This is a genomic window from Frigoribacterium sp. CFBP 8766 (genome assembly GCF_014841435.1).
Lineage (GTDB): Bacteria > Actinomycetota > Actinomycetes > Actinomycetales > Microbacteriaceae > Frigoribacterium.
This window is the reverse complement of sequence record NZ_JACYTX010000001.1, coordinates 1,184,557-1,240,705: the sequence shown is the minus strand read 5'-3', so window position 1 is coordinate 1,240,705 and position 56,149 is coordinate 1,184,557. Positions and strand designations below refer to the sequence as shown.

General features: G+C 72.8%; 54 protein-coding genes and 1 pseudogene (2 of these 55 running past the window's edge). 21 read left to right on the top strand and 34 right to left on the bottom strand.

Translation table 11 applies throughout. The features are described 5' to 3' along the window. The 12 genes and pseudogenes from recA to thyX all read right to left on the bottom strand — a co-directional run. A protein-coding gene (gene recA, locus IFT90_RS05880) for a recombinase RecA (RefSeq protein ID WP_123548702.1) crosses the window boundary here: on the bottom strand, positions 1-857 show its 5' portion. It extends 205 nt beyond the left edge of the window; the window shows 857 of its 1,062 coding nt (coding positions 1-857); its start codon is at positions 855-857; the stop codon falls past the left edge of the window. A 305-nt stretch (positions 858-1,162) separates the two neighbouring features. Further along, positions 1,163-1,370 (bottom strand): annotated as a pseudogene (locus IFT90_RS05875) (DUF3046 domain-containing protein); the annotation flags it as partial. A 37-nt stretch (positions 1,371-1,407) separates the two neighbouring features. Then, positions 1,408-1,716, bottom strand: a complete 309-nt coding sequence (locus IFT90_RS05870) for a helix-turn-helix domain-containing protein (protein WP_123548700.1) — start codon at positions 1,714-1,716, stop codon at positions 1,408-1,410. Positions 1,717-1,862: 146 nt separating this feature from the next. Next, a complete protein-coding gene (locus IFT90_RS05865; RefSeq protein WP_192041332.1) occupies positions 1,863-2,354 on the bottom strand; it encodes a nicotinamide-nucleotide amidohydrolase family protein in 492 nt (163 codons plus the stop codon). Next, on the bottom strand, positions 2,351-2,992 hold the full coding sequence (gene pgsA / locus IFT90_RS05860) for a CDP-diacylglycerol--glycerol-3-phosphate 3-phosphatidyltransferase (RefSeq protein WP_192041331.1): 642 nt from the start codon (positions 2,990-2,992) through the stop codon (positions 2,351-2,353). The genes IFT90_RS05865 and pgsA overlap by 4 nt, the downstream gene beginning before the upstream one ends. 1 nt (position 2,993) lies before the next feature. After that, positions 2,994-5,945 carry a DNA translocase FtsK gene (locus tag IFT90_RS05855; protein ID WP_192041330.1) on the bottom strand — a complete coding sequence of 984 codons (2,952 nt, stop codon included), beginning with the start codon at positions 5,943-5,945 and terminating at the stop codon, positions 2,994-2,996. Between the two features lie 76 nt (positions 5,946-6,021). Then, positions 6,022-7,251 (bottom strand): ABC transporter permease, encoded by a 1,230-nt coding sequence (locus tag IFT90_RS05850; protein WP_192041329.1) that lies wholly within the window; start codon positions 7,249-7,251, stop codon positions 6,022-6,024. Further along, positions 7,248-8,057 carry an ABC transporter ATP-binding protein gene (locus IFT90_RS05845; protein WP_192041328.1) on the bottom strand — a complete coding sequence of 270 codons (810 nt, stop codon included), beginning with the start codon at positions 8,055-8,057 and terminating at the stop codon, positions 7,248-7,250. Before IFT90_RS05845 ends, IFT90_RS05850 begins: the two co-directional genes overlap by 4 nt. Further along, positions 8,057-9,079 carry a biotin/lipoyl-binding protein gene (locus tag IFT90_RS05840; protein WP_192041327.1) on the bottom strand — a complete coding sequence of 341 codons (1,023 nt, stop codon included), beginning with the start codon at positions 9,077-9,079 and terminating at the stop codon, positions 8,057-8,059. Before IFT90_RS05840 ends, IFT90_RS05845 begins: the two co-directional genes overlap by 1 nt. Positions 9,080-9,199: 120 nt before the next feature. Continuing rightward, positions 9,200-10,876 carry a ribonuclease J gene (locus tag IFT90_RS05835; protein WP_192041326.1) on the bottom strand — a complete coding sequence of 559 codons (1,677 nt, stop codon included), beginning with the start codon at positions 10,874-10,876 and terminating at the stop codon, positions 9,200-9,202. A gap of 99 nt (positions 10,877-10,975) precedes the next feature. Then, entirely contained in the window at positions 10,976-11,953 is a 978-nt protein-coding gene (dapA, locus tag IFT90_RS05830; protein WP_123548693.1) for a 4-hydroxy-tetrahydrodipicolinate synthase, read from the bottom strand. A gap of 62 nt (positions 11,954-12,015) precedes the next feature. Continuing rightward, the gene (thyX, locus tag IFT90_RS05825; protein WP_243833450.1) at positions 12,016-12,798 is read right to left on the bottom strand and encodes an FAD-dependent thymidylate synthase; all 783 of its coding nucleotides are present in this window, start codon (positions 12,796-12,798) and stop codon (positions 12,016-12,018) included. Between the two features lie 153 nt (positions 12,799-12,951). Between thyX and IFT90_RS05820 the strand changes: the two genes are divergently transcribed. Then, entirely contained in the window at positions 12,952-13,857 is a 906-nt protein-coding gene (locus tag IFT90_RS05820) for a TIGR01777 family oxidoreductase (protein WP_192041325.1), read from the top strand. On the opposite strand, the gene IFT90_RS05815 is transcribed toward IFT90_RS05820, so the two are convergent. Further along, positions 13,854-14,294, bottom strand: coding sequence for a tetratricopeptide repeat protein (locus IFT90_RS05815; RefSeq protein WP_192041324.1), 441 nt, complete (start codon positions 14,292-14,294; stop codon positions 13,854-13,856). The genes IFT90_RS05820 and IFT90_RS05815 overlap by 4 nt on opposite strands. Further along, entirely contained in the window at positions 14,294-15,025 is a 732-nt protein-coding gene (gene dapB, locus IFT90_RS05810; protein ID WP_123548690.1) for a 4-hydroxy-tetrahydrodipicolinate reductase, read from the bottom strand. The genes IFT90_RS05815 and dapB overlap by 1 nt, the downstream gene beginning before the upstream one ends. Before the next feature lie 55 nt (positions 15,026-15,080). On the opposite strand from dapB, the gene IFT90_RS05805 reads away from it, so the two are divergent. Next, entirely contained in the window at positions 15,081-15,617 is a 537-nt protein-coding gene (locus tag IFT90_RS05805; RefSeq protein ID WP_192041323.1) for a GNAT family N-acetyltransferase, read from the top strand. Here the strand turns inward: IFT90_RS05805 and IFT90_RS05800 are convergent. Together IFT90_RS05800 and IFT90_RS05795 are read right to left on the bottom strand one after the other, a co-directional pair. Beyond that, entirely contained in the window at positions 15,614-16,216 is a 603-nt protein-coding gene (locus IFT90_RS05800; RefSeq protein ID WP_123548739.1) for a histidine phosphatase family protein, read from the bottom strand. The two genes, IFT90_RS05805 and IFT90_RS05800, sit on opposite strands and share 4 nt — an antisense overlap. 14 nt (positions 16,217-16,230) lie before the next feature. Then, entirely contained in the window at positions 16,231-17,589 is a 1,359-nt protein-coding gene (locus IFT90_RS05795; RefSeq protein ID WP_192041322.1) for a pitrilysin family protein, read from the bottom strand. Positions 17,590-17,831: 242 nt separating this feature from the next. Here IFT90_RS05795 and IFT90_RS05790 point away from each other — a divergent pair, with 242 nt between their 5' ends. Further along, on the top strand, positions 17,832-18,446 hold the full coding sequence (locus IFT90_RS05790; protein ID WP_192041321.1) for a TetR/AcrR family transcriptional regulator: 615 nt from the start codon (positions 17,832-17,834) through the stop codon (positions 18,444-18,446). Between the two features lie 48 nt (positions 18,447-18,494). Here IFT90_RS05790 and IFT90_RS05785 read toward each other — a convergent pair whose 3' ends face one another. Both IFT90_RS05785 and IFT90_RS05780 read right to left on the bottom strand, forming a co-directional pair. Then, positions 18,495-19,538, bottom strand: a complete 1,044-nt coding sequence (locus IFT90_RS05785) for an aldo/keto reductase (protein ID WP_314100774.1) — start codon at positions 19,536-19,538, stop codon at positions 18,495-18,497. A 310-nt stretch (positions 19,539-19,848) separates the two neighbouring features. After that, complete coding sequence (locus IFT90_RS05780) at positions 19,849-22,122, bottom strand: polyribonucleotide nucleotidyltransferase (protein ID WP_192041320.1); 2,274 nt, start codon at positions 22,120-22,122, stop codon at positions 19,849-19,851. Positions 22,123-22,464: 342 nt separating this feature from the next. Here IFT90_RS05780 and IFT90_RS05775 point away from each other — a divergent pair, with 342 nt between their 5' ends. Beyond that, the gene (locus IFT90_RS05775) at positions 22,465-23,715 is read left to right on the top strand and encodes a hypothetical protein (protein WP_192041319.1); all 1,251 of its coding nucleotides are present in this window, start codon (positions 22,465-22,467) and stop codon (positions 23,713-23,715) included. Positions 23,716-23,820: 105 nt separating this feature from the next. On the opposite strand, the gene rpsO is transcribed toward IFT90_RS05775, so the two are convergent. Both rpsO and IFT90_RS05765 read right to left on the bottom strand, forming a co-directional pair. Further along, a complete protein-coding gene (gene rpsO, locus IFT90_RS05770; RefSeq protein ID WP_123520309.1) occupies positions 23,821-24,090 on the bottom strand; it encodes a 30S ribosomal protein S15 in 270 nt (89 codons plus the stop codon). A 92-nt stretch (positions 24,091-24,182) separates the two neighbouring features. After that, the gene (locus tag IFT90_RS05765) at positions 24,183-24,638 is read right to left on the bottom strand and encodes a VanZ family protein (protein ID WP_192041318.1); all 456 of its coding nucleotides are present in this window, start codon (positions 24,636-24,638) and stop codon (positions 24,183-24,185) included. Between the two features lie 119 nt (positions 24,639-24,757). Here IFT90_RS05765 and IFT90_RS05760 point away from each other — a divergent pair, with 119 nt between their 5' ends. Further along, positions 24,758-25,501 carry a M50 family metallopeptidase gene (locus tag IFT90_RS05760; protein ID WP_192041317.1) on the top strand — a complete coding sequence of 248 codons (744 nt, stop codon included), beginning with the start codon at positions 24,758-24,760 and terminating at the stop codon, positions 25,499-25,501. Between the two features lie 14 nt (positions 25,502-25,515). On the opposite strand, the gene IFT90_RS05755 is transcribed toward IFT90_RS05760, so the two are convergent. Next, a complete protein-coding gene (locus IFT90_RS05755) occupies positions 25,516-26,055 on the bottom strand; it encodes an adenine phosphoribosyltransferase (protein WP_146904723.1) in 540 nt (179 codons plus the stop codon). A 163-nt stretch (positions 26,056-26,218) separates the two neighbouring features. On the opposite strand from IFT90_RS05755, the gene IFT90_RS05750 reads away from it, so the two are divergent. From IFT90_RS05750 to IFT90_RS05735, 4 genes are read left to right on the top strand one after another with little or no spacing between them, the layout of a single operon-like run. After that, complete coding sequence (locus IFT90_RS05750; protein WP_192041316.1) at positions 26,219-27,262, top strand: M4 family metallopeptidase; 1,044 nt, start codon at positions 26,219-26,221, stop codon at positions 27,260-27,262. Between the two features lie 53 nt (positions 27,263-27,315). Next, a complete protein-coding gene (locus IFT90_RS05745) occupies positions 27,316-27,654 on the top strand; it encodes a protealysin inhibitor emfourin (RefSeq protein ID WP_192041315.1) in 339 nt (112 codons plus the stop codon). 4 nt (positions 27,655-27,658) lie between these two features. Continuing rightward, positions 27,659-28,258 (top strand): hypothetical protein, encoded by a 600-nt coding sequence (locus IFT90_RS05740; RefSeq protein WP_192041314.1) that lies wholly within the window; start codon positions 27,659-27,661, stop codon positions 28,256-28,258. Between the two features lie 52 nt (positions 28,259-28,310). Beyond that, on the top strand, positions 28,311-28,901 hold the full coding sequence (locus IFT90_RS05735; RefSeq protein WP_192041313.1) for a DinB family protein: 591 nt from the start codon (positions 28,311-28,313) through the stop codon (positions 28,899-28,901). Here the strand turns inward: IFT90_RS05735 and IFT90_RS05730 are convergent. The 3 genes from IFT90_RS05730 to IFT90_RS05720 form a co-directional block, all read right to left on the bottom strand. Beyond that, positions 28,885-31,167 carry a UvrD-helicase domain-containing protein gene (locus tag IFT90_RS05730; RefSeq protein WP_192041465.1) on the bottom strand — a complete coding sequence of 761 codons (2,283 nt, stop codon included), beginning with the start codon at positions 31,165-31,167 and terminating at the stop codon, positions 28,885-28,887. The genes IFT90_RS05735 and IFT90_RS05730 overlap by 17 nt on opposite strands. 142 nt (positions 31,168-31,309) lie before the next feature. Beyond that, entirely contained in the window at positions 31,310-32,140 is an 831-nt protein-coding gene (locus tag IFT90_RS05725; protein WP_199861637.1) for an aldo/keto reductase, read from the bottom strand. Continuing rightward, positions 32,140-32,514, bottom strand: a complete 375-nt coding sequence (locus IFT90_RS05720) for an FKBP-type peptidyl-prolyl cis-trans isomerase (RefSeq protein WP_123548736.1) — start codon at positions 32,512-32,514, stop codon at positions 32,140-32,142. The genes IFT90_RS05725 and IFT90_RS05720 overlap by 1 nt, the downstream gene beginning before the upstream one ends. Before the next feature lie 86 nt (positions 32,515-32,600). Between IFT90_RS05720 and IFT90_RS05715 the strand changes: the two genes are divergently transcribed. Next, positions 32,601-33,926 (top strand): MFS transporter, encoded by a 1,326-nt coding sequence (locus tag IFT90_RS05715; protein WP_192041312.1) that lies wholly within the window; start codon positions 32,601-32,603, stop codon positions 33,924-33,926. Between the two features lie 27 nt (positions 33,927-33,953). Here the strand turns inward: IFT90_RS05715 and IFT90_RS05710 are convergent, their stop codons facing one another. Further along, positions 33,954-35,378 carry a PrsW family intramembrane metalloprotease gene (locus tag IFT90_RS05710; RefSeq protein ID WP_192041311.1) on the bottom strand — a complete coding sequence of 475 codons (1,425 nt, stop codon included), beginning with the start codon at positions 35,376-35,378 and terminating at the stop codon, positions 33,954-33,956. Positions 35,379-35,521: 143 nt separating this feature from the next. On the opposite strand from IFT90_RS05710, the gene IFT90_RS05705 reads away from it, so the two are divergent. After that, a complete protein-coding gene (locus tag IFT90_RS05705) occupies positions 35,522-36,751 on the top strand; it encodes a YihY/virulence factor BrkB family protein (RefSeq protein ID WP_192041310.1) in 1,230 nt (409 codons plus the stop codon). Positions 36,752-36,855: 104 nt separating this feature from the next. After that, positions 36,856-37,467, top strand: a complete 612-nt coding sequence (locus tag IFT90_RS05700) for a GNAT family N-acetyltransferase (protein ID WP_192041309.1) — start codon at positions 36,856-36,858, stop codon at positions 37,465-37,467. A gap of 43 nt (positions 37,468-37,510) precedes the next feature. Here IFT90_RS05700 and IFT90_RS05695 read toward each other — a convergent pair whose 3' ends face one another. After that, the gene (locus IFT90_RS05695) at positions 37,511-37,933 is read right to left on the bottom strand and encodes a hypothetical protein (RefSeq protein ID WP_192041308.1); all 423 of its coding nucleotides are present in this window, start codon (positions 37,931-37,933) and stop codon (positions 37,511-37,513) included. Between the two features lie 123 nt (positions 37,934-38,056). On the opposite strand from IFT90_RS05695, the gene IFT90_RS05690 reads away from it, so the two are divergent. Next, positions 38,057-38,488 (top strand): hypothetical protein, encoded by a 432-nt coding sequence (locus IFT90_RS05690; protein ID WP_192041307.1) that lies wholly within the window; start codon positions 38,057-38,059, stop codon positions 38,486-38,488. A 69-nt stretch (positions 38,489-38,557) separates the two neighbouring features. On the opposite strand, the gene IFT90_RS05685 is transcribed toward IFT90_RS05690, so the two are convergent. Then, entirely contained in the window at positions 38,558-39,067 is a 510-nt protein-coding gene (locus IFT90_RS05685) for a hypothetical protein (RefSeq protein WP_192041306.1), read from the bottom strand. 107 nt (positions 39,068-39,174) lie between these two features. After that, positions 39,175-40,707, bottom strand: coding sequence for an aspartate ammonia-lyase (locus tag IFT90_RS05680; protein WP_244638730.1), 1,533 nt, complete (start codon positions 40,705-40,707; stop codon positions 39,175-39,177). 423 nt (positions 40,708-41,130) lie between these two features. Between IFT90_RS05680 and IFT90_RS05675 the strand changes: the two genes are divergently transcribed. Continuing rightward, positions 41,131-42,657 (top strand): MFS transporter, encoded by a 1,527-nt coding sequence (locus IFT90_RS05675; protein ID WP_192041304.1) that lies wholly within the window; start codon positions 41,131-41,133, stop codon positions 42,655-42,657. A 13-nt stretch (positions 42,658-42,670) separates the two neighbouring features. On the opposite strand, the gene IFT90_RS05670 is transcribed toward IFT90_RS05675, so the two are convergent. The 3 genes from IFT90_RS05670 to IFT90_RS05660 form a co-directional block, all read right to left on the bottom strand. Continuing rightward, entirely contained in the window at positions 42,671-42,883 is a 213-nt protein-coding gene (locus tag IFT90_RS05670; protein ID WP_192041303.1) for a hypothetical protein, read from the bottom strand. Next, positions 42,880-44,190: an inorganic phosphate transporter gene (locus IFT90_RS05665; protein WP_192041302.1), complete on the bottom strand. Its 1,311-nt coding sequence runs from the start codon at positions 44,188-44,190 to the stop codon at positions 42,880-42,882. Before IFT90_RS05665 ends, IFT90_RS05670 begins: the two co-directional genes overlap by 4 nt. Positions 44,191-44,340: 150 nt before the next feature. Then, positions 44,341-45,885, bottom strand: a complete 1,545-nt coding sequence (locus IFT90_RS05660; RefSeq protein ID WP_192041301.1) for a carboxylesterase family protein — start codon at positions 45,883-45,885, stop codon at positions 44,341-44,343. Positions 45,886-46,063: 178 nt separating this feature from the next. On the opposite strand from IFT90_RS05660, the gene IFT90_RS05655 reads away from it, so the two are divergent. Both IFT90_RS05655 and IFT90_RS05650 read left to right on the top strand, forming a co-directional pair. Next, the gene (locus tag IFT90_RS05655; protein ID WP_192041300.1) at positions 46,064-47,776 is read left to right on the top strand and encodes a sodium:proton antiporter; all 1,713 of its coding nucleotides are present in this window, start codon (positions 46,064-46,066) and stop codon (positions 47,774-47,776) included. 40 nt (positions 47,777-47,816) lie between these two features. Next, positions 47,817-49,124: an ABC transporter permease gene (locus tag IFT90_RS05650; RefSeq protein WP_192041299.1), complete on the top strand. Its 1,308-nt coding sequence runs from the start codon at positions 47,817-47,819 to the stop codon at positions 49,122-49,124. Between the two features lie 135 nt (positions 49,125-49,259). Here IFT90_RS05650 and IFT90_RS05645 read toward each other — a convergent pair whose 3' ends face one another. Continuing rightward, positions 49,260-49,565 carry a hypothetical protein gene (locus tag IFT90_RS05645; protein WP_192041298.1) on the bottom strand — a complete coding sequence of 102 codons (306 nt, stop codon included), beginning with the start codon at positions 49,563-49,565 and terminating at the stop codon, positions 49,260-49,262. A 157-nt stretch (positions 49,566-49,722) separates the two neighbouring features. Then, positions 49,723-50,325 carry an 8-oxo-dGTP diphosphatase gene (locus IFT90_RS05640; protein WP_192041297.1) on the bottom strand — a complete coding sequence of 201 codons (603 nt, stop codon included), beginning with the start codon at positions 50,323-50,325 and terminating at the stop codon, positions 49,723-49,725. Here IFT90_RS05640 and IFT90_RS05635 point away from each other — a divergent pair. The 4 genes from IFT90_RS05635 to IFT90_RS05620 are packed head-to-tail and all read left to right on the top strand — an operon-like array spanning position 50,324 to position 54,313. Next, positions 50,324-50,674, top strand: a complete 351-nt coding sequence (locus IFT90_RS05635) for a hypothetical protein (protein ID WP_192041296.1) — start codon at positions 50,324-50,326, stop codon at positions 50,672-50,674. The two genes, IFT90_RS05640 and IFT90_RS05635, sit on opposite strands and share 2 nt — an antisense overlap. Positions 50,675-50,731: 57 nt before the next feature. Continuing rightward, the gene (locus tag IFT90_RS05630) at positions 50,732-51,559 is read left to right on the top strand and encodes a hypothetical protein (protein WP_192041295.1); all 828 of its coding nucleotides are present in this window, start codon (positions 50,732-50,734) and stop codon (positions 51,557-51,559) included. 45 nt (positions 51,560-51,604) lie between these two features. Further along, complete coding sequence (locus IFT90_RS05625; protein ID WP_192041294.1) at positions 51,605-53,713, top strand: S9 family peptidase; 2,109 nt, start codon at positions 51,605-51,607, stop codon at positions 53,711-53,713. 6 nt (positions 53,714-53,719) lie between these two features. Then, the gene (locus IFT90_RS05620) at positions 53,720-54,313 is read left to right on the top strand and encodes a DUF1697 domain-containing protein (RefSeq protein WP_192041293.1); all 594 of its coding nucleotides are present in this window, start codon (positions 53,720-53,722) and stop codon (positions 54,311-54,313) included. Between the two features lie 37 nt (positions 54,314-54,350). Here the strand turns inward: IFT90_RS05620 and IFT90_RS05615 are convergent, their stop codons facing one another. After that, positions 54,351-55,130: a CYTH domain-containing protein gene (locus tag IFT90_RS05615; RefSeq protein ID WP_192041292.1), complete on the bottom strand. Its 780-nt coding sequence runs from the start codon at positions 55,128-55,130 to the stop codon at positions 54,351-54,353. A gap of 89 nt (positions 55,131-55,219) precedes the next feature. On the opposite strand from IFT90_RS05615, the gene IFT90_RS05610 reads away from it, so the two are divergent. Further along, positions 55,220-56,149, top strand: partial view of a phosphotransferase gene (locus IFT90_RS05610; RefSeq protein WP_192041291.1) — the 5' portion only. Its footprint extends 426 nt past the window's final position; only the first 930 of its 1,356 coding nucleotides appear in the window; the start codon lies at positions 55,220-55,222; its stop codon lies beyond the right edge, outside the window.

The following is a 56,149-nucleotide window of genomic DNA, read 5'->3' as shown; positions in this document are numbered from 1 at the left end:
CGGACGATGCCGTGCTCGACGCCGAAGTCGATCAGGCTGCCCTCACGAGAGATGCCGACGCCGTAGAGGATGTCGAACTCGGCCTGCTTGAAGGGCGGTGCCATCTTGTTCTTGACGACCTTGACGCGGGTGCGGTTGCCCACCGCGTCCGTGCCGTCCTTCAGGGTCTCGATGCGGCGGATGTCGAGTCGCACCGAGGCGTAGAACTTGAGCGCCTTGCCGCCGGCGGTGGTCTCGGGGCTGCCGAAGAACACGCCGATCTTCTCGCGCAGCTGGTTGATGAAGATCATCGTCGTGCCGGTCTGGCTGAGCCCACCCGTGAGCTTGCGGAGGGCCTGCGACATGAGACGCGCCTGGAGGCCGACGTGGGAGTCGCCCATCTCGCCCTCGATCTCGGCACGCGGCACGAGCGCCGCCACGGAGTCGATGACGACGAGGTCGATGGAGCCGGAGCGGACCAGCATGTCGGCGATCTCGAGCGCCTGCTCGCCCGTGTCGGGCTGCGAGACGAGCAGCGCGTCGATGTCGACGCCCAGCTTCTTCGCGTACTCGGGGTCGAGGGCGTGCTCGGCGTCGATGAAGGCCGCGATGCCGCCGCCGCGCTGGGCGTTGGCGATGGCGTGCAGGGTGAGCGTCGTCTTTCCCGAGGACTCAGGGCCGTAGATCTCGACGATGCGGCCCCGAGGGAGCCCGCCGATGCCGAGCGCGACGTCGAGCGCGATGGAGCCGGTGGGGATGACGGCGACCGGAGCCCGCTCGTCACTGCCCAGGCGCATGACGGCGCCCTTGCCGAACTGACGGTCGATCTGCGCGAGCGCCGTCTCGAGCGCCTTCTCGCGGTTCTCTGCTGAGGGCATGGTGACTCCTTCGTGGTTGCTGTCCGTGCGCCTGTAGGCTGTCGCGTCGCGCTCGGCCCGGGGGCGGCGGTCTCGACGACAAGGCTGGTGCCCCGCGGATGCGGGAGCGGTGGAACGTCGATGCGTGAACGCTACGACCCGCCACCGACATCGCGGACGCGATCTCGGCAGGAGGTGGAGCACTCGGGCGTCGACGCCCTTGTGGAGGAAGCTACCACCGTGCCGAACGCACGTTCGAACTCGGACCCCGGCGTGTCGAACACCTGATCGCCGACGGGCCGCGGCGCGCGCGTCCGTGACGACGGTCAGCGACGCGGCTCGGGCAGCCCGGCTCCGTGTCTGCGCGCGACCGGCACGCCCTCGGCCTCACAGAGGGCCAGCCACACCTCGCGCGGTGGCACGCCGCCGCGGAGCGCCTCGTCCGCGGTCTCGTCGCCCAGCGACGTGAGGACGAGGTCGCGGGTGACGACTCGTCCGTACGCCTCGCCGAACTCGTCGTCGACCGCCCTGCGGNAGGCGTACTGCATGACAGACCGTGAGGTCAGGGGCGTCAGCGCACGACCAGGTCGGTGTCGAACTCGGCGACCATGTCGTCGGGCAGGGTGTCGGGGATCGGGTTGAGACCCTCGATGACGGCCATCCGGTCGCCCACCTCGCGCATGATCACGGAGATCGGCGTCTCGAGCGCGTCGGCGACCGACGCGAGGATCTCGGAGCTGGCCTCTTTCTGCCCACGCTCGACCTCGCTCAGGTAGCCGAGTGCGACGCTCGCCTTGGAGGCGACCTGTCGCAGCGTGCGGCCCTTCTGGAGACGGAAGTCGCGGAGGACGTCGCCGATCTCTTGACGGACCAGAACCATGGGACCCCTCCTTGCGACATAGGACCCACCGTGACGGGATTCAGGGGTGGGTGAGGAACACTGCTGTCGAGCTGGGTGCCACTGTAGCCAGCCAGCTCTGTGTGACGCTTGTGAACTCGCGAGATGTAACGAGACCGAAACCCCGGCTATTCCCGAGGCCCCGTGAGCCAGTCATGCAGCATCGAGAGTGATTCGGAGACGGTCGCCGATCGGATGGCTGCGCGGTCGCCCTCGAGGGCGAGCCTCGTGACGCGAGCCTCGCCTCCTGCGCTCAGGGCGACGTACACCGTGCCCGGCGCCTGGCCGTCCTGAGGGTCGGGGCCGGCGACCCCGGTCGTCGCGATGCCGACGTCGGCGGGCTGACCCTCGACGGCCAGCGCTCGACGTGCCCCCGCCGCCATGGCGACGGCGACGTCCGGATCGACGGCGCCCCGGGCCGCGAGCAGCGCCGCCGGCACACCGAGCAGCGAGGCCTTGAGCGGCGTGTGATAGGCCACGACTCCCCCGACGACGACCGCGGACGCACCGGGGACGGAGATGAGCTCGGCGGCGAGCAGGCCACCCGTCAACGACTCGGCGACCGCGACGGTGAGCCCCTGACGGTCGAGCTCGTGCACGACCTCGGCCGCGGTGGTCACGACGTGCGGGAGTGCTTCAGGGCGACCCGGACGTAGTCGGCACCCGACACGAGCGTGGCCACCACGGCGGCCGTCATCACGACCGTGTTGAGGCCGTGAACCCAGTCGCCCAACGGGACCCACAGCGGGAAGAGCGCCAGCGTCACCGCGACGGCCTGCAGCACCGTCTTGAGCTTGCCGCCTCGTGACGCGGGGATGACGCGGTCACGGATGACGACGAAGCGGTACACGGTGATGCCGATCTCGCGCACGAGGATGAGAGCGGTCACCCACCAGGGCAGCTCGCCGAGGATCGAGAGCCCGACCAGCGCGCCGCCGACCAGGACCTTGTCGGCGATCGGGTCGACGATCTTGCCGAAGTCGGTGACGAGGTCGAGGCCCCTCGCCAGCATGCCGTCGAGGCTGTCCGTGAGGATGGCGACGACGAACAGCACGGCGGCCGCGATGCGCAGCGGGCCGTCGGCACCGTCGTCGATCAGCAGCCAGGCGATGAACAGCGGCGCCATCAGGATGCGGACGACCGTGATCACGTTGGCGATGTTCGCCGTGCTGGCCGGCCCCGCGCCGCGGCTCGCGAAGCGCCCCCGCCAGGGGAACGTCGCGGCCCGGGGTGCGTCGGGGGTTCTCTCGTCGGTCACGTCAGTCCCTGCCGGTCAGGCCCCAGGCGTCTTCCGACTCCTCGTCGCCGTCGACCTCGTCGTAGCCTCGTGTCATCTCGGCGACGGGGTCGTCGCCGTAGTCGCCCGCGCCGACCGCCGTGGGAGCCGAGGAGGCGGGGGCCGGCCCCCGGAGCCCGTCGTCGCCCTGCCCGCGCAGCTTCGCCAGCACGCCCGGCAGCTGCTCGTTGGTCACGAGCACGTCGCGCGCCTTCGACCCCTCCGAGGGGCCGACGATGTCCCGCGACTCCATGAGGTCCATCAGGCGCCCGGCCTTGGCGAAGCCGACGCGCAGCTTGCGCTGGAGCATCGACGTCGACCCGAACTGCGTGCTGACGACGAGCTCCGCCGCCGCGAGGAGCAGCTCGAGGTCGTCGCCGATGTCGCCGTCGATCTCCTTCTTCTCGACCACGGCCGCCACGTCGGGTCGGTAGTCGGGACGCGCCTGCCGGGTGACGTGCGCGACGACCTCGGCGATCTCCGCCTCCTGCACCCACGCGCCCTGGACCCGCATGGCCTTGGAGGCGCCCATCGGCAGGAAGAGCCCGTCGCCCTGGCCGATCAGCTTGTCGGCACCGGGCTGGTCGAGGATGACCCGCGAGTCGGTCACGCTCGACACGGCGAAGGCGAACCTCGACGGCACGTTGGCCTTGATGAGGCCCGTCACGACGTCGACCGACGGACGCTGCGTCGCGAGCACCAGGTGGATGCCCGAGGCGCGCGCCAGCTGGGTGATGCGGACGATGCTGTCCTCGACGTCGCGCGGGGCGACCATCATGAGGTCGGCCAGCTCGTCGACGACCACGAGCAGGTACGGGTAGGGCTTGAGCGACCGGGCGCTGCCGGCCGGCAGCACGATCTCGTTCGCGACGACGGCGCGGTTGAAGTCGTCGATGTGGCGGAAGCCGAAGCTGGCGAGGTCGTCGTACCTCATGTCCATCTCCTTCACCACCCACTGCAGCGCCTCGGCCGCCTTCTTCGGGTTGGTGATGATCGGCGTGATCAGGTGCGGGACGCCGGCGTAGATGGAGAGCTCGACCCGCTTCGGGTCGATCAGGACCATGCGCACGTCGGTCGGCTTGGCCCGCATGAGCAGGGACGTGATCATCGAGTTGACGAAGCTCGACTTGCCGGAGCCGGTGGCGCCGGCGACCAGGAGGTGCGGCATCTTCGCGAGGTTCGCCACGACGTAGCCGCCCTCGACGTCCTTGCCGACGCCGATCGTCATCGGGTGCACGCTCTTGGCGGCGGCTCCGGAGCGCAGGACGTCGCCGAGGGACACGATCTCGCGGTCGGTGTTGGGGATCTCGACGCCGATGGCGCTCTTGCCCGGGATGGGCGAGAGGATGCGCACCTCGTTCGAGGCCACGGCGTAGGACAGGTTCTTGCTGAGGGCCGTCACCTTCTCGACCTTGACGCCCGGGCCGAGCTCGATCTCGTAGCGCGTGACGGTCGGGCCGCGGCTGAAGCCGACGACGCGGGCGTCGACGGAGAACTGCCGGAGCACCTCGGTGATGCTGCGCACGATCTCGTCGTTCGCCTCGCTGCGTGCCTTGGCAGGCGGGCCGACGCTGAGCGTGGAGGCCGCCGGCAGGCGGTAGGGCGCCACGGGCGAGTCGTCCTCGACGTCGAGCGACGGCGGAGCGGGCTCGTCGTCGTCGACGGCGAGGAAGTCGGCGGCGACGTCGCTCTCGCCCGGCGCGGCCGCGGACGTGCTGGCCGGCACGCCGGTGGCAGGCACGGACGGCACGACGGTCGTGACGGCCGTCGCACCGGAGGGACCGCCGCCGGCGGGACCCGCGGCGGACGTCGCGGGCGCCGGCTCGTCGTCGTGCAGCGGGACGTCGATGCCGAACGACCGCACGGCGTCCTCCGCCGCGTCGAGGTCGTGCAGCAGGTCGGCCTGGTAGACGTCGGTCGGAGCGTCGGCAGCGGCAGCCCCGGCGGTCAGCGACCCCGCGGCGGGGGCGTCGCCGCCGATGGTCGCGCCGTGGTCGACGAAGACCGGGCCGGCGGCGCCACGACGGCGAGAGCCCCGCCCTCGGCGGTCCGCCGCGTCGTCGGCGCTGCTCTGGGTGACAACGGGCGTGTCGTAGGCCGGGTCTTCTTCGCGCCCGCTCTTGGTGCGTCGCCACCAGGGCAGGGTGTCAGGCTCGCCCGCCTCGCCCTCGGCGGAGCCGTCGGCCGTGGCAGCAGTCGCGTCAGCCGTCGTCTCGCCGAAGAGCCAGCGGTACAGGTCGCCGAGACGGTGGCCGATGCGGTTCGGCGGCGTCTTGGTCATGATCAACAGGGACAGGGAGAGCAGGACGACGACGACCGGCACCGCGACCCACTCGGTCGCGAGCATGACCAGCCAGGAGGCGACGAGCCAGCCGAGCACTCCCCCGCCCGTCGCCAGGGCGCGCATGCCCTCGACGGCCTGGGGCTGGCCGCCGTAGATGTGGCAGAGCGCGCTGATCGACACGATCATCAGCCCGAGGCCGATGCCGATGCGGGTGTTGTCGTGCACGGAGGCAGGGTGCCGGAACAACCACCCCGCGAAGAGGACCATGATGACCGGCAGGGCGTAGGCCACCCGCCCGACGAGGCCGCCGAACGTGTAGGCGTCGAAGCCGACGGCGATCGGGCTCGTGGGGTTCAGCCACTCGACCACGGCCCCGGCGATCGCCAGCAGCACGAGCAGGAACGGCACGCCGTCACGACGCTCGGACTTGTCGAGGGACTCGCTGCCGAAGAGCCGGAAGGCGCCGCCGGTCAGGTGGGCCAGGCCCATCCAGGCGGACGCGAGGACGCCGGGGCCCTCGTCGACGGGTGCCGGCGCCTTCGCGGCGGGGAGCTTCTTGGTCGCCGCGGTCGCGCCGCGGGCGGCAGAGGCGCCCGTGGACGCCCCGCGCCCCGAGCGCGAGCGCGCGGTCGACTTGGTGGGCGTGGCCATGCCGTCGAGGTTACCGCCCGCCGCCGACGCCGACCGGAGGCGGTCGGCGCGCCGGGCCCCGGGCGGCCCGCCCGGCTCAGTAGCGGATGGCGTCGATGACCTTGACCCGGACGGCGACGAGGGCGGGCAGCACCCCCGCCACGGCGCCGATCAGCGTCGCGGACCCCAGGCCGATCAGGGCGGCGGTGATCGGGAAGGGCGGCAGGTCGTCGACCGATCCCTGAGCGATGAAGCCCTGCACGGTCGGGTTCTGCACGACGAGCACGGCGACCATGACGCCGACGGCCCCCGCGACCACCGTGCCGGCGACGCTCTCGAGCATCACCGAGAAGAACACCCGGGGCGCCGTGGCGCCGAACGACCGCCGGACCCCGATCTCGCGGATGCGCTGCCGCACGGTGACCAGCGCGATGTTGACGAGTCCGAGCCCGCCGAGCAGCAGCACGAGCACGCCGACGCCCGTGATGATCAGCTTGATGGGCAGGAACGGGTCGGAGTCGCCCGCGTACGCCGCGTAGTCGGAACGGTTCACGTCGACCTGCACGTCGTCGCCGAGGGCCGCCGCGAGGTTGCCCTGCACCATCGTGCTCAGCTGATCGCCGGAGGACGTCGGCAGCCACATCTCGTACTGCGGCGTCTCGGCGTACCCGCCCTGGGAGAGCGGCACCAGGTCGTGCTCGTCCGAGGGCAGGAGGAACAGCCCGGGCGCCTCCTCGGCGTACTGCGCCGCCGTGACGCCCACGACGACGCCCGTCACCGAGTCCGTCCCGCTCAGCAGGAGGGTGGGGTGCGAGGCCACCGGAGGGCGGCCGAGCGTGTCCCAGAGCGCCTCGTTCACGACGACCGCCGGGGCCATGCGCTGGTCGTCGCCGTCGACGAACCAGGATCCCTCGGCCATGGACACCCGGTGCATCTCGCCGTACTCGGGGTCGACGACCTGTGCCGAGACGTCGGTGAGGCCGCCGGGCAGCTGGACGGACCTCGTCGTGAAGAGGTTCTCGGACGCCCACGAGATCTGGTAGCGCGACATCGTCGAGCGGAACTCGTCGTCGAGGAGGGCGGGGTCGAGCGGGGTCGCCCCCTGGCTGTAGGCCGACACCGTGTAGGTGGCGGGTCGCCCGCCGGACTTCTCGGACGACTCGCGGGTGGACTGCTCGGCGAGGCTGCCGAGCCCGACGACGGCGGTCAGCGCGGCGACGGCCACCGCGACCCCGATCAGGCTGAGCAGCACCCGCAGCTTGTTCACCCTCAGCTCGGACCAGGCCTCGACGAACGCCCCGACGACCCCCGACAGCAGCCCGCTCACGACACGACCTCGACAGGTGCCGGGGCGGAGGAGGAAGGACTCCCCGAGGCGGAGGAGACCGGAGCCCCGGAGGCTGTGGCGCCCGCCGGCACGAGGGCCGACGCCCCGGCCAGCCCGCTGCCCAGTCGCGCGGCCGAGAGCACGCCCGCGTCGAGCGAGTAGTGCCGGGCGGCGAGGCCCGCCACGGCCAGGTCGTGCGTGATGGTGACCAGGGCGGCGCCGGTGTCGGACGAGATGTCGTCGAGGAGGCGCATGACCGTCGCCCCCGTCTCGATGTCGAGCGCGCCCGTCGGCTCGTCGGCCAGGATGACGCGCGGGTCGCGCACCAGCGAGCGCGCGATCGCCACCCGCTGCTGCTCGCCGCCCGAGAGGCGGTGCGGCATCGAGTCGACGCGGTGCCCGAGCCCGACCTTCTCCAGCATCTCGGCCGCGACGGCCCGCCGGCGCCAGAAGCGCCGACCGCGGGCGTAGAGCAGCGGCGTCATGACGTTCTCGAGCGCCGTGCGGCCCTGCAGCAGGTTGAACTGCTGGAAGATGAAGCCCACCTGCTCGCCGCGGAGGCGGTCGCGGGCTCCCGAGCGCATGCCGCTGACGTCGACGTCGTCGAACCAGTGCGTGCCCGTCGTCGGCGCGTCGATGAGCCCCAGGATGTTGAGCAGCGTCGACTTGCCCGAGCCGGAGCGGCCGACGATGCTCACGTGCTCGCCCGCCTCGACCACGAGGTCGACGCCGCGCAGGATGTCGAGCGTCGCGTCGTCGGCGAGGGGCACCGTCTTCGTGACTGCCTCGAGCCGGATCAGCGACATCAGCAGTAGACCTCTCCGGTCGTCGGGTCGACGCAGCCCTCCTGCGGAGCGACGGCGCCGGGCACGAACTCGAGGACCATGTCGCCCTCGACGAGGCCCCCGGTCACCTCGACGGTCGTGCCGTCGTTGATGCCGAGCGTGATCTCCCGCTCCTCCTCGGTGCCGTCGGCGCCGACCACGGTCACGACGCCCTTGCCCGCGGCGCCCTCGACCGCGGTGAGCGGCACCGTGAGGACGTCGGTCGCGACGCCGGCGGGGATCGTCAGCTTCGTGGCGAGGCCCGCGAAGACCGTGACGTCGCCGGGGACGGCACACGTCACCGACTGCCCCGAGACGCCCGTGCCGGACGAGTCGCCGGCGTCGCCGGCCGTCGTCGTGCCCGTGCCCGAGCCGGCGCCCGCACCGCCGACCGAGAGACCGGTGCAGGCGAACGGCGCGGGGCCGCCCTGGATGGACGCGGTGCCCTCGGCCGGCCGGCTGACCAGGCGGTAGAGCTGGTCGGCGGCCAGCGCCCCCGTGACGTGGAACGTCGGAGGCGCCACCTTGGCGACCGCGTCGCCCACGGCCACCTCCTGGTCCTTGATGACGAAGAGCTCGGTCACGGTGCCCGCGACGGGCGACGTCACCACCGCGGTCTTGACGATCGGGGCGCGCTCGGTGACCGTGCCGTCGGCCGAGACCAGCGCCTCCTGCGGGGTCTCGGAGCGCAGCGTCGCGATCTTGTCGCCCGCGGCGACGGCCTGGCCCTTCTCGACGACCACGGTCACGACCGAGCCGGCCAGGGTGGCGGGCACGGTCGAGGCGGCATCGGCCTCGACGGTGGCGTCGACCGTCACGTCGTTCGTGACGGTGCCGACGGCCACGGCGACCTGGGGCTCGACGGCCTCGCCGGTCGGGACCGCCACGGAGCCGGTCGCCGCGTCGGGCGCCGCGAAGAACGCGAGCTTGACGAGGGCCACGGCGATCGCGACGAAGATCAGGATGCGGAGGATCGGGAAGATCCAGGTCTTGGCGACGCGCACGGGCGACTCCCCCTTCGGAGCAACGGACGGAACGTGCTCACCATAGGAGGCGGGGGACGACGGAGGCCTCAGCCGCCGGGATGACTTCCCGAGCGGGCCGAGGCCTCGTGCCGAGCCGCGTCAGGCGCCGATGACCACCGGCACGATCATGGGACGACGACGGTGCTGCGTGTTCACCCAGCGGCCCACCGTGCGGCGCACGACCTGGCTGAACTGGTGGGTGTCCCGGGTGCCGTTCTCGGCCGCCTCGGCCAGCGCGGCGAGGATCTTGGGCATGACGTCGTCGAAGACCCGCTCGTCCTCGGCGAAGCCGCGCGACTGGATCTCGGGGCCGACGACGACACGCCCCGTCGTGGCGTCGATCGCGAGGAAGACGGAGATGAAGCCTTCCTCGCTGAGGATCCGCCTGTCCTTGAGGTCGGCGTCGGTGATCTCGCCGACGGTCGAGCCGTCGACGTACACGTAGCCGAGGTCGAGCTGGCCGACCACCTCGGCGACCCCGTCGCGGAGGTCGACGACGACGCCGTCCTCGCCGAGGATCGTGTTCTCGCGCGGCACGCCGGTGCGCTCGGCGAGGGCGGCGTTCGCGTAGAGGTGCCGGTGCTCGCCGTGGACCGGCATGACGTTCTTGGGACGGAGCACGTTGTAGCAGTAGAGGAGCTCGCCGGCCGAGGCGTGCCCCGACACGTGCACCTTCGCGTTGCCCTTGTGCACCACCTTCGCGCCGAGCTTGGTGAGCCCGTCGATGACCCGGTAGACGGCGTTCTCGTTGCCGGGGATGAGGCTCGAGGCGAGGATGACCGTGTCGTCCTGCCCGATCTCGATCTGGTGCTCGAGGTTGGCCATCCGGGCGAGGACGGCCATCGGCTCGCCCTGCGAGCCCGTGCTCATGTAGACGATGCGGTCGTCGGGGAGGTCCTTGGCCTTCTTGGCGTCGATGAGGACGCCCTCGGGCACGACGAGGTAGCCCAGGTCGGCGGCGATGCCCATGTTGCGGATCATCGACCGGCCCATGAACGCGACCCGGCGCCCGTTGGCGTGGGCGGCGTCGAGCACCTGCTGCACGCGGTGCACGTGGCTCGAGAAGCTCGCCACGACGACCCGGCGCGGCGCCCGGCGGATGACGTCGTCGAGGACCGGTCCGATGTCGCGCTCGAGGGCGGTGAAGCCCGGCACGTCGGCGTTCGTCGAGTCGGGGAGGAACAGGTCGACCCCCTCCTCGCCGAGGCGGGCGAAGGCCCGAAGGTCGGTGATGCGGTCGTCGAGCGGCAGCTGGTCCATCTTGAAGTCGCCCGTGTGCAGCACGAGGCCCGCGGAGGTGCGGATCGCCACGGCGAGGGCGTCCGGGATCGAGTGGTTCACCGCGACGAACTCGAGGTCGAACGGGCCGAGGGTCTCGCGCCCGCCCTCCTTCACCGTCAGCGTGTAGGGCTTGATGCGGTGCTCCTTGAGCTTCGCCTCGATGAGGGCGAGCGTGAGCTGCGAGCCGATCAACGGGATGTCCGCGCGGAGGCGGAGGAGATAGGGCACCGCACCGATGTGGTCCTCGTGACCGTGGGTCAGCACGACGGCGAGGACGTCGTCCAGGCGGTCGCGGAGGGGCGAGAAGTCGGGGAGGATCAGGTCGACGCCCGGCTGGTGTTCCTCGGGGAACAGGACCCCGCAGTCGACGACGAGCAGCTTGCCGTCGATCTCGTAGACGGTCATGTTGCGCCCGATCTCGCCGAGGCCGCCGACCGGGATGACCCGGAGCGTGCCGTCCTCGAGCTTGCGCGGGGTCTTGATGGTCGTGGGCATCGTGTCCTTCGGGTCGAGGTCGGGGCTCGTGCCCCGGGGATCGAGGTCTCTGTCGGCCCGCGCGCCGCGCCGTCGACAGGGCGGCGGCGTGCCGCGTGGTCAGCGCGTGGTGCCGTGCACCTTGGGCAGGGCACCGCCCGCCGCGGCGTTGCGGTCGGGGCGGAAGCGGCTGAGGTCGAGCCCGGGGATGTCGCCCACGTGCGAGAGCTCGTCCTCGATGAGCGCCGCCTCGCTGTCCTCCGGGCCGACGAGCGGCAGGCGGACACGGGGGCTCGAGATGCGGCCGAGGCCGTGCAGGATGTACTTCGCCGCGACCGTGCCGGGCACGTGCGTCATGACGGCGCGCACCAGCGGCTCGAGCATCTGGTGGGCTGCCGTGGCCGTGTGCAGGTCGCCCGCGTTCACGGCGTCGATCATGGTGCGGTACGGCGCGGACACGATGTTCGCCGTCACGCCGATGAGGCCCGAGGCGCCGATCGCCAGGTGCGGGAGCACGTTCGCGTCGTCGCCCGAGAAGTACAGCAGGTCGGTCTGGTTGATGACGCGGCTGACCTCGGCGAAGTCGCCCTTCGCGTCCTTGACGGCGACGATGTTCGGGTGCTTCGCGGCACGGAGCAGCGTCTCGTACTTGATCGGGATGCCCGTACGGCCGGGGATGTCGTAGAGGATGACCGGCAGGTCGGTCGCGTCGGCGATCATGCGGAAGTGCGTGAGGACGCCGGCCTGCGTGGGCTTGTTGTAGTACGGCGTGACGATCATGACGCCGTCGGCCCCGGCCTTCTCGCTGGCCTTGTACAGCTGGATGGCGTGGGCGGTCTCGTTCGAGCCGCCGCCCGTGATGATCTTCGCGCGCCCCGCGGCGACCGACTTGCCGACCTCGACGAGCTTGAGCTTCTCGGGGTCGGTCAGGGTGCTGGTCTCGCCGGTCGTGCCCGTCACGACGATGCCGTCGGCACCCGCCGAGACGCAGTCGTCGATGTGCTTCTCGACCGCCGGCCAGTCGACCTCGCCGTCGGCGGTGAAGGGGGTGACGAGAGCGACGAGGACCTGCCCGAAGGGGTTGCTGATGTTCGACACGTCGACCAGCGTACTGTCTCGCCCCGCGCGGATCGCCCCTCGGAGGGTCAGGGTCGACCCGGTCAGGGAGCGACGCGGCCGTTCGTGCCGAAGGCGGCGTAGGTGAGCGGCATGAGCTCGGCCCAGATGTCCTCCATCTTCTCGGCGCACATCTCGATCTCGCGCTGCGGGAACGACGGGAAGTGCGTGCCCTCGCGCTTCGTGCGGAGGCTGAGGAAGTTCATCAGCGACCGTGCGTTCACGGTGACGTACATCGACGAGTAGATGTTCAGCGGTAGGACGATGCGGGCGACCTCGCGGGCGATGCCCTCGTCGAGCATGCGCTTGTAGGCCGCGTAGGCCTCGCGGGAGGTGCGCTCGGTCTCGGACCGGACGAGCTCGCTCTGCTCGGGCGTGCCGGGCAGGAAGTCGTAGGCGCCGGGCTTGCCCACCTGCTGCAGGTTGCGGGTCGCGGCGGGGACGTAGAAGACGGGGTTGAGCTCGCGGTAGCGACCGCTCTCTTCGTTGTAGCTCGCCATGCGGTGCCGCATGAACTCGCGGAACACGAAGATCGGCGCCTGCACGTAGAAGGTCATCGAGTTGTGCTCGAAGGGCGAGCCGTGCCGGTCGCGCATGAGGTAGTTGATCAGGCCGGCGCCCTTGGTCGCCTGGGCCCCGTCGGCCGAGGCCTGGGCGCCCTCGAGCGTCTGCTCGCCCATCGTCGAGACACGCGCCGCGAAGAGGACGTCGGAGTCGTGCGCGCTCGAGCGGACCAGCTCGACCGTGACGTCGCTGCGGAACTCGACGGGGTCGGCGGCGGTCTCGGGAGACGAGGAGGCGGGGGTCACGGCGTCGGCATCAGTCACGGCCACGACTCTACCTCCGACCACCGACGAGCCCCGATCGGCGGCCGGCTCGGCCCCGGGGGCCGGCGCCCGGTCGACCGGGAGGAGGCGCGGCTACGCTCCCGGGGAGGCGTACATCTCCTGCGCCGCACCTCCTCGAGAAAGACCGGGCCCATGACCGCCGACTCCCTCACCGTCCTCGTCTCCGGCGCCTCCGGCCTGGTCGGCACCGAGCTCCGACGCCAGCTGGTGGCCGCGGGCCACACGGTCGTCGCGCTCGTCCGGCGCGAGGCCCGCGATGCGGGCGAGGCGACGTGGGTGCCCGCGGCCGGCATCGTCGACCGCACCCTGCTCGACCGGGCGGACGCCGTCGTCAACCTGAGCGGCGCCTCCCTCGGTCGGCTGCCCTGGACCAGCGGCTACAAGCGCGAGATCCGCGACTCCCGCGTGACGGCCACCGCCACGTTGGCGCACGGCATGGCCGGCGCCGAGCGGCCGCCCGCCGTGTTCCTCAGCGGCTCGGCCGTGGGCATCTACGGCGACCGCCCGGGCGAGCGCCTGACCGAGCAGAGCCCCCGCGGCAGCGGCTTCCTCAGCGACGTGGTCGCCGACTGGGAGGCGGCGACCGCCCCGACGCCCGACGCCACCCGTGTCGTCCACCTGCGCACCGGCGTCGTCGTGGGCCCCGGCGGCGCCATGGCCCCGCTGCTGCCCCTCACGAAGCTCGGCCTCGGCTCGCGCCTCGGCACCGGCGACCAGTTCTGGCCGTGGATCAGCCTGCACGACGAGGCCGCGGCGATCGTGCACCTGCTGACCTCGAGCCTCAGCGGCCCCGTCAACCTCGCCGGCCCCACGCCCGCGACCAGCGACGCCCTGACGCGACGGCTCGCCAAGGACCTGGGACGCCCCTACGCGCTGACGGTGCCCGAGGTCGTCATCAGCACGGCGATGCAGGAGGCGGGTCGCGAGATGCTGCTGCCCAGCCAGCAGGTCGTGCCGGAGGCGCTGCTCGCGGACGGCTTCGCCTTCCGTCACCGCACGGTCGACCAGGCGGTCGACGCGCTGGTCGGCAGCCGCTAGGCCGCGGACCGCATCCGCGACGCCTTGCGGACTGCCTGTCGGGCCCGCCTGCGGTCGCCGCACGCGTCGTAGGCCAGGCCGAGCCGGAACCAGGCGCGCCAGTCGTCCGGGGCGTCCTCGACGGCCTGTGCCCATCGGGGGAACGCCGCGTCGGCGGCGGAGCGTTCGTACCGGCCCGAGGCACGGCGCGGGACCTCGTCCACCGGCAGCTCGCCTGCCTCCTCGAGCTCGCGCACCATCTGCTGCGTGTGCACCCCGAAGCGCAGCTCGGCGACCAGCGCGAAGATGCCGAGCACGGGCAGCACCAGCAGCGCGACGCCGAGCACGACGGCCACGGGCTCGCCGGTCATAACGAAGAGGTACGCGCGCTGCGCGACGAGGACGACGTACAGGAGGAGGAACAGCGCCATGACGAGCGCCGCGGTGCGGCCCTTCATCAGTCGAGCGGCAGCACGCTGTCGAGCCCCACGACGACGCCCTCGACCCGGGGCGCCTCGGCCATGGCGACGAGCAGCCCCTGCTCGTAGGCGCGCTGCGAGATCGTGTCGTGCGTCAGCGTGAGCGTCTCGCCCTCGCCGCCGAAGACGACCTCCTGCTTCGCGACGACGCCCCGGAGGCGCATGCTGTGCACGGGGACGCTGGCGACCTGCTGGCCGCGGGCGCGCTGGTCGGAGAAGGGGGCGGAGACCGGGCCGAGCTCGCGGCGCGCCTCGGCGATCAGCTCCGCGGTGCGGACGGCCGTGCCGGAGGGCGAGTCGACCTTGCCTTGGTGGTGCGCCTCCACGATCTCGACGCTCTCGTAGAAGCGCGCCGCCATCGTGGCGAACCGCGTCGCGAGGACGGAGCCGAGCGAGAAGTTCGGGACGACCAGGACGCCGGGGCCGCCGACGTCGGCGACGACGGTGCGGAGCTTCGCCACCCGCTCGGCGTTCCAGCCGGAGGTGCCGACCAGGACGGGGAGGCCGGCCCGGACGACGTGCTCGACGATGCCGGGGCTGACGGCCGGGTGCGTCACGTCGACCACGAGGTCGGCACCGCGCACGTCGTCGAGGTCGTCACGGGAGGAGAGGCCGGCGTGCAGCTCGAGGCCCGGGGTGCGCCGGACGAGGTCGACGACGAACGAGCCGAGCGTGCCCGTGGCTCCGACGACGGCGATCTGGGAGGTCATGGGCTCCAACCTACCCGGCGGCGCCCGGGGGCCCGCCCGACCTAGCATGGTGCGCATGCCCCGGTTCCGTGCCGTCCCCGTGTCGTCCCCTGCCGCCGCCGACCTGCTCGAGGCGTACTTCGCCGAGCGCCGGGAGACCTTCCCGTCGGGGAAGGGCAGCTACCGCACCGCGTCGCCGTCGGACGCGACCTTCACTCCCCCGGCCGGGTCGTTCCTCGTCGTCGAGGACGAGGCCGAGGACGCCGGCGCCGGATCCGCCGCCGAGCCCGGCACGGTGCACGCCCTGGCGTGCGGCGGAGTCCGCCGCATCGACCCGACCGAGGAGGGGCTGGTCCGGTACGAGGTCAAGCACGTCTACGTGCGCCCGGAGGCCCGCGGGCGAGGGCTCGGTCGCCTGCTGATGGCCGAGCTCGAGGAGGTGGCCGCCGGCCTGGGCGCGGACCTGGTCGTCCTCGACACTAACGAGAGCCTCCTCGCTGCCGGGGCCCTCTACCGCGCGACCGGCTACCGCGAGGTCGAGCCGTACAACGACAACCCGAACGCGACGACCTGGTTCGCCAAGCCGGTGGCGCCCCGCGAGCCCGTCAGCTAGATCGGCTGCTCGACCGGCAGGCCGGTGCGCAGCTCGACGGGGAGATGGCCCAGGTCGTTGTGCGTCACGAGCTCCGGCGGCTTCGCCGAGCGGACACGGATGATGGTCAGGCCGGCGTTGGCCTGGTTCACGCCCATCCAGCGCCAGTCGGGAGCCCCGAAGACCTCGCGCACGAACCACCCGATGACGAAGTTGTGCGTGATGAGCAGGTCGTGGCGATCCTCGCGGGAGGGCGTCAGCCACTCGGACACTGCGTCGGCCATCTGCGCCTGGCCTGCCTCGATCTCGTCCTCGGTGACGCCGCCGAAGAACGGCTTGTAGGCGGACGGCATGTCGGCCGTCGGGCCCGACGGCACGCAGTCGAAGAGGAGGGTCGACGGCTGCGACTCGAGGGCCGGGAGCCGCTCGGTCATGATGCGCGCCGTCTCGGCCGCCCGCTCCAGCGGGGAGTGCCAGGCGGCGGAGAACGGGACTCCTCCGAGCCGCTCGGCGAGGAGGCGCGCCTGTCGCTTGCCGCGCTCCGACAGCGGGCCGTCGGGGAGCCCGTGCTCGGCGTCCTGTTGCTCGCCGTGCCGGACCAGGTACAGGTAGTGGGACACCGTCGTCTCCTGACTCATGGGGTGACCGCCGCCGACGTCGTCGTCGGGGGCGTGAAGGAGGATCCGTCGACGTCGCCCACGACCACGGTCGAGAGGGGGCCGGACCGGAGCTCACGGGCGAGGTCGCGCACGTCGTCGAGGCCGACGCGCCCGAGCCGGACGAGGGAGGCGTCGAGGTCGACGAACTCGCCGGTCGACAGCTCGGCCCGGCCGAGGCGGTTCATGCGGGTGTCGCTGTCCTCGAGCGCGAGGGCGGCGGCGCCGCCGAGCTGGCCGAGCGCCCGCTCCCGCTCGAGCTCGGTGACGCCCGAGTCGGCGACGCGGTCGAGCTCGTCGAGCATGAGCTGCCCCACCATCTCGACGTTGCTCGGCGTGCAGCCGGCGTAGAGGCCGAACAGCCCGGCGTCGGAGTAGCTCGGCGCGAACGAGTAGACCGAGTAGGCGAGGCCGCGCCGTTCGCGGATCTCCTGGAACAGGCGGGACGACATGCCGCCTCCCAGGACCGAGTTGAGTACGGCGAGGGCCGGGCGACGGTCGTCGGAGGCGGAGATGCCCGGCATGCCCAGCAGGACCGTGGCCTGCTCGAGGGGGCGGCGCACGACGAGGGTCGGCTCGCTGGGCGTCGGCACGACGAGCTCGGTCGAGCGTCGGGGCACGGGAGCGGCTGCCTCGGTCGACCACGGCGACCTCGCGAGAGCCCGCTCGAGCCGCTCGACCACGTGGTCGTGGTCGACGGCCCCGGCGATCGTGACCACGAGGTCGCGGGGCCGGTAGTTCGCCAGGTAGTGGGCGTGGACGTCGTCGCGCCGCGCCTCCTTGATGCTCCCGGGCGATCCCCCGATCGGGCGCCCCAGCGGGTGCTCGCCGAAGACGGACTCGAACAGGCGCTCGCCGGCCACGTCCGCAGGGTCGTCGTCCGCCATCGCGAGCTCCTCGAGGATCACGCCCCGCTCGGTCTCGAACTCGCCGGGCTCGAGGGCGGAGGACGTGAGCATGTCGGCGAGGACGTCGACGGCGTCGTCGAGGTCGACGTCGCGCACCCGGGCGTAGTAGCAGGTGTACTCCTTCGCGGTCGCGGCGTTGTGCTCGCCGCCGACCGACTCGAAGGCGACCGCGATGTCGAGTGCGGAGCGCGTCGCCGTCCCCTTGAAGAGGAGGTGCTCGAGGAAGTGCGTGGAGCCGCGCTCGCCGGGCTGCTCGTCGCGGGAGCCCACGGCGACCCAGAAGCCGACGGTCGCGCTGCGGGCCCCGGGCATCTGCTCGGTGAGGACGCGGACGCCCGTCGGGAGGAGGGTGCGCCGCACGAGTGCGTCGCCCGTCGCGCGGAAGGAGAGCTCGACCGAGTCGAGTGGGAGGGAGACCGGGCCGTTCATCGCGTCGAGCCTACGGGACCGCACCTCAGCACGGCCCGACCGTCGGAGCTGGCACCCGAACTGGGGGACGGTCGTGCGGACAAACAGACGGTTCAGTCTGTCCTCCGCGGTGATAGAGTCAGGGAACCGTCGACGGGACACCCCCCTGCCTCGTCGTCGGCGGCTGGTCGGAGGTCATCCGGCGGTCCGGAGCAGACGTCCCCCGCGCTGCTCCAAGCCGATATGCCTCGAGGAGCCACGCTGTGACGGTCGATTCCCCCCCTCCGGCCGTCCAGCGTCTCCCGGGGCGGCCCCGTGCCGACCAGACGACGCCCGGCGCCCGGGACCGCGTCCTGACGACGGCCGACCGTCTCTTCTACGACGAGGGCGTCCGTGTCGTCGGCGTCGACCGCCTCATCGCCGAGGCGTCCGTGACGAAGGCCACGTTCTACAAGCACTTCGGCGCGAAGGACACCCTCGTGCTCGAGTACCTGCGCGTGAGGCACGAGCGTGCCGTCGCCGGGCTCGAGGCCGTCGTCGCCGCGTCCCCCGGCGGCGCCGCGACCGTCCTCGCGGTCGTCGACGAGGTCGTCGCGTCGCTGCAGTCGCCCCGCTTCCGCGGCTCGGCCTTCGCCAACGCAGCCGCCGAGTTCAGCGACCCGACCCACCCCGTCCGCACCGCCGTGGCCGAGCACCAGGAATGGCTCACCGACGCTCTCGTCGAGCTCTTCAAGGACGCCGACCACCCGATGCCCGGCGACGCGGCCGACGACTTCCTGCTGGCGCTCGACGGCGCGCTCGTGGGCGCGTACTGCGGCGACGCCATCGCGGCGTCCGCAGCGCTCCGCCGGACCGCCGAGCGCCTCCTGCCGGCCTAGTCCGCCGGTGCCTCCGGCCCCGTCGCGCGGATCGAGCTGAGCGTTCCGCTAGGCGGAGACGCGATCCAGCTCGAGCACCTGGGTGCGCGTGAGCTTGACCGTGGCCGCCTGCGCGAGCTCGACGACCTGCTTGGCGTTCGTGGCGCTCGCCACGGGCGCCACGACGTGCGGCTTGGCCAGGAGCCAGGCCAGGGCCACGGCTGCCGTGGAGACCTCATGCGCCGACGCGACGCTGTCGAGCTCGTGCAGCACGCGCAGCCCCTTCTTCGTCAGGTAGCCGGAGACACCGCGGCCGCGCTTCGTGCCGGCGAAGTCGGAACGCGAGCGGTACTTCCCGGTGAGGAACCCGCCGGCCAGGGCGAACCGGGGCATGACCCCGAGGCGCAGCTGGGCGGCGACGCGCGCCAGGCCCTTCTCGTACTCGGTGCGGTGCATGAGGCTGTACTGGTTCTGCAGGGCGACCATCGGGGCCACGCCGAGCATGCCGGCGGCGATGCGCGCCTCGTAGAGCCGGTTGCCCGAGTGGTGCGACCCGCCGAACCAGCGGACCTTGCCCGCGCGGATGAGGTGGTCGACGGCGAGCAGGGTGCGCTCGAAGGCGACCTCGGTGTCGTCGACGTGCAGGTACAACAGGTCGATGTGGTCGGTGCCCAGGCGCTCGAGGGACGCCTCGACGGCGCGCTCGATCGAGCGCGGCGAGAGCCCGGGAGCGTCCGCGCCCTTGCCGACCTTGGTCGAGACGACCATGTCGTCGCGCGATCGGCGCGAGCGCATCCACGAGCCGATCATGACCTCGCTGCGGCCGCCCGCGTAGCTGTCCGCCGTGTCGACGAAGTTGCCGCCGTGGTCGTAGTAGGCGTCGAGGACCGACATGGTGTCGGTCTGGTCGGCGGTCCAGCCGAAGACGTTGCCGCCGAGCGCGACGGGGAAGACCCGGAGGTCGGAGACCCCGAGTCGACGTCGGGGCTGGATGATGCCGAGGTCGACGGGCACGGTCGCGTCGCCGACGGTCTCGGGGAGGCGTGCCGGCAGGTCGACAGGAGGTGCGGAAGGCGTGGTGGGACCGGGGATGCCCGCCGACGTGTTCGTCACTCCGTGCCCTTCGTGGTCGTGGCGTCGTGCGGTCGAGGTGCCGGCCCCGCGCGACGCTGCCGCGAGGGGCAGCCAGGCGGGTACGCCGGACGACCACCTCGATGTGCCGCCTGAGATGGCCCGGGAGCACCGTGCTCGCTCCTGCCACAAGCGTACGTGCTGAGGTCGCCCTCCGCCTGTCGCCGCACCCGATCGTTACGAGATCCGGCACCCCGAGTTCGGGGGCTGCCCCGGGAGGGCCGGCACCGACGACGGAGCGCCCGCCCCGACGTGGTCGGGACGGGCGCTCCGGCTGACTGCCGTTCGGGGACTAGACCTCGACGGACTCGTCGTTCGACTGCTCGGCGGCGCCGCTCGAGTCGGTGTCCGCCTCGTCGGCGACGACGGGAGCGAGCGACAGCTTGCCGCGGTCGTCGATCTTGGTGATCTCGACCAGGATCTTCTGTCCGACCCCGAGGACGTCCTCGACGGCCTCGACGCGCTTGCCGCCGGCCAGCTTGCGGACCTCGCTGATGTGCAGCAGGCCGTCCTTGCCGGGGAGGAGCGAGACGAAGGCGCCGAACGACGCGATCTTGACGACAGTTCCGAGGAACTGCTCGCCGATCTCGGGGTTCGTCGGGTTCGCGATCGCGTTCACCTGGGCGCGAGCGGCCTCGGCCGAGGGACCGTCGACGGCGCCGATGTAGACCGTGCCGTCCTCCTCGATCGAGATGTCGGCACCCGTGGTGTCCTGGATCGAGTTGATCGTCTTGCCCTTCGGGCCGATCAGCTCGCCGATCTTGTCCTGCGGGATCTGGACCGAGATCACGCGGGGCGCGGTCGGGGCCATCTCGTCGGGCGCGTCGATGGCCGAGTTGAGCACGCTCAGGATGGCGGTGCGCGCCTCCTTGGCCTGCTTCAGGGCGGCGTCGAGGACGGCGGTCGGCAGACCGTCGAGCTTCGTGTCGAGCTGGATGGCCGTGACGAACTCGGACGTGCCGGCGACCTTGAAGTCCATGTCGCCGAGGGCGTCCTCGGCACCGAGGATGTCGGTCAGCGCGGCGTAGCGCGTCTGGCCGTCGACCTCGTCGGACACGAGGCCCATGGCGATGCCCGCGACCGGCGCGCGCAGGGGCACACCGGCGTTGAGCAGCGACAGGGTCGAAGCGCAGACGGAGCCCATCGACGTCGAGCCGTTGGAGCCGAGGGCCTCGGACACCTGACGGATGGCGTAGGGGAACTCCTCACGCGACGGCAGCACCGGCACGAGGGCGCGCTCGGCGAGGAAGCCGTGCCCGATCTCGCGACGCTTCGGCGAACCGACGCGGCCGGTCTCGCCGGTCGAGTAGGGCGGGAAGTTGTAGTGGTGCAGGTAGCGCTTCTTGGTGACCGGGCTCAGCGAGTCGATCTGCTGCTCCATCTTGAGCATGTTCAGCGTGGTGACGCCCATGATCTGGGTCTCGCCGCGCTGGAAGATGGCAGAGCCGTGCACGCGCGGGATGACCTGGACCTCGGCGTCGAGCGGACGGATGTCGGCGAGGCCGCGGCCGTCCATGCGGACCTGCTCGGTGAGGATGCGGTCGCGGACGACCTTCTTCGTCGCCGACTTGTAGGCGGCGGAGACCTGGCCGGTGGCCTCGGCGGGCAGCTCGCCCGCGTCGACCTTCGCCGAGATCGCGTCCTTGACCTTGCCCTTGAGCACGTCGTCGGCGTCCTGGCGCTCGGTCTTGCCGGCGATCTTGTAGACCTCGGCGAGCTCGGTGCCGGCAGCCTCGGTGACGGCCGCGAGGACCTCGTCCGTGTAGGGCAGGAAGACCGGGTAGTCGGCGATCTCCTTGAAGGCCTGCGCGGCCATGGCCGACTGCGCGTCGACGAGCTGCTTGAGGAACGGCTTGGCCGCCTCGAGGCCCTGGGCCACGACGGCCTCGTCGGGCTTGGTGGCGCCGCCCTGGATGAGGCCCCAGGCGTGCTCGGTGGCCTCGGCCTCGACCATCATGATGGCGACGTCCTCGTTGCCCGCGGCGTCGGTGACGACACGGCCGGCGACGGTGAGGTCGAACACGGCCTCCTCGAGCTGCGAGGCCTTGGGGAACGCGACCCACTGGTCGCCGATGAGCGCGAGGCGCACGCCGGCGATCGGGCCGGAGAAGGGCAGGCCGGAGATCTGGGTCGAGGCGCTGGCGGCGTTGATGGCCAGGGCGTCGTAGAACTCGTCGGGCGCGATGCTCAGGACGGTGATGACGACCTGCACCTCGTTGCGGAGGCCCTCGACGAACGAGGGGCGCAGGGGCCGGTCGATGAGACGGCAGACGAGGATGGCCTCGGTGGAGGGGCGACCCTCACGACGGAAGAACGAGCCGGGGATCTTGCCCGCGGCGTACGAGCGCTCTTCCACGTCGATGGTGAGCGGGAAGAAGTCGAAGTTGTCCTTCGGCTTCTTGCTCGCGCTGGTGGCCGAGAGGAGCATCGTGTCCTCGTCGAGGTACGCAGCGACGGCTCCCTGAGCCTGCTGGGCGAGACGACCGGTCTCGAATCGGATGGTGCGCTTGCCGAACTTGCCGTTGTCGAGGACGGCTTCGCCGAACTTGATCTCTGGACCCTCCATGTGGGGGCTACTCCTCTTTGTTTTGCATCGAGGCCCCGTGTGGGCATCGATGTGCAGCGGGAGCGGGCGGCGAGGACGGCGTGAGGACACGCACGTGCAGCAACGCGACGGAGGCGGCGGCACGTCTGGTCAGCGGAAGAAACGGTCGGACCCGCCCCGCGACCCCGTGCTCGGGACTCTCCTGCGTGCACGTGTCGGGGCGTTCCGCCTGTCACCACCGGCGACCAGCAGCCAGACCGGCCTGCTCCGAGGGCGATGGTAGCACCCGGCCCCTCGGGGACCAGGGAGGCGGCCCCCTCTCGGGGCGACGCCCCGGGCCGGAGCCCCGGCTAGGGTCGACGGATGCACGCACCTCGCCGCCCGCGCCCCACCGGGACGCGCGCGGCCTCCGCGGCCGCGATCGCGACCGCGGTCGCCTGCTCGGCCGTGCTCGTGTTCGCCCCCGGCCTGCCCGCCGTCGCCGGGGAGGCGCCGACCGGGGACGCCGCGTCGGTGCAGCAGCAGATCGACACGGTCGTCAGCTCGCTCGACGAGCTGGAGGCCGGCGCCGCCGACGCGAGCGAGCGCGCCGTGGTCGCCGAGGGCGCGAGCACCCGGGCCTCCGACGCCCTCGCCGCGGCTGCGGCGCTCTCGGACCAGCTCGACACGCGGTCCGCCGAGGCCGAGTCGACCGAGGAGGCGGCCCACCGGCAGGCGGGGCAGCTCGCCGCGCACCTGGCCCGCGCCGGCAGCGGCGCGTCGACGACCAGCGTGCTGCTCGGCTCGGACCACCCGGACGAGGTGCTGCGCCAGCTCGGCACCCTCACCCAGCTCGGGGACCGCTGGCAGGTCGTGCTGGCGGACGCCACGACGAGCAGCAACGAGCTCGCCTCGCTCCGCGACCAGTCGGAGGCCGCACGCGCGGAACGCGAGCGCCTCGCGACGGAGGCGGCGCAGGAGGCGTCGGCCGCCTCCTCCGCACAGGCCGCGGCCGACGGCGCGGTCGCGTCGGCGACGAGCCGCACCGACGAGCTCTACTCGCAGCTCGCCGCGCTGCGGCAGAGCACCGCCGACGCCGAGCGCGCGGCCCGGCGGGACGCGGCGGTCCTCGCCAGCACCGAGCAGGCGGGCGCGGCGGCGGCTGACCGGGGGGCCGCGTCGAGCGGCAGCGGAGCCGGGACGGCGGCACCGCCTGCCGTCGCACCGGCGCCCGCACCTGCCCCGGCACCTGCGCCCGCACCCGCGCCCGCGCCCGCACCCGCACCAGCCCCTGCTCCTGCTCCTGCTCCTGCTCCTGCTCCCCCGGCCGGCGTCGTCAACGACCCGGCGGGCGCGAAGGCGTACGCGGCGTCCAAGATCGGCACAGGGTCCGAGTACACCTGCCTCGTGCAGCTCTGGAACAAGGAGTCCGGCTGGCGGACGAACGCGCAGAACCCCACGAGCGGCACCTACGGCATCCCGCAGGCGAACCCGGGCAGCCTCATGGCCTCGGCAGGGCTGGACTGGCGGACGAACTACCGGCCCCAGGTCGACTGGGGCCTGAGCTACATCGCCGGGCGGTACGGCACGCCGTGCGGCGCCTGGGGCTTCTTCGTGCGGAACAACTGGTACTGAGCCGGCCCGCCCGCCCGCCGTCGCGGATCCGGGCTGCAGCTCGGACGAGAACGGCCCCCGCCCTGCTGAGCAGGACGGGGGCCGGAGTCGAGACTCGGAGGTCGACTAGCGACGCAGGCCGAGGCGACCGATCAGCGTGCGGTAGCGCTCGATGTCGACCCGGGACAGGTAGCCCAGGAGACGACGGCGCTGGCCGACGAGGAGGAGCAGGCCACGACGCGAGTGGTGGTCGTGCTTGTGCTCCTTGAGGTGCTCGGTCAGGTCGAGGATGCGCTGCGTCATCACGGCGATCTGGACCTCGGGGGATCCGGTGTCGCCGGGGTGGGTCGCGTATTCTTCGATGATCCGGGTCTTGACGTCAGGTGCGAGTGCCATTCAGGATCCCCTTCCAGTTCGTTGCGCGGCGCCCGTCACAGGATGTGCGAGCTCTCTTGTTCCGCGGCCGTTCAGACGGCAACCTGGCGAGCTTACCAGACGGGTGCCGGACGAGGTGAGCTGCGGCGGGCCCGCGAGCGGCGGCGGCTCGGCAGGACGAGACCGACGAACGCGGCACCGATCGCCGCGCCGATCGTGTTCATCAGGATGTCCTGCGGGTCGGAGAACCGCGTCGACGAGAGGGCGGTGGCCTGGTAGAACTCGATGGCGCAGGTCGCGGCGAAGCCGACCACGACGCCGACCCACCAGGCGCGCTTCGGGAGGAGCAGCGCGGGGAACATGCCCATGGGCACGAACATGGCGACGTTCGCCGCCGCCTCGACCCGGGCGAACGTGATCCAGCTCGTCTCGTCGTGGCGACCGAAGAAGTCGAGGGCGCGCCAGAGCAGCTCGGACGTGCCGTCGCCGTAGACCGACGGGCGCAGCGTCATCCAGGCCACCCCGGCGAGGTAGACGAGGCTGAAGAGGAGGAGGACGGCGCGGCGCATCCGTCCATGGTGCGGCACGCCGGCTCGGAAGACGCTGCCCGGAGGCGAGGACCATCCTCCCGACGGAGGCGATCGACCCTGGGGAGGGAGGACCGGGAGGCGCCTCCTAGGCTGGCGGGATGGACGAGACCACCGCCTCCCTGGCCGCGCTCTGGGCCCGGGTCGCGCAGCGCGCCGACCCGCTCCCCCTGTCGTGGATGCTGCTGGCCGTCGCCGCCGGGGCCGCGCTCGTGCTGCTGCCGGGCACCTGGCACACGGTGCGGCACGCGGTGACCGTCGTGCACGAGGGCGGCCACGGCCTGGCCGCCGTGCTGACCGGTCGGCGGCTGACCGGGATCCGCCTGCACTCGGACACGTCCGGGCTGACCGTCTCGCGCGGTCCGCGGTCGGGACCGGGCATGGTGCTGACCCTGCTGGCGGGCTACACCGCCCCGGCGCTGGCCTCGCTCGGTGCCTCCTGGCTGCTCGGCGCGGGCTTCGCCGCCGGGCTGCTCTGGGCGCTGCTGCTGCTGCTCGCGCTCATGCTCGTGCAGATCCGCAACTGGTTCGGCCTGTGGGTCGTGCTCGTCGGCGCGGCCGTCGTCGCGGGCGTCACGTGGCTCGCGCCGGTCGAGTGGCAGCAGGTGTTCGGGCTGGTGCTGGTGAGCGTGCTGGGCCTGGGCGCCCTCCGCGCCTCCGTCGAGCTGCAGTCGAGTCGCCGGCGAGCGGCGCGCCACGGCGCCCGCACGGAGTCGGACGCCGACCAGCTCGCCGGGCTGACGCACGTGCCCGGCGTCCTCTGGGTCGGCGTGTTCGTGGGGGTCGCGGCGGCGTGCCTCGTCGGGGCGTCGCTGCTGCTGTTCCCGGGGTGGCTCGCGCCCTAGGTCCGGCTCGCGCCCTAGGCGGGGGCGCTGCCGAGGGCGTGCACGGGGATGCGCGACGCGAGGCGCTCGCGGCCGGGCAGGCCCTCGAGCTCGAGCAGCACGGCGATCCCGACGACCTCGTAGCCCGCGCGCTCGAGCAGGGTGACGGTCGCGTCGGCCGTTCCGCCGGTGGCGAGGACGTCGTCGACGACGAGCACCCGGGTGCCCGCGGGCAGCTGGCTCGGCCGCAGCTCGAGCGTCGCCTCGCCGTACTCGAGCGCGTAGCTCTCGCTCAGGACCTCGCCGGGCAGCTTGCCGGCCTTGCGCACGGTGAGGACGCCGACGCCCTGCTCGATCGCGATGCCGCCGGCGAGCGCGAAGCCACGGGCCTCGATGCCCGCCACAGCGGTGAAGGCCCCGTCGAACGGCTCGGAGAGGGCGGCGGTCACGGTCGCGAAGGCGTCCGCGTCGGAGAAGAGCGGCGTCACGTCGCGGAACAGGATCCCGGGGACGGGGAAGTCGGGGACGACGGCGATCATGCGGTCGACGAGGGCGGAGGCGTCGGAGGCGGTCATCCGGTCGACGCTACCGGCTCGCGGAGGTCGCCCCGCACCTCCGGGGCCCGCGCCCCCTCGCGGGCGGACCGCCCGCTCGCGGGGTCACACGACCGACCGACCGCTCGTGACGATCGTGTGAACGGACGGCCCCGATGTCGGGGGCCGGTGACAGAGTCTGTCCATGACCCGCTACATCGTGCCCCCGTACCTGCTCGCCCACCTCGCCGCGGCCGACACCGAGCGCTTCGCACGAGCTCCCGAGGCCGCCCGGCACGGGCTGCGGCAGATCGACGAGGTGCGCGCCGCCCGCAGCGAGGCGCCGCCCGTGCGGCAGGGCGCCGTCGCCCGGGGCCCCGAGGTCGAGCGCACCATCTCGGACGCCCAGGGCACCGAGCAGCTGCCCGGGGTGCGGGTCCGGGGCGAGGGCGAGCCCGAGGGCGACGACGTCGCGGTGACCGAGGCGTACGACGCCCTCGGCGCGACGCACGCGCTGTTCCGCGAGGTCTACGGGCGCTCGAGCATCGACGGCGCCGGCCTGCCCCTCGACGCGACCGTGCACTACGGCCAGGACTACGACAACGCGTTCTGGAACGGCGAGCGGATGGTCTTCGGCGACGGCGACGGCGAGGTCTTCGGCCGGTTCACCGCCTCGGTCAGCGTGATCGGCCACGAGCTGGCCCACGGCGTCACCCAGTACACGGCGAACCTCGAGTACCAGGGGCAGTCGGGCGCCCTGAACGAGTCGGTCAGCGACGTCTTCGGCGCGCTCGTCGAGCAGCACCTGTTCGACCAGACGGCCGGGCAGGCGACGTGGCTGATCGGCGAGGGGCTCTTCACCGAGGCCGTCGAGGGCCGCGCGCTCCGCTCGATGTCGGCGCCGGGCACGGCGTACGACGACGACGTCCTCGGCAAGGACCCCCAGCCGGCCCACATGGACGACTACGTCGAGACGACCGACGACAACGGGGGCGTGCACCTCAACTCGGGCATCCCCAACCGCGCGTTCTTCCTCGTCGCCGACGCGCTGGGCGGCCGCGCGTGGGAGCGCGCGGGGCAGGTCTGGTACGACACGCTCGTCGGCGGGCAGGTGTCGCCGACCGCCTCCTTCGCCGAGTTCGCCGCTGCCACCGTCTCGGCGGCGACAGCCCGGTACGGTGCCGACTCGGAGGAGGCGCGGGCCACGGCCGCAGGCTGGCAGGGCGTGGGCGTCGACCCGGCGGCCTGAGCACCGGGCCTCCCTCCCCCGGCAGCTCGCTGCCGCGGAGTAGCATCGCGGCCATGATGGTGACCGTCCAGAGGTCCGGCGGCTTCGCCGGGCTCACCCGCACCTGGCAGGTCGACGTGGACGCCGAGCCCGACACCGAGTCCTGGCTCGTGCTGCTCGACCTCGTGCCCTGGCAGGAGGCGCCCGCCCCGACCCAGCCCGTGCAGCCGGACCGCTTCGTGTGGTTCATCTCGGCGGAGACGTCGCCGGCGAAGAAGGCCAAGCTGCCGGAGCAACAGGTGACCGGACCCTGGCGGGAGCTCGTCGACCGGGTGCGCGAAGTGAGCGACGCCGAGCGCGCGGGCGAGCGCGGGGCCCCGCACGACTCCACCGCGCCGGGCAACGAAGGCTGACCGCGTGCCCTCTCGAGACACCGTCTTCGCGTCCGTGGCCGCGCTCGTCGTCGTGGGCGGCGCGGTCGGGATCGGGCTGGTCGGATCGGCGCAGCCGTCCCGGGTCGTCGGCGCCGAGAGCGCCCCGCCCTGGCCCGTGCCCGCCGTGGGCGACCGGCTCGACCGTGCCGAGCTCGCGGGCATGCAGAACGTCTGGGGCGAGGACCTCGCGATGCACGTGCACACGCACCTCTCGATCATGGTCGACGGCGAGGCCGTGACGATCCCTGGCGACATCGGGCACGACGCCGAGACGAAGCTCGCCGCTCCCCTGCACACCCACGACACGTCCGGCATCGTGCACGTCGAGTCGCCCCGACGGGAGTCGTTCGTGCTGGGCCAGCTCTTCACCGAGTGGGACGTGCACCTCGACGCCGTGAGCATCGGCTCGCTCGGACCCGACGACGGCCTCGAGCTGACGACGTTCGTGGACGGGAGCCGCTGGACGGGCGACCCGGCCGGCATCCGGCTGAGCGACTTCGAGGACGTCGCGCTCGTGCTCGCGCCCCGGGGCGAGGCCGTGACCGCGCCTCCTGCGTTCGCCTGGCCGCCCGACTACCGCTGAGCGTCCGCGGCAGAGCTGGCGGCGAGGGGCAGGGAGGCGGCACCCTGGGGGCATGGACGAGAAAGAGACCCTGCAGCGCTACCTCACGAAGCAGCGCGCCGACCTGCTGGCGAAGCTCGACGGGCTCGACGAGTACGACGCCCGGCGTCCGCTCGTGGAGAGCGGCACGAACCTGCTCGGCCTCGTCAAGCACGTCGCGAGCGTGCAGCTCGGCTACCTCGGCGAGGTCTTCGACCGGCCGTCGCCGCAGGAGATGCCGTGGCTGACGGACACGAGCGAGCCGGAGGCGGACCTCTGGGCGACCGAGGACGAGACGCGGGAGGCGATCGTCGCGTTCGCTCGGCACTCGGCCGACCACGCCGACGCGACCGTCGCGGCGCTCGACCTGGACTCCCCCGGCGTGGTGCCGTGGTGGCCTGCTGACAGACGGGACGTCACGCTGCACTCGATCCTCGTGCACCTGTGCGTCGAGACGGCGCGTCACGCCGGCCACGCCGACCTCGTCCGCGAGCTCGTCGACGGCAAGCTCGGCAACGGACCGGCCGACCCGAACGTCCCGGACCGGGACGACGAGGGCTGGCGCGCCCACCACGACCGGGTCGAGGCGGCTGCCCGGGCCGCCGGCGCTAGCCGACGACCGTGAGGCGCTGCGTCGGCCGGGTCATCGCGACGTAGAGGCTCGCCGCGCCGCGGGCGGCGCCCGTGCGGATGCCCTCGGGGTCGACGAGCACGACGCTGTCGAACTCGAGGCCCTTCGAGGTGGCGGGGCTGAGCACCGAGATCGGCCGGGTCAGCGACGCCGTGCCCGGCGCCACCTGCCCGAGGAACAGCGGGTCGAGTCCCGAGACGAGGTCCGCCACGAGGTGCTGCGGCGCGATGACTGCGAGCGTCCCCTCGGAGTCGATGCCGCGGTCGGCGGCGACCGCCTCGACGGCCGCGGCGACGAGGGCGTCGTGCGCCGCGCCTCCTCGGCTGTCGCCCGCGGCGGCGAGGGCAGGCACCGCGATCTCGCGGACCGGCCACTCGCTCGACCGCACCGACCGGCTCGCCGTGATGGTCAGCCCGTTCTCGACGGCCAGGCGTTCGGCGTGCTCGACGATCTGGCTCGGCGTGCGGTAGTTGACCGTGAGTTCTTCGAGGCGCCAGGGCGCCGATGTGCCGGCGACGCTCGAGCCGCGACGACGGCCGAGCAGGGCCTGGAGCGCCCTGTCCCACGAGGAGGCGGCGGCCGGGCTGGACGCCTGGGCGATGTCGCCGACGACGGTGAACGAGCGCAGCGGGCAGCGGCGGGACAGCAGCCGCCACTGCATGGGCGACAGTTCCTGCGCCTCGTCGACCACGACGTGCCCGAAGGCCCAGGTGCGGTCGCCCGCAGCGCGCTCGGACGTGGTCATCGACGCGGCGCGCTCGGCGAAGCCGCCGGCGATCTGCTCGGCCGACACCATGCCCTCGACGCCCATGTTCTCGATGGCGCGCTCGGCATTCTCGATGTCGCGCTTGCGCTGCTGCTTGCGCGCCAGCTTGTCGGGGTCGACCCCGGCCTGGAACTCGCCGAGCAGCTCGGCCGCCTCGTCGAGCAGCGGCACGTCGGAGATCGTGAACTGCGAGCCGCGGGGACGCTGGAGCAGGGCCCGCTGCGCCGGCGTCCAACGCTGGGTGATGGTCGCGAGCCAGTTCGGGCGCGCGAACAGGTCCTCGACGAGCTTCTCGGCCGTCAGCGGCATCCACGCGGTGTTGAGCAGCACCCGCACGTCGTGCGACTGGCGGATGTCCTCGCGGAGCACCGCCTCGTCCGACTCGTCGACCGTCGTGCCGTGCTCGCGCATCTGCGACACGAGCAGGCGGGTCAGCGCCGAGAGCGCCGCCTTGTTGAAGGTGACCCGGCCGAGGTTGTGCTGCTTGCCCCTCTCTTGCGCACGCCGCATGGCGTCGCCGATCAGCTCGGGCTGCACGACGAGCCGCTCGCCGTTGATGTCGATCGTCGTCGCCTGCGTCGGCCGGACCTGACGCGAGCGCACGGCTCGCTTGATCAGCTCGGCCATCTCGGCCGAGCCCTTGAGCGCCGCGACGTCGGGCGCGTCGTCGACCTGGGTCTCGAGGTCGGGGTAGAGCCCGCCGAGGCTCGACAGCACGACGCCGCTCTCGCCGAGCGACGGGAGCACCTGCTCGATGTACCGCAGGAACGACCGCGACGGACCGACGATGAGCACGCCCGAGCCGCGCAGGCGGTCGCGGTGCGAGTAGAGCAGGTAGGCCGCGCGGTGCAGGGCGACGGCGGTCTTGCCCGTGCCGGGCCCGCCCTGGACGACGAGGACGCCGTCGAGCTCGGAGCGGATGATCCTGTCCTGCTCGGCCTGGATCGTGGCGACGATGTCGGTCATCCGGCCGGTCCGCTGGGCGGTGAGGGCCGCCATCAGCGCGCCCTCGCCCTGCAGCTGCACGTCGTCGCGGTCGAGCAGGTCGGGGTCGAAGACCTCGTCCTCGAGGCGGGTGACGGCGCGCCCGGCGAGCGTGAGGTGGCGGCGGGCTCGGACGCCCATGGGCGTCGCCGCGGTCGCCTGGTAGAAGGCGCTCGCGCCGGGCACCCGCCAGTCGAGCAGGATCGGGTGGTGCTGCCGGTCGCGCAGGCCGACCCGGCCGATGTAGCGGAGGGCGCTGCCGGTCTCGTCCGGCCGCTCGAGCTCGAGGCGGCCGAAGGCCAGCCGCTCGTCGACGGCGCCGAGCTGGGTGATCGTGTCCTCGTAGAGCTTCGCGAACGCGTCCCGCTCGCTGCGGCTCTGGTGGTTGCCGCCCACGGCTTCTCGCCGGGTGCTCTCCAGCCGCACGCGGGCGTCGGCCTTCAACTCGTCCAGACGCGCGTACAGCGTGGCCACGTAGGCGCGTTCGCGCTCGAGCTCAGATGACACCAGGTTTGCTCCACCCCTCGGGAAAAGACGGCACGCCAGTCTACCTGTGCCCGGGCGCGCCTCCGCCCCCACCCGCGACGACGCCCGCGCCCTCCGGGGAGGACGCGGGCGTGTCGAGCCGAGCGGGTCGAGACCGCAGGCGGAGCTAGAACTCCTCGTGCGTCTCGGGGTCGCCGTCCCAGAGCCGGCCGCGCTCGAGGCCGCTGACGCGCGCCACCTCGTCGTCGGACAGCTCGAAGTCGAAGACGTCGAGGTTCTCGCGCTGGCGACCGGGGTCGGCCGACTTGGGCACGGGCACGGCGCCGAGCTGGACGTGCCAGCGCAGGACGACCTGGGTGGGCGTCTTGCCGTGGGCACGCGCGATCTCGGTGACCACCGCCTCCTGCAGCAGCTCGCTCTGCTTGGCGAGCGGGCTCCAGCTCTCCGTGACGATGCCCATGCGCTCGTGCACCGCGCGCATCCCCGCCTGGGGGAAGTACGGGTGCAGCTCGATCTGGTTCACCACGGGCACGACGCCGGTCTCGTCGGCGACGCGCTGCAGGTGCTCCTCGGTGAAGTTCGAGACGCCGACGCTGCCGACGAGGCCGTCCTCCTGCAGCTTCACGAACGCGCGGAACGAGTCGACGTACTTGTCGACCCGGGGCAGCGGCCAGTGGATCAGGTAGAGGTCGACGAAGTCGAGGCCCAGGTTGGCGCGGGTCTCCTCGAAGCTCGCCAGCGTCTCCTCGTAGCCGTGGTGCCGGCCCGGCAGCTTCGACGTGACGACGAGCTCGTCGCGCGGCACGTCGACACGGCGGACGGCCTCGCCGACCGCCGCCTCGTTGCCGTAGTTGAGGGCCGTGTCGAGGAGGCGGTAGCCGGACTCGATCGCCGTGGCGACCTGGCCCGCGCCCTCGTCGCCGTCCATCCCGTACGTGCCGAGGCCGAGGGCCGGGATGGTCCGGCCGTCGGCGAGGCCGATCGAGGGGGCCGTCATCAGCTGACGCCGAGGAGGTCGATGACGAAGATCAGGGTCTTGCCGGAGAGCGGGTGCCCGCCGCCGACGGGACCGTAGGCGAGGTGCGGCGGGACGACGAGCTGGCGGCGGCCGCCGACCTTCATGCCGGGGATGCCCTCCTGCCAGCCGCGGACGAGGGCCGCGAGGGGGAAGTTGATGGGCTCGCCGCGGCTCCACGACGCGTCGAACTCCTCGCCGGAGTCGAACTCGACACCGAGGTAGTGGACGTTGACGGTCGAGCCGGACTGGGCCTCGTCGCCGTCGCCGACCGTGATGTCGGTGATCTCGAGCTCGGCGGGAGCAGGAGCGGTGGGGGCGTCGATCTCGGGCTTGGTGCTGGGGTCGTGAGTCATGGCTCCATCCAACCACCGCCTCCTCGTGTCGTCGGGAGGAGGCGGGACGTCGACCCCGAACCGTGCGCATCGCGCATGATGGAGCCTTGACCACTCCGACTCCCGCCCCTGCTCCGTCCCGCCGCCCCGTGCTCGTCGACGTCACGCCGCTGCGGCAGAGCCCGGCCTTCGCGCGCCTCTTCGTCGGCAACACCGTGAGCGGCATCGGGACGCAGCTCACCCTCGTCGCCGTCGGGCTCGAGGTCTACGACATCACCCGCTCGACCTTCGCCGTCGCGCTGGTCGGCGTCGTCTCGCTCGTGCCGATGATCGTCGCGGGGCTCTGGGGCGGCATGCTCGCCGACGCGTTCGACCGGCGCAAGGTCGCCCTCGTCGCCGCCGTCTTCGCCTGGCTGTCGACCGCCGCCATCGCCCTGCACGCCTGGCTCGGCCTGCACGAGGTGGGGCTGCTGTACGTGCTGACCTGCGTCAACGCGGTGGCCGGGACGATGATCGCGACGTCGCGCGCCTCGATCGTGCCGCGCCTCCTGCCGGCCTCGCTGCTGCCCGCCGCGGCCGCGCTCGGCGGCATCGGCACGGGGCTGATGCTCACGGTCGGGCCGGCGCTCGCGGGGGTGCTCGTCGCGGGCATCGGCTTCGCGCCCACCTACACGGTCGACGTGGTGCTCTTCTCGTTCGCGTTCCTCGGGATCGTGACGCTGCCGCCGATCCGCCCCGAGGGGAACGCCCAGCGCCCGGGGCTGGCGTCGCTGGTCGAGGGGATGCGGTTCCTGCGGCGGGCGCCGACGGTGCGCACGACCTTCGTCGTCGACATCATCGCGATGACCTTCGGGCAGCCGCGGGTGCTCTACCCCGTCGTCGGGGCCGTCGTGATCGGAGGAGGCGCGGTGACGGTCGGCGTCCTCACCGCCTCCTACGCGGTGGGCGCCCTCCTGAGCAGCGTCTTCTCGGGGCGGCTCGGACACGTGCGCCTCCAGGGCCGCGCGGTCGACCGCGCGATCACCGTCTACGGGACCTGCATCGCCGCGTTCGGGCTCGTGCTGGCGGTCACCGCGCCGCGCGGCGACGGCGGGCTGACGGAGGGGCTGGGGCAGGCCGACCTGGTCGCGCTCGGGGCTGCCGCGCTCGCCCTCGCGGGGGCCGGGGCCGCCGACAACGTCAGCTCGATCTTCCGCTCGACCATCCTGCAGACCGCGGCTCCCGACCACATGCGAGGGCGTCTCCAGGGCGTCTTCATCGTGGTCGTCACCGGCGGGCCGCGGGTCGGCGACCTGTTCGTCGGGCTGGTCGCCGCGGCCGGCGTGGCGTGGCCGCCGTTGCTCGGCGGGGCGCTGATCGTCGTGCTCATCGCCGTCGTGGCACGGCTCACGCCGTCGTTCAGGACGTACGACGCGCTCCACCCGACGCCGTAGCGACGGAGGCGGCGACGGCCGCCGGCCTCACCAGCCGGGAGGCGGGAGGGGGCGACCCCACGGATCGTGCGTGGGCGGGCCGTCCTGCCAGTACTGCTGCTGCTGTGCGGGCTGCTGCGGCACCTGCAGCGGCGCAGGCTGCTGCGGCTGCCAGACCTGCTCGTGCTGCTGCGGCGGCTGCGGCTGATGCGGCCAGGCCAGCGCCGGCTGCTGCGGCCACCCGACGAACGCCGCGGGCGGCGCCTGCAGCGCCGACCGGCTCGCGGCGAGCGCCGCCAGCAGGTCGGCCTCGTCGCGGCGGGCGCCCTCGTCGTGCCCTCTCTTGCCCTTGACCAGCCGCTGCCGGGTGAAGGCGAGGCGCGTGGCGTCCGAGACGAAGCGCCGCATGGCGGGCCCCGTCCCGTTGGCGGCCGCCCAGCGGCGTGCTCGACGGCGGCCGGCGCCCGTCGACAGCATCGAGACCTCGTCGGCGCTGAACCAGCCCACCGCGGCGTACTCGGCGAGCCGTGCGTGCGTGACGCGGCGCTCGTTGCGGCGCAGGAAGACGACCAGCAGCACCATCGCGACGAAGATCGGCACCTGCACGAGCAGGTAGTAGACGAAGAAGCCGTCGCCGACGACGACGAGCGCGCCGTTCCAGAGGGCGTGCAGGGCGGCGGCGGGCACGACGCCGAGGGCGAACCAGCCGATCGCGCCGAGCCGGCCGGTTCGACGGGCCGCCCAGCCGAGCGCGATGCCGGTGCACGCCGTGTACATGACGTGGGCGAAGGGCGACATCAGCGCCCGGACGACGAAGACGAACACCAGGCCGTCGCTGCCGAGCGTCAGGTCGTCGACGACCTGCAGCGCGAAGTACTGGATGTTCTCGACGAAGGCGAACCCCGCGGCCACGGTCGCGGCGTAGACCACGCCGTCGACGGGGCCGTCGAAGTGCCGCCGGAAGATCCACAGCACCAGCAGCACGCCGAACCCCTTGGCGACCTCCTCGACGATCGGGGCCTGGACGACGGCGCCGAAGACCTCTGCGCCTCCTCGCGCCCCGATGCCGACGAGGCCCTGGACCGAGCCGACGACGAGGTCGACGATCAGGGCGGTGCCGACCGAGACGGCCGCGCCCCAGAGGAACGCGAACAGCAGGGCGACGCGGGGTTCCGGCTCCCAGCGGTCGACGAGCCAGATGCCGACCATGACGATGGCGAGCGGCACGAACGCGAGCAGGCTCGCGGCGAGGATCACGCCCGGCGACAGGAAGATGAGGAAGTAGACGACCAGGGCGAGGACGAAGACCCCGATCACCGTGAAGCCGACCGCGAGGGCGACACCGCTCGCGACCGGTCGACGCCGGGGCGCGGGCTGCGCGAAGACCGGCTGCGCCGGCCACCAGACGGGCTCGGGCGCCCGCGCGGGCTGGCCGGCGATCTGGTGCTGCTGTCCGGAGTCGTCCCACGTCATGCCCCCGACCCTACGGGCCCGCAGGAGGCGGTGGCCGGGTGCCGAGGAGGCGCCGGCCGCGACGACGGCCGGGCACTGGCCGGGCGCTGGCCGCGGCGCGCACGGCACGCGCTCCGGCCCCTCCCCCGCTGTACCCTCGGGGGATGTCTGCGACGCGGTCCCTCCCGGAGAACCCGTCGCCGACCCGGTACGTCGTCATGCGGGTGTGGCACGACTTCCTGAGGCACCGCACGATCGACGCCGCCGCCTCCCTGACGTTCTTCTCGACCCTGGCGATCCTGCCGACCGCGCTGGCCCTCGTGTCGGGCGTCGCGCTCTTCCAGGACGGCGAGGCGGCCGTGAACGACATCCTCGAGGTCGCCCGCTTCGTGCTGAGCGCCGACGCGATCGACACCCTGCGGCGACCGCTCGAGCAGATGCTCAGCCTCTCGAACCCGGGCGTCGCGTTCGGCATCGGCCTGTGGCTGACGCTGTGGTCGCTGTCGTCGTACACGACCGCCTTCGGCCGGGCGATGAACACCGCCTACGAGGTCGAGGAGGGGCGGCGCATCTGGAAGTTCCGCGGGCACATGATGATCGTCACCTTCGTGCTGATGGTGTCGTTCGCCGTGATCGCGGCCCTGCTGCTGGTCACCCCGACGCTCTTCGTCGGCATCGGCGAGGCCGCGGGCTTCCGCGAGCCGTGGTTCACCCTCTACAACGTGCTCAAGTGGCCCGTCATCGCCGCCCTCGCCGTGTTCGCCGTCGCGATGCTCTACTACTTCACGCCGAACGTGCGGCCGCCCCGGCTGCGCTGGGTGTCGTACGGCGCCATGTTCGCGCTCGTCATCTGGGCGGTCTGCACCCTCGGCTTCGCCCTCTACGTGTCGACCGTCTCGAACTACGACCGCTTCTACGGTTGGCTCGGCGGCGTCGTGGTCGTGCTGCTCTACTCGTACATCAGCAACTTCGTGCTCGTCATCGGCGGCGAGCTCGACAGCGAGGTGCTGCGGATGCGCCAGCTGCGCCGCGGGGTGAAGGCAGAGGAGGTCATCCCCCTGCCGATGCGCGACACGGCCCGCAACCACATCCTCGCCCGCAACGGAGCGTGGGACGTCCGGGTCGGCCGGGCGCTCCGCGAGCGGGCCCTGCGCGAGAACGGCGGCGTGCTCGACGCCGACGAGCTGCGCCACCTGCACGTGCGGGGCGAGCGGCTGCACATCACCGACCGCGACCACGCCCACGCGGCCGCGCTCGAGCTCGACCTGGACGGCGACGGCAGCCGCGAGCCGGAGCGGACGCCCGAGGTCGACGCGGCCCGCTCGCCCGAGCCGGAGGCCGCCCGCGCCCCCGAGGTCGACGCAGCCCGCGCCCCCGAGCCCTCCACGCCCTGAGCCCGGCCGGCGCCGCACCCCGCAGTGGACGATGCACCCCGTCGTTGCGGGGTGCATCGTCCACTCCGAGGTGTCCCGGCGACGGATGCAGGAGGATCGAGGCCATGGACTCGGACACGGTGGCGACGACGCCTCGACTGACGCTGCGCCTCCATCGCTCGAGCGATCTGGACCGGCTCGTCGCGATCCACTCCCGGCCGGACGTCGCGAGGTACCTCCTGCAGGAGCCCTGGACCGCCGAGGACGGCGAGGCACAGCTCGGGCGACGCCTGCCCCGGACCGACCTGGCCGAGCCCGTCGGGGCGCTCGCCCTCGTGGTCGAGCGGGAGGGCCTCCTCATCGGCACGGTGTCGCTGTGGCGCACGGAGCAGGAGCGGCGCACCGTCGAGATCGGCTGGACCCTCGACCCTGCGCACGGAGGCGGCGGCTACGCGACCGAGGCGGTCGCAGCCGGTCTGCGGATCGCGTTCGGACAGGACGACGTCCACCGCGTCACGGCGCAGCTGGACGCCCGCAACACGGCGTCCGAGCGCCTCGCCGCCCGTGTGGGCATGCGGCAGGAGGCGCACCACCGGCAGGACTTCTGGAGCAAGGGCGAGTGGACGGACACCCTGGTCTTCGGGGTGCTGGCGGATGAGCACGGCGCGCAGGCGCTCTGTCGGCAGCCCGACCGACCGGCCCCTGATCCCCGGCGGGGAGCGGACGCAGGCACCTGACGGAGCGGCTGCTCGTCAGGTCGGCAGACGGAGCGGCTGCTCCTCAGGTCGGCAGACGGAGCGCATCGGTGTAGTCGCGTCCGCCAGGTCGACCTGACGCGAAGAGCCGCAGGTCAGCATGGTCGCCTCGACAGACGGCGGCGGCCATCCTGTGGGCGCGCGCAGCGCTCACGAGCGGTGACCGACGGCCCTTCTCCGTGCGGACCGCCGCGAGGTCCGCTGCCAAGCGGTCGTGATGTCCTGCGGCGACCTCGAGGCTCCCGCCGGACGACAAGGTGAGGCTCGCAGCGAGGCCGAGCTGCGACTGCAGCACCTCGATCGCCTCATCGTCGCGGCTCTCTGCGTAGACATCACCGACCAGCAGACTGAGAGCGCGGATGCGAGCCCACGCCGTGAGCACCGACGACTCGTCGACGGGGTAGCGCCCGATCAGGCTGGTGATGCGATCGAGGAGCACGTCGGTCATGGGCCGATCCTCGCACGCCGCTGACGGAGGCCCAGGAACACGGGGGCCCGTCGGCCCCCTGACCGCGATCGCCGACGTCGACACGAGGAGGTCGTGACCGTCGTGCGCTGAGAGGATGACCGCATGACGGATCACCTCGGACGACGCATCGAGCACCTCATGACGAGGTACCCGTTCGACGAGTCCTCTCGCCACACAGCCTGGGCTCGGACCACCGCGCTGAGCGAGCTCGTCCGGATCCTCCGGACGAACGAGCCGACCGACGTGGGGGTCGAGACGCTCGAGGCCCAGCTGAGACTGGCGGCGATCATCACCCGTGACTGCGACGGCGACCTCGAGGACGCGGCCTCGCACCACGATCGGCTGGCGTCCGACATCACCGCAGTGCAGCCGGACGCCGACCCCTGGTCCCCGGTGCGGAACGCCGCACGCGCCCACCGGATGGCCGCTGCCATCTGCCGTGGTGACCACTCCGACCTGCGGCTCTTCGCCTCCCCCCGGAAGGACGGGATCGACCGCACCGCGGCGCTCCGGCTGCCGCCTGCCGAGGGGTGACCTCCGGCCCCCGCGCTCGTCGAGGCGGTCCGCCGCGCCATCAGCATCCGCCGTGCTCGGCCGACCACGTCACGATCGCTCAGGACGGACGCTGTCGGACGTCCCGCCCGCACGGGGGCCGTCCGGGGTGGAGCGGTTGCCCGAGGCAGGGCTGTAGGCGTACCAGCGGCCACCACCCAGTCTCTCCGTCAAGCCTCGAGCCTCCTCGGCCTGCCGCTCTGCCCGCACGTGCAGGGCCTTCGCCGCCCTGGGGTTGGTCGGCGGCTCCTTTGACCCGAAGACGCGGCGCCCCTCGACCATCAGGTGCACCTCGACGCCGCGCCCGAGCTCGTCGGCGACCCGCCCGGCCAGGGCGCCGCCGGTGACGGCGAACTCGTGCTCGTCCTCCGGCGCGTGCGACGGGACGTCCGGATCGAGGCGCGACCGGTGGAACGCGTCCCATGCTCGGAGATCGTCCCGGAGTCGCGGCGACAGACGGGCATCGTCCAGATCGACTGCCCCGCCGGACCAGAGCACCGTGCCGGCGTGGTCGGGGAACATCCGCACGATCAGGCGGCCGTCTCGTGAACGCTCGGTCATCCCGAGACCGTATCGTGCCCGCCGGACAGCGCCCAGGGGTTCCCCGTCCGGTGCCGGGGAGGCGCGGTGCAGGCCGGACCGGCACCGCGCCTCCTGCGGACCGCTCGTCAGCCCGCGGTCTCGTCGCCCGGGTTGCGCACCCCGGTCGCGTTCGCGGCGCGGGCCACGGCCGCCGCCGGATCGTCGACGTCGATGATCGGGATGGCGCTCGTGACGGCCTCGAGGCCGGACAGGCGCGCGGGCGACAGCACCTTCTGCACCTGCTCCTCGCTCATCAGGCCGGCCGCGACGACGAGGCGCGCGATGGGCGCGTTCGTCGTCAGGGCGGTGTGCGCGATGGCGGCGGCGGCCGAGTAGCCGATGTACGGCGTCAGCGCCGTGACGCTGCCGACGTTCGTCTCGACCTGCTGCGTGAGCCGGGCGCGGTTCGCCTCGATGCCGTCGACGCAGTTGACCCGCAGCGTGCGGCAGGCGTACGTCATCCACTGGAGGCTCTGCATCACCGAGTGCGTGATGACGGGCTCGAACGCGTTCAGCTGCAGCTGGCCCGCCTCCGCCGCCATCGTCACGGTCACGTCGGCACCGGCGACCGAGAACGCGACCTGGTTGACGACCTCGGGGATCACCGGGTTGACCTTGCCCGGCATGATCGACGAGCCGGCCTGGCGCGGCGGCAGCGTGATCTCGCCGATGCCGGCCTGCGGGCCCGACGACAGCAGGCGCAGGTCGTTGCAGATCTTCGAGAGCTTGATGGCGCTGCGCTTGAGCGCGCCGCTGAGTGTCATGAAGACGCCGGTGTCGCTCGTCGCCTCGATCAGGTCGGGGGCCGTGACGAGCTCCATGCCCGACAGCTCGCTGAGGTGGCGGCGCACGGCGTCCGCGTACTGCGGGTCGGCCGTGATGCCCGTGCCGATGGCCGTGGCGCCGAGGTTGATCTCGCCGAGCAGCGGGATGACGTCGCGGAGGCGCTGCACGTCCTCGCCCAGGGTGTGGGCGAAGCCGACGAACTCCTGGCCCAGCGTCATCGGCACGGCGTCCTGCAGCTGGGTGCGGCCGACCTTGAGCACGTCGTGGAACTCGGCCCCCTTGGTCGCGAAGGCCGTGGCGAGCAGGTCGAGCTCGTCGAGGAGGCGGCGGAGCGTCAGGACCATCGCGATCTTCACCGAGGTCGGGTACGTGTCGTTCGTGCTCTGGCTGCGGTTGACGTCGTCGATCGGGTGCAGGTGCGCGTAGTCGCCCTTGGGGTGGCCCATCAGCTCGAGGGCCCGGTTCGCGATGACCTCGTTGCTGTTCATGTTCGTGCTCGTGCCCGCGCCTCCCTGGATCACCCCGACGGCGAACTCGTCGTGCAGCGCTCCCCCGCGGATCTCGACGCAGGCCTGCTCGATGGCGTCGGCCTTGTGCCTCTCGAGCACGCCGATCTCGACGTTCGCGCGGGCGGCGGCCTGCTTGACGAGCGCGAGCGCGATGACGAGGTCGGGGTAGACCGAGATCGGCCGCTGGCTGATCGGGAAGTTCTCGAGCGCCCGCGCCGTGTGGATGCCCCAGTAGGCGTCGGCGGGGACCTCGCGGCTGCCGAGGGAGTCGGTCTCGGTGCGCGTGCTCGGGCCGGCCGCACGTCGCCCGCGTGCGGCCGGCAGCTCGCCGGTCTGGTCGGCGGGTCGCTCGCCGGGACGCCCGTCGAGGTCGTCGGTGCCGGCACCGTGCTGGTCGTCGGTGCGGGTGCTGTCGGTCGTCACGGTGTCGTGCCTCCGTCGTCGTCGTCGTTCGCCGCCACGACCTCGTGAGCCGTGACGGTCGGCCGCTGCCGAGCCTACCGAGCCGAGGAGGCGCGGGCCGGGCCGAGCCCACATCGTCGACAGGTGTCGACCAGCGTCGCGAACCGTGGGAAGCTTCTCGACGCCGCCGGAGTTGCAGCCTCTGCACCGATGCGCCGCCGCCCGCTCGTCGAGCACGGCGGCGACAGGGCACCACCGCAGCGACGCACCCTCGCCGCGCAGGACCGCAGCGCCGCGTGCCGCCCCACCCGACCGCCGCCCCCGGGCCGCCAGCCGAGAAGACGCATGACCACCACGACGCATGACGACGCCCGCCCCGACGCCCCCGAGGGCGACCCTGCTCCCGGAGGCGCCTCGTCGCTCACCCCGGCCGAGCGGCGGCGCCTGACCCGGACGCCCGACCCGCGCGTCGTCACCGCCGTGCTGGCCTTCTCGGGCCTCGTCGCGGCGCTGATGCAGATGCTCGTGATCCCCATCGTGCCGTCGTTCCCCGAGCTGCTCGACGCCGACCCCGCCGACACGACCTGGATCATCACCGCGACCCTGCTCGCCGGTGCCGTCGTCACCCCGATCGCCGGGCGCCTCGGCGACCTGATGGGCAAGCGCCGGATCGTGCTCGCCCTCGTCGTCGTGATGATCGTCGGGTCGATCGTCGCCGCCTCCACGTCGGAGCTCGTGCCCCTGATCGTCGGACGCGCGCTGCAGGGCACCGCGCTCGGCATCATCCCGCTCGCGATCAGCATCCTCCGCGACACGCTGCCCGCCGAGCGCCTCGGCGGAGCCGTCGCCCTCGTCAGCGCCACCCTCGGCTTCGGCGGCGCGGTCGGCCTGCCGCTCAGCGCCTGGATCTCGGTCACCTTCGACTGGCACGTGCTCTTCTGGACCGCCGCCCTGCTCGGCGTCGTCGTCTTCGCCCTCGTGGCCTGGCTCGTGCCCGCCAGCACCCTCCGGACCGAGGGTCGCTTCGACCTGCCCGGGGCGATCGGCCTCGCCATCGGGCTCACGGGCGTGCTGCTCGCAGTCTCGAAGGGCAACGACTGGGGCTGGCTCAGCGGCTCGACACTCGCCTCCGGCCTGACCGGCCTGGCCGTGCTCGTGCTGTGGGGCTTCTACCAGCTGCGGGTCAGCAGCCCGCTGGTGGACCTGCGGGTCGCCGTCCGCCCTGCCGTGCTGCTGACGAACCTCGCGTCGGTCGCGCTCGGCTTCGCGCTCTTCGGCAGCAACGTGTCGCTGCCCCAACTGCTCGAGCTGCCGGCCGAGACCGGCGTGGGCCTCGGCCAGAGCATCATGGTCGCGTCGCTCTGCCTGGCGCCCTCGGGCGTCGTGATGATGCTGATGGCTCCCGTCGCCGCACGGGCCACCGCCCGCTTCGGCGCGCGCATCTGCCTCGTCGTCGGCGGGTCGATCATCGTCGTCAGCTACGCGGTCGCCGCGGTCGCGTTCGACCAGGTCTGGCAGATCGTGCTCGTGTCGGTGCTGATCGGCTTCGGGATCGGGCTCGCGTACGCGGCCATGCCGACGCTGATCATGCACGCCGTGCCCGCGACCGAGACCGCCGCGGCCAACGGCCTCAACACCCTGATGCGCTCGCTCGGCACGACGAGCGCGTCGGCCGTGGTCGGGCTGCTGCTCACGGCGAACTCGATGCCGTTCGCCGGCGGATCGGTGCCGACCGAGGCCGGCTTCCGGCTGACGTTCGTGCTCGGCGGAGCGGTGGCGCTGCTCAGCGTGCTGCTCGCCGTCGCGATCCCGCGGCGTGAGCCCGTGTACGCGGACGCGGCGCTGCCCACCGGGCCGGTGCGCACGCGCTGACCGGCGCCGATCGTCAGCGGTGCAGCGCCGGGACGATCAGGTAGATGCCGTAGAGGACCCCGAGGCCGCAGAGCACGAAGCACGCCCAGCCCGCAGCCGTGCGCACGGCACTGCGGTCGTCGACCGTGAGGAGGCGGAGGCCCAGCGAGTAGACCGTCACCAACGCGGCGGCGGAGAACAGCGACACCAGGGCGACGGTGACGAAGGCGGTCCAGTCGATGCTCATCGGGTCGTCCCGTCGTCGGTGCGGTCGGTGCGGTCGGTGCGGTCAGCTCGGTCGCCGCGGTCGGCGATCGTCGTCGCGACGGGCGGGTCGTCCAGCCGGACGAACGGCGCCTCCACTCCCCCGGCGGGCGTGTCGACGCGGCCCTTCTTCTCGGCACGGCGGGCGCGGCGGCGGGACAGGACGCTCGTCGCGGCCACGTCGACCTCCATCGCGGCCGACTGGTCGTGCGGGCGGCGACGCGAGAGCAAGAAGATCCCCGCGACGACCGCGACCCCGACGACGGCGTCGACGACGAGCCCGACGATGCCCGCCGAGGCGATGAACGCCGCGACGGCGCCGACCGCAGCGCTCGCCGGCAGCGTGATGAACCAGGCGGCGACGATCTTGCCGGCGGTGCTCCACTGGATCTTGGCGCCGCGGCGGCCGAGCCCGGCGCCGATGATCGAGCCGCTCGCGACCTGCGTCGTCGACAGCGCGAAGCCGAGGTGGCTCGACGCCAGCACGGTGGCCGTGGTCGACGCCTCGGCGGAGAAGCCCTGGGTCGGCTTGACCTCGGTGAGGCCGCCTCCCATGGTCTGGATGATGCGCCAGCCGCCCGTGTAGGTGCCGAGCGCGATCGCGAGGGCGCACACCACGACGACCCAGAGGGGCGGGCCCGAGCCTGCTCCGAGGGCGCCCGACGCGATCAGGGTCAGGGTGATGACGCCCATCGTCTTCTGGGCGTCGTTCGTGCCGTGCGCGAGCGCGACCAGCGACGACGTGAAGATCTGGCCGTAGCGGAAGCCGCCCCGCTCGCTCTTGTCGTCGCGGCGACGCGTGATCCGGTAGGCGAGCCGGGTGGCCGTGTAGCCGACGAGCCCGGCGATGAGCGGAGCCAGCAGCGCGGGCAGCACGACCTTCGAGAGCACGACCGAGAAGTCGACCGAGCTGAGGCCGGCGCCGACGACGGCGGCGCCGATCAGGCCGCCGAAGAGCGCGTGCGACGAGCTCGACGGCAGGCCGCGCAGCCAGGTGAACATGTTCCAGACGACGGCGCCGATCAGCCCGGCGAAGATCATCTCGGGCGAGATCTGCACCCCGCCGTCACCCTCGCGGATGATGCCGCCCGAGACCGTCTTGGCCACCTCGGTGCTGAGGAAGGCGCCGACGAGGTTGAGCACGGCGGCCACCGTCACCGCGACCTTGGGCTTCATCGCCCCCGTCGCGATCGGGGTCGCCATGGCGTTGGCCGTGTCGTGGAACCCGTTGGTGAAGTCGAAGAAGAGGGCCAGGACGATGACCAGGACGACGATGAGCGTGAGATCCACCGGGCAACACTCGCACCCCGGTGAACGGCGGTCAACTCGGAGGTGCACGGCACGCAACGAGGAGGTGGACGGCAGGTGTCCGAGGACGACGCACGCGGCGACCGGCACGAGCACGCCGCGCTCGCTGCATGCGGCTCCGTCCCGCTCCGCTCAGACGTGCGGCACGAACTCCTGCCAGGCACGACGCCGGTCGCCCCGCGGGTCCTCCTCGACCCGGTCGACGTCGTCGATGACGAGCGTGCGGCGGCGCTCGGGCTCGTAGGTCGGCCAGTCGGCGACCGCTCCGGTCAGGACGAACTCGACCCAGCGCGCGCGCATGCGGGAGGCCGTGCGGAGGAACGCGCGACGACCGCCGAGCAGGCTCATCGCCCAGCCGAACGGCGTGCGCATCCGGTCGTAGAGCGCCCAGAGCTCGAGCCCGTGGAACGCGTCGACCCCGGCGACGCGGAGGATGCGCGGCGCGGCGTCGAAGCGGTAGAAGCGCACCGGCTGGTGGCGCGCGTGGCGCTCGGCGACCTTGACCGACGGGAACCAGAACGCGTAGTCCCCGCCGAAGTCGAGGGCCGCCGGGCGGTCGGGCAGCCCGGGGTAGAGCTTCTTGATCGCCTTGCGGGACGGCTTGGCGGTGGCGGCGAAGATCGCGCGGATGCGCGGCTTGGTCGTCGCGAGGATGTCCCGCCGTCCCGTGAAGACCGAGCCCTCCCGGTCGTTCGTCCCGATGATCAGGGGCACCGGGTGGGCCCGTCCCGCCTTGAAGGCGTCGAGGGGCCGTTCCGGCAGCACGTCGCCGTCGATCACCGGGCAGAAGCAGATCGTGCCCGGCTCCTCGTCCGGGGTGCGGAGCTGCAGCTCGGCCGCCGCCCGCACGATCGAGGCGACCGGCGCCTCCTCCAGCATCTGCGCCGCGTCGTCGAGCGACGTCGACTCGAGGTCGTCGTCGCCGACCTGGTGGCTGAGCAGCTCGAGGAACTCGGCCGCCCAGCGCTGCGTCACGGCGGGCAGGTAGACGGCGTTCGTCGGCGAGCTCTGCGCGATGGCCCGGGCGAAGAGGCCGCGCGCCGACGGCACCGTCATCAGCGTCGTCACCGCGTTGCCGCCCGAGCTCTCGCCCGAGAGCGTGACGGCCTCCGGGTCTCCCCCGAACGCCGCGACGTTGGCGCGGACCCACTCGAGCGCCGCGACCTGGTCACGGAGCCCCAGGTTCGACTCGACCGGGCGCTCGGGAGTCGACCAGTGCGAGAGGTCGAGCCAGCCGAGCGCGCCCAGCCGGTAGTTGATGCTGACGTAGACGAGCCCCGAGTCGCGCACCAGCGTCTCGCCCTGTCTCGGGTACTCGCGGGACGAGCCGACGCTGTAGGCGCCTCCGTGGACGAAGACGAGCACCGGGAGGCGGTCGCCCGGCCGGGAGCCGCGGGGCGCGACGACGTTGACGGTGAGGCAGTCCTCGTCGAGCGGGGTGCGGCGGTCGACGCCGACGAACTGCCCTCGGTCCTGCGGGGCCGCCGGGCCGAACTCCGCGGCGTCGCGGACGCCCTGCCAGGGAGCGGCCGGGGCCGGGGCCCGGAATCGGCGAGCGCCGGTGGGAGCCGCCGCGTACGGGATGCCGCGCCAGGCGAGCACGCCCCGCTCGCGCACCCCGCGGACGAGGCCGCCGGCGGTCTCGCGCAGCAGGGGGTCGTCGTCGGTCCGGGTCACGACCCGACTCTACGAGGCGCGGGCGGGCACCGCGGGCCCCTGTCGTGCGCCTCTCGCACACCGGTCGCCCACCCGACGACCGTCGTTCATCCGGAGTTCTCCGAGGTGCCGCCTGAGAGACTGGTGAAGGACTTCACACACTGCACATCTGCACCGACGGAACGGGGACTCACGCCGCATGGAACTCGCCGAAGTGCTGATCATCCTCTCGGGCTCCCTCCTCGTCACCGGCTTCGCGCGCTGGAAGGGCCTGCCGGCCCCGCTGCTCACGGTCGCCGTGGCGCTCGCCGTGTCGTTCCTCCCCGGGGTCCCCGACATCCAGATCGACAGCGAGGTCATCCTCACGGTCGTGCTGCCGCCGCTGCTCTACTCGGCGTCGCTCGACGTGTCGCTGCTGAACTTCCGCGAGAGCCGCGTGCAGATCCAGCGGCTCGGCATCGGCGCGGTCGTCGTCACCGCGTTCGTCGTGGGCGGGGTCGCCTACGTGCTGATCCCCGACATGACGTGGCCGGCCGCCGTGCTCGTCGGCTCCGTCGTCGCCCCGCCCGACGCGGTCTCGGCCGCGGCGATCGGTCGCAAGCTCGGGCTGCCCCGCAAGGTGATGACCGTGCTCTCGGGCGAGAGCCTGATCAACGACGCGGCGTCGCTGACGCTGGTGAAGGTGTTCCTCGCGATCGTGGGGGGCGCCTCCTTGACCCTCTGGCAGGACCTCGGCATCTTCGGCCTCGCCATCGGGGTGGGCGTCGCGGTCGGCCTCGTGCTCGGCTTCGTCGCGCACCGCGTGCGGATGCGCATCGACGACCCCGTCATCGAGAACGTGATCGGGCTGCTGCTGCCGTTCATCGCCTACATCACGGCCGAGGAGCTCAGCGGCTCGGGAGTGCTCGCCGTCGTCGCGGCCGGCCTCTTCGTCGGCTTCAACTCGCCCCGCACCGGCTACGCGACCCGGCTGCAGGAGCGCCCGTTCTGGGCCGCCGCGGACGTGCTGCTCGAGGGCTTCGTCTTCGCCCTGATCGGGCTGCAGCTGCGCACCGTCGTCCAGGAGGTGGCCGCCAGCGACCGGGGACTCGGCCAGAGCGTCGGGGTCGCCTTCGTCGTCCTCGCGGTGGTGGTGCTCGTCCGGCCCGCGTTCGTCTTCGCCAGCTACTACGCGGCCCGCGTGCTGCGCTACCTGCTGTTGTCGCGCCTCCTGCGGGGCATGCGCCGGGTGCCCGCGCTGCGGCGCGTGCGGTACCACCCGCAGCCGCGGCTGGACTGGCGGCAGCTGACCGTCATCTCGTGGACGGGCATGCGCGGGGTGGTGACGCTCGCCGCCGTCGTGTCGATCCCGGCCGTGACCGAGAGCGGGGTGCCCGTGCCCGCGCGCGACACGATGTTCCTGATCGCGTTCGTCGTGACCGTGGGCACGCTGCTGCTGCAGGGGCTGACGCTGCCCGCCGTGATCCGCCGGCTCGGCGTGCAGGACACGAGCCAGCGCGACCGCGACCTCGCCGCCGAGCTCGCGCTCTTCGCGACGAGCACCGCCGAGACGCTCGAGCACGTCGAGGCGCGGCGGGCGGCCTGGACGGCGCAGTACGGCCCCGAGCTCACCGAGCGGGCGATCCAGGCGGCGACGGCACGGCTCGTGCGACAGAACGACGCCCTGCAGCGCGGCGCCGTCGAGGACGCCTCCGACCGCACCGTCACGGGCGCCGAGCGCGACCGGCGTCGCGAGGTGCCGCGGGCGATCAGCAAGATCCGGCGGGAGCTGCTCGACAAGCGGCGCGAGGTGGTGCTCCGCGAGCGCGACGCGGGCGCCCTCGACGAGGAGGTCATGCGCCACGTGCTGCTCGGCATCGACGCGGAGGAGCTCGCCATGGACACCAACGCGATGTCGAGCACCCGGTCGTGAGGGCCGGGCGTATCGTGACGGCGAGCGAGAAGGAGGACGCGTGACGTCGACGAAGCCCGAGCCGGGGCGCTTCCGCCGCTGGTACTCGACCCTGCACCCGTCGCTGCAGCTGATCGGCCTGCAGCTCTGGCTGCCGCTGTTCTTCATCGTCGGCTTCTGCCTCTGCTACATCGCCGCGTTCCACGCCCCGCACCCGCACGACGTGCCGATCGCGGTCGTCGGGTCGTCGTCGGAGCTGCAGCAGGCGCTCGACGAGGCGGACCCCGGCGTCTTCGTCGTCCGGGGCGAGACCACCGTCGAGGAGGCGCGCGAGGCCGTGCGCACCGGTCACGCGGCCGTCGCCTGGGACCCGGCCGACTCCACCATCTACAAGGCGAGCGCGCACCAGTACCAGGTGTCGGCCCTGATCCCCGCGATGCTCACGCCGGTGCTCGAGGCCGGAGGCGCGACCCCCGTCGTCCAGGACCTCGCGCCCCTGCCCGCCTACGACGAGTACGGCACGGTGTCGCTCTACCTCATGCTCGCCTGGTGCATCGGCGGCTACATGGTCGCGATGTTCATCGGCCTGATGGGGGCGCCGCTCCGGCACCGCACCCGGGTGTCGGTGATCGTCGTCGGCGCACTGCTGATCTCGCTGATCACGAACACGCTCGCCGGGCCGGTGATCGGCGCGGTGCAGGGGCACTGGGGCGAGCTGGTGCTGCTCGGCTGGGCCTGGATCACGGCCATCGGGCTCACCGTGAACGGCATCAGCTACTTCGCGGGACGCTTCGTCGCCCTGCCCGCGATGATCGTCTTCGTCTTCCTGTCGATGCCCGCCTCGGGCGGTGCCTACCCGTCGTGGTTCATGCCGCAGCCCTTCGCCTGGCTGAACGCCGTCGTCGTCGGCAGCGGCATCACCGAGATGCTCAAGCGCGTGCTCTACGACGTCGGCCCCGGCTACGGCCGCGGCCTGACGATGCTCGTCAGCTACGCCGTCGCCGGCGTCGTCCTGATGATCGTCGGCAAGGCGTGGTGGGAGCGGCGGCGCATCCGCCGCATCGTCACGGGCCGGACGACCATGTTCGCCGACGCCCAGGCCGCGAACCGCGAGTTCCTCATCAGCGAGCGTGACGACGTGCTCGCGCGGCACGGGCTCGTCGCGACCGACACGGGCAGCATCGACACGGTGCCCGAGGACGAGCGGAGGCGGTACGAGGCGGGCGCGGACGACGGCTCGGACGTCGACGGCGACGTGCACGGCGACATGTTCCTCGGGGCTCCGGGCGGGCTCGAGGACACCGGGCTCGACACGCGTCCGGTGCGCGTGGTGCCGAGGCGGGACGAGGGCGGCGGCGGGGCGCGCTAGCTGGCGTCAGCTCGCTGGTGTCGTCCGGCTCGCGTCAGCCGGCTCCCGTCAGCAGGCTCGCGTCGGCCGGGGACGACGACGGGCCCGTGTGCAGTGCACACGGGCCCGTGTCGCGGTCGGCCGTCGATCGCCTGGTCAGCGGCTCCCGGCAGCGACCGCGGCCGCTTCGCGCCTGGCGAGCAGGGCCTGTTCGGCGGCCCGGTCCGAGTGCGCGAAGCGGACGGCGACGACCGCGAAGCGCGTGAGCACCGCGGCGGTGCCGATCAGGGAGAGTGCGAGTCCCGTGCTCCCCAGCACGGCGCCCACGACGATCGCGGAAGCGGCGACGGCCCACCCGAGGACCACCACCCATCGCGGTGTCGTCAGGGACATCTCGGCCCACCGTCGCGTGCCACCCGTCGTGCGTGTCGCACGGATGATGACCGCCTGGTGTCCGCTCATGTCGCACTCTCTCCTGATCGTGTTGATCTGTCACCCGAATGACTCGTCTCCATCGACTGTAGGGATCGCGCCCGGAGCGTGCGTCCCCCTCTTGCGGGGGCACCCGAGAGGGGGCAGAACGCGCCGGAGTCCTCCGTTCTGCGGACCCGACGGGCCCTCAGGAGGCGCGCAGCGGCCGGTCGGACACCACCGTCGCGAGGTCGTCGCCGAAGGTGAACTCGTGCGACACGTGTCCCCCGACGAGCACGCCGGGCAGCCACTGCCGGGCGTCGTCCCACATCTCGCCGAGGGGCAGGTCGGCCACGTCGTGCCAGGCGGGCACGAGCTCGTCGCTCTCGGTCGGCTCGCCCTGCCAGCGGGTCGTCACGAACACGGACGACCGCTGGCTCCACGACTCGCGGTGGGGGAAGAGGTAGAGCAGCTCGCCCCGGGGGTCGAGGTCGGATGGGTCGACCGTCACGCCCGCCTCCTCGGCGACCTCGCGGACCGCCGCCTCGACGGCCGTCTCGCCCGGCTCGAGCTTGCCGCCGAGCCCCACGTGGTAGCCGACGCCGAGGCCGGTCTTCTTGCGGCCGAGCAGCACCTGGGCGACCCCGTCGCGCTCGCGGAGCAGGTACGTGACGCAGACGCGGTAGGGCATGCCGCCCAGGGTAGCGACCGGCGGCCCGGCGCCGAGCAGGACCGCGGCACCGGGACGCGGGAGGCGCGCGACCGGCACCGAGGAGGCGTCCAGGGACGCCCCGCGTAGGGTCGTCGTCATGCCCGAGACGCCCGACGCACCCCGCGGCGGCGTGCCGGAGTTCCGCGGCGCCGGCCGGAGCCTCGAGGTGCTGCGGGCCGAGGCGCACGACGAGCTGGCCGCCCTGATCGAGCTGCGCTGCCGGGGCGGCGAGGACCCGTGGGACGTGGTCCCGTCGCTGCCGACCGTCGACGAGCAGGTCGTGATCGCCATCCGCGCCGACGCCCGGGGCGTCGAGGGCGTGCCCGTCGCGGGCGGGCTCGGGGCCGAGGACGAGCTGCGGTTCCTCCGCGGGATCGCGCTGTGGCACCCGGAGCTGTCGCGCGCCGTCTGGTCGTTGATGGGGCGGATCGACGCGGCGTCGCACTGAGGCGCTGGCGGTGCTGATGGTGACGGCGCTGTCGGGGGTCGCGGCTAGCGTGGCCGCATGATCTGGAGCGACGTCCTCACCGTGACGCTCGGCGCGTTCCTCGGCGCCGGGGCGGCCTTCGCCTCGAACCTGCTCGTGCGGCTCCTCGAGTCGCGTCGGTCCGAGGCCTCGGCCCTCAACGAGCTCGTGACCGAGATCCACTTCCGGCGGGTGCTCCGGCGCATCTCCGCGACGCGCAGCCCCGACGCCGCGACCCGCGATCCCGGCTGGCAGCACGCACGGCGGTCGATCGGCGCGCTGCGGGGCGTGATCCGCGCGGCACGTCGGCGCACGCGGCCGCGCTCGACGGCGTTGCCCGTGCTCAACGAGATGACGCTGGCGTGCAACACGTTCCTCGACGACAGCGAGGACGCGCCCGACCTGTACCGCCTGCACCTCATGCAGCTGCACGCCCGGCTCAACGAGAGCGTGCGACGCCTCCGCGACCCGCGCCGGGCCATCGCCGACCTCGAGCCGGGCGAGGCGCACCTCGCCCCGACCGTCGCGGGGCTGCGGGCCCCGACGACCCTGCTGGCGGACGACGGACTGCAGCCCGGAGGCGCGGGTACCGTCGCCCGCATGACCAGCGACGCGCACGCCGACCAGCCAGCCCCTGCCGACCTGCCCGACCCCGCAGCCGTGCCCGACGACGACCTCGACGGCCTCGCCACGCTGCCGGGCGTGCGCACCGCCGGCGGCGCCGAGAAGGCCGGCACCCCGGAGGAGGCGGCCGAGATCCGTCGGCAGGAGGCCGCCCCCGGCCCCGCCGAGAGCCACGTCGCGTCCGACGAGTACCCCGACGTCCCCGAGCAGGACGGCCTCACGGGGTCCGACCGCAGGGTCTGAGGCACGAGCCGGAGCACGACGCGGCAGCCTGGCTAGGCTGGCCGGATGGCCTCCCTCACCCCTCCCCGCGCCCCGCAGAAGCCCGTCGTCCGCAGCCACCACGGCCACGACGTCGTCGACGCCTACGAGTGGCTGCGCGACAAGGAGGACCCCGAGGTGATCGCCCACCTCGAGGCCGAGAACGCGTACACGGCCGAGCAGACCGACCACCTGGCCGCCCTGCGCGAGACGATCTTCGAGGAGATCAAGGGCCGCGTGCAGGAGACCGACCTCGGCGTCCCCGTGCGCGAGGGCTCGTGGTGGTACTACTCGCGCACGGCGGAGGGGAAGCAGTACGGCATCCACTGCCGCGCCCCGATCTCCGGGCCGGACGACTGGACTCCCCCGGCGATCGCCGCCGACCGCCCCGCCGAGGGCGAGCAGGTGCTGCTCGACGGCAACGTCGAGGCCGAGGGGCACGACTTCTTCTCGCTCGGCAGCTTCGACGTCTCGGCCGACGGCACCCGCCTGGCCTGGGCCGTCGACACGACGGGCGACGAGCGCTACCTGCTCCGCGTCCGCGACCTCGAGACCGGCCGCGACCTCGACGACCGCGTCGAGGACACTGCTCCCGGCGCCGTGTTCGACGCGACCGGCGAGTGGATCTTCTACCCCACCGTCGACGAGGCGTGGCGGCCCGACACCATCTGGCGGCACCGCGTCGGCACGACCGGCGACGACGTCGTCGTGATGACCGAGCCCGACGAGCGCTACTGGATCGGCGTCGGCCTCACCCGCAGCCGCCAGTACCTGTTGATCGAGATGGGCTCGAAGATCACCAGCGAGACCTGGATGCTGGATGCGACCCACCCGACCGGCGAGTTCCGCGTGGTCTGGCCCCGCCGGGAGGGCGTCGAGTACGAGGTGGAGCACGCCGTGATCGCGGGGAGCGACCGCCTCCTCGTCGTCCACAACGACGGTGCCGAGAACTTCGAGCTGGTCGACGTGCCGGCCGACGACCCGACCTCGACGACCGACCGCCAGGTCGTCGTGCCGCACAGCGCCTCCGTCCGGCTCGAGTCGGTCGACGCGTTCGCCGGGCACCTCGTCGTCGAGTACCACCGCGAGGCGATGCCGCGCTTCTCGGTCGTCCCCCTGGGCCCCGACGGCATCGGCGAGCCGGTCGAGGTCGAGTTCGACGAGCCGCTGTTCTCGGCAGGGGCCTCGGGCGGCCCCGAGTTCGCCCAGCCGACCGTGCGGTTCGTCCACACGTCGTTCACGACGCCCTCGACCGTCGTCGACCTCGACGTCCGCAACGGCGAGCGCCGTGTGCTCAAGCGCCAGGTCGTGCTCGGCGACTACGACCCCGCCGACTACCAGCAGGCCCGCGAGTGGGCGACGGCCGCCGACGGCACCCGCATCCCGATCTCGCTCGTCTGGCGGCGCGACGCCGTCCGCGTCGGCGAGCCCGCTCCCCTGCACCTCTACGGCTACGGCTCGTACGAGCACAGCATCGACCCGGGCTTCAGCGTCGCCCGCCTCTCGATGCTCGACCGCGGCGTGGTGTTCGCGGTCGCGCACGTGCGCGGCGGCGGCGAGATGGGCCGCGCCTGGTACGAGCAGGGCAAGACCCTGTCGAAGAAGAACACCTTCACCGACTTCGTCGACGTCGCCGACCACCTGATCGCCGAGGGACGCACCAGCCCCGAGCTGCTGGTGGCCGAGGGCGGCAGCGCGGGCGGCCTGCTGATGGGCGCCGTGGCGAACATCGCCCCGGAGCGCTTCGCCGGGATCGTCGCGGCCGTGCCGTTCGTCGACGCCCTGACGAGCATCCTCGACCCCTCGCTGCCCCTCACCGTGATCGAGTGGGACGAGTGGGGCGACCCCCTGCACGACCCCGGGGTCTACGAGTACATGGCGAGCTACACGCCGTACGAGAACGTGCGTGAGGGGGCGACGTACCCGCGCATCCTCGCGGTCACCTCTCTCAACGACACCCGCGTGCTCTACGTCGAGCCCGCGAAGTGGACGGCTCGGCTGCGCGACGTCGGCGCTCCCGTGCTGCTCAAGACCGAGATGTCGGCGGGCCACGGCGGCGTCAGCGGACGTTACGAGTCATGGCGCGAGCGGGCCTTCGAGCTCGCCTGGCTGCTCGACGTGCTCGGCCGCGCCTAGGCCGACGTGGGGCACCTCGCGCAGGACACGGCCGCGCTCGACCAGGTCGGGCTCGACCACGTCGCGCTGCTGCGCGGGATCAACGTCGGGACGGCGAAGCGCGTGCCGATGGCCGAGCTGCGGGCAGCCGCCGAGGACCTGGGGAACGAGCGGCCGGCGACGCTGCTGAACAGTGGCAACCTCGTGTTCTCGGCCGATCGTCCGCTCGGGTCCGAGGACGCCGACGCCCTGCGGGCAGCCGTCCGCGAGCGCACGGGCGTCGACGCCGAGCTGGTCGTCCTCGGCGGCGACGCGTTCGCGCGGATCGCGGCGGCGAACCCGCTGCGCGACGGGTCACGTGAGGCGAAGCTGCTGTCGGTCGCGTTCGCCCAGGCGGGGCGCCCTGTGGTCGAGGAGGCGCCTCCTGCGTCCGACCTCGCCCCCGAGCTGATGGTCGTGACGGGCGAGGCGGTCTACCAGTGGCTGCCCGACGGCGTCCTCGCCAGTCGCGTGCCCGCCGCGTGGTGGCGGTCGCTCGCCGTGCCGGTCACGGCGCGGAACGACGCCACGGTGCGCAAGATCGAGGCGCTGCTCGTCTCCAGGCGCGCCGCCGCCTCCTGACGACCGGTCCGTCCCGTCGTCTCCAGGGTCGGCAGGTTCAGGCGGACTCGGCGCCGAGGCCCCGGGCGAGCTTCGAGCGCGACGTCGAGGGGACGGCGCCGGCGGCGAGCAGGCGCTCCTCGATCGCGTCGAGCAGGGCGTCTCCCGCCGGGCCGTCGACGCCGGGGGCGAGCTCCGCCTCCCACTCGCGCCAGCGTCGGACGACGGGCTCGGCGCCGTCTCGGCCCGGCACGGTCGCCGTGACGACGTCGTCGGCGAGCTCGGCCACCGCGTCGCCCTCCGCGTCGAGGAGCGTCGTCGCCGTGCGCGTCGTCTCGAGCACGATCACCGGCGCGACCGACCGGCCGCGGAGCTGCTCCTCGACCCGGGCGAGCAGCTCGGCGGGGACTCCCTCGTCCTCCGAGCCGAGGGGCGCGTGCACCTCGCGCCGCCCCCGGGTGCTGCCGTCGGAGGCTGATGCGGCCGCCGAGTGGTCGGTTCGTGTCCCCTGAGAGGTCTCGGAGGACATCTCCTGACCACTCGTGTCCTGACCACTCGGGGCCGAGCCGGCGGCCACGGGCGGCAGCTTGAGGTGCCAGCCCTCGTCGTGGCCGCCCGTCCGGCGACGCAACGTGATGCGCGAGCCCAGCAGGAGGTGGTCCTCCGTGTCGTGGTAGACGGCACGGAGGTGCGCGGGGGCGGAGCGCTCGACGCGGGCGACCTCGAGGACCGGGGCTGCGCCTCCTGCGGGGCTCGAGAGGCCGTCGAGGTCGGGGACGACCGCCTCCGCGTCGACGTCGTACTTGCGCTCGATCTCGGTCTGCTCGCTCGTGCTCATGCAGACAGTTCTAGCCTGGCGGTCTCCGAGCGTCCCGGGCCGGGAGAACACCGGTCTCCCGACCTGCCCGCGGGCGTAGGGTCGGGGGCATGAGCGACGTCGCGCCGACCCTTGCCGGATGGATGGCGCGACAGCGCTGGTACGCCACGAAGGGCAGCACGCCCGCGATCCGGGTGATCGGGTCGTTCGAGGCCGACCTCGACGGCGTCCTCGCGATGACGCTGCTCGTGATCGACGAGGCGCCCGAGCTGCCCGTGCTGTACCAGGTGCCCGTGGTCGCGCGCCGCACCCCGCTGCCCGGCGGCGACGCGGCGTTCATCGGCTCGGCCGACGACCTCTACCTCTACGACGCCCCGCACGACCCCGCGTACGCACGTCACCTCTTCGAGCTGATGTCGAGCCGTGCCCACGTGGAGGGCTCCGACGTCGTCGTCGACGGGACGCCGCTCGTCGAGGCCGGGCGGGTGCGGAAGTCGCGCGTGCTGAAGGGCGAGCAGTCGAACACGTCGATCATCTACGACCTCGAGGGCGGGCCCGTCGAGCACGCCATCGCGAAGGTGTTCCGGGTGCTGCACCACGGCGACAACCCCGACGTCACGACGCAGGCCGCGCTGACCGAGGGCGGCTCGGCCAGGGTGCCGACGACGTTCGGCTCGCTGCACGCCACCTGGCCCGACCCGGGCCGCGACCACGGCGAGGCGCGCGGCCACCTCGCCTTCTCGCAGGAGTTCCTCGCCGGCGCCGAGGACGCCTGGCGCGTCGCGCTCGACGCCGCCTCCGCCGGCCAGGACTTCACGACCTCCGCCCGCGAGCTCGGCACCGCCGTCGCCGAGGTGCACGCCACCCTCGCCGACCAGCTCGGCACGGTCGACGCCGACGCCTCGGCCGTTGCCGAGGCCCTCACGAGCATGCGACGCCGCATCTCGATCGCGGCCCGCGAGGTGCCCGAGATCGCCGAGCACGAGGAGGCGGTCCTCGCCGTCTACGACGCGGCCGAGTCCCTGACGTGGCCGCGCCTC

Bases quoted from the DNA above. Each gene is read 5' to 3' on its own strand.
- IFT90_RS05870 (WP_123548700.1), bottom strand. From the start codon at position 1,716: ATGGTTCTGGTCCGTCAAGAGATCGGCGACGTCCTCCGCGACTTCCGT.
- IFT90_RS05855 (WP_192041330.1), bottom strand. From the start codon at position 5,945: ATGGCCACGCCCACCAAGTCGACCGCGCGCTCGCGCTCGGGGCGCGGG.
- IFT90_RS05845 (WP_192041328.1), bottom strand. From the start codon at position 8,057: ATGTCGCTGATCCGGCTCGAGGCAGTCACGAAGACGGTGCCCCTCGCC.
- IFT90_RS05835 (WP_192041326.1), bottom strand. From the start codon at position 10,876: ATGCCCACGACCATCAAGACCCCGCGCAAGCTCGAGGACGGCACGCTC.
- IFT90_RS05820 (WP_192041325.1), top strand. From the start codon at position 12,952: ATGACCGCCGACTCCCTCACCGTCCTCGTCTCCGGCGCCTCCGGCCTG.
- IFT90_RS05815 (WP_192041324.1), bottom strand. From the start codon at position 14,294: ATGAAGGGCCGCACCGCGGCGCTCGTCATGGCGCTGTTCCTCCTCCTG.
- dapB (WP_123548690.1), bottom strand. From the start codon at position 15,025: ATGACCTCCCAGATCGCCGTCGTCGGAGCCACGGGCACGCTCGGCTCG.
- IFT90_RS05805 (WP_192041323.1), top strand. From the start codon at position 15,081: ATGCCCCGGTTCCGTGCCGTCCCCGTGTCGTCCCCTGCCGCCGCCGAC.
- IFT90_RS05795 (WP_192041322.1), bottom strand. From the start codon at position 17,589: ATGAACGGCCCGGTCTCCCTCCCACTCGACTCGGTCGAGCTCTCCTTC.
- IFT90_RS05780 (WP_192041320.1), bottom strand. From the start codon at position 22,122: ATGGAGGGTCCAGAGATCAAGTTCGGCGAAGCCGTCCTCGACAACGGC.
- IFT90_RS05775 (WP_192041319.1), top strand. From the start codon at position 22,465: ATGCACGCACCTCGCCGCCCGCGCCCCACCGGGACGCGCGCGGCCTCC.
- rpsO (WP_123520309.1), bottom strand. From the start codon at position 24,090: ATGGCACTCGCACCTGACGTCAAGACCCGGATCATCGAAGAATACGCG.
- IFT90_RS05765 (WP_192041318.1), bottom strand. From the start codon at position 24,638: ATGCGCCGCGCCGTCCTCCTCCTCTTCAGCCTCGTCTACCTCGCCGGG.
- IFT90_RS05760 (WP_192041317.1), top strand. From the start codon at position 24,758: ATGGACGAGACCACCGCCTCCCTGGCCGCGCTCTGGGCCCGGGTCGCG.
- IFT90_RS05755 (WP_146904723.1), bottom strand. From the start codon at position 26,055: ATGACCGCCTCCGACGCCTCCGCCCTCGTCGACCGCATGATCGCCGTC.
- IFT90_RS05750 (WP_192041316.1), top strand. From the start codon at position 26,219: ATGACCCGCTACATCGTGCCCCCGTACCTGCTCGCCCACCTCGCCGCG.
- IFT90_RS05745 (WP_192041315.1), top strand. From the start codon at position 27,316: ATGATGGTGACCGTCCAGAGGTCCGGCGGCTTCGCCGGGCTCACCCGC.
- IFT90_RS05735 (WP_192041313.1), top strand. From the start codon at position 28,311: ATGGACGAGAAAGAGACCCTGCAGCGCTACCTCACGAAGCAGCGCGCC.
- IFT90_RS05725 (WP_199861637.1), bottom strand. From the start codon at position 32,140: ATGACGGCCCCCTCGATCGGCCTCGCCGACGGCCGGACCATCCCGGCC.
- IFT90_RS05720 (WP_123548736.1), bottom strand. From the start codon at position 32,514: ATGACTCACGACCCCAGCACCAAGCCCGAGATCGACGCCCCCACCGCT.
- IFT90_RS05710 (WP_192041311.1), bottom strand. From the start codon at position 35,378: ATGACGTGGGACGACTCCGGACAGCAGCACCAGATCGCCGGCCAGCCC.
- IFT90_RS05705 (WP_192041310.1), top strand. From the start codon at position 35,522: ATGTCTGCGACGCGGTCCCTCCCGGAGAACCCGTCGCCGACCCGGTAC.
- IFT90_RS05700 (WP_192041309.1), top strand. From the start codon at position 36,856: ATGGACTCGGACACGGTGGCGACGACGCCTCGACTGACGCTGCGCCTC.
- IFT90_RS05695 (WP_192041308.1), bottom strand. From the start codon at position 37,933: ATGACCGACGTGCTCCTCGATCGCATCACCAGCCTGATCGGGCGCTAC.
- IFT90_RS05690 (WP_192041307.1), top strand. From the start codon at position 38,057: ATGACGGATCACCTCGGACGACGCATCGAGCACCTCATGACGAGGTAC.
- IFT90_RS05685 (WP_192041306.1), bottom strand. From the start codon at position 39,067: ATGACCGAGCGTTCACGAGACGGCCGCCTGATCGTGCGGATGTTCCCC.
- IFT90_RS05675 (WP_192041304.1), top strand. From the start codon at position 41,131: ATGACCACCACGACGCATGACGACGCCCGCCCCGACGCCCCCGAGGGC.
- IFT90_RS05670 (WP_192041303.1), bottom strand. From the start codon at position 42,883: ATGAGCATCGACTGGACCGCCTTCGTCACCGTCGCCCTGGTGTCGCTG.
- IFT90_RS05655 (WP_192041300.1), top strand. From the start codon at position 46,064: ATGGAACTCGCCGAAGTGCTGATCATCCTCTCGGGCTCCCTCCTCGTC.
- IFT90_RS05645 (WP_192041298.1), bottom strand. From the start codon at position 49,565: ATGAGCGGACACCAGGCGGTCATCATCCGTGCGACACGCACGACGGGT.
- IFT90_RS05635 (WP_192041296.1), top strand. From the start codon at position 50,324: ATGCCCGAGACGCCCGACGCACCCCGCGGCGGCGTGCCGGAGTTCCGC.
- IFT90_RS05640 (WP_192041297.1), bottom strand. From the start codon at position 50,325: ATGACGACGACCCTACGCGGGGCGTCCCTGGACGCCTCCTCGGTGCCG.
- IFT90_RS05630 (WP_192041295.1), top strand. From the start codon at position 50,732: ATGATCTGGAGCGACGTCCTCACCGTGACGCTCGGCGCGTTCCTCGGC.
- IFT90_RS05625 (WP_192041294.1), top strand. From the start codon at position 51,605: ATGGCCTCCCTCACCCCTCCCCGCGCCCCGCAGAAGCCCGTCGTCCGC.
- IFT90_RS05615 (WP_192041292.1), bottom strand. From the start codon at position 55,130: ATGAGCACGAGCGAGCAGACCGAGATCGAGCGCAAGTACGACGTCGAC.